Annotated in this window: 35 protein-coding genes; 20 read left to right on the top strand and 15 right to left on the bottom strand. The window is 65.4% G+C overall.

Translation table 11 applies throughout. The annotated features are described in order from the left end of the window. Positions 1–397 precede the first annotated feature (397 nt). A complete protein-coding gene (locus EKL94_RS15225; RefSeq protein ID WP_126929717.1) occupies positions 398–1,354 on the top strand; it encodes a LysR family transcriptional regulator in 957 nt (318 codons plus the stop codon). Positions 1,355–1,378: 24 nt separating this feature from the next. On the opposite strand, the gene EKL94_RS15220 is transcribed toward EKL94_RS15225, so the two are convergent. After that, positions 1,379–2,305, bottom strand: coding sequence for a hypothetical protein (locus EKL94_RS15220; RefSeq protein WP_126929716.1), 927 nt, complete (start codon positions 2,303–2,305; stop codon positions 1,379–1,381). A gap of 192 nt (positions 2,306–2,497) precedes the next feature. On the opposite strand from EKL94_RS15220, the gene EKL94_RS22445 reads away from it, so the two are divergent. From EKL94_RS22445 to EKL94_RS15210, 3 genes are all read left to right on the top strand, one after another. Then, positions 2,498–2,650, top strand: a complete 153-nt coding sequence (locus EKL94_RS22445) for a hypothetical protein (RefSeq protein ID WP_162292569.1) — start codon at positions 2,498–2,500, stop codon at positions 2,648–2,650. Between the two features lie 84 nt (positions 2,651–2,734). Further along, positions 2,735–3,436: a lasso peptide biosynthesis B2 protein gene (locus tag EKL94_RS15215; RefSeq protein ID WP_126929715.1), complete on the top strand. Its 702-nt coding sequence runs from the start codon at positions 2,735–2,737 to the stop codon at positions 3,434–3,436. 12 nt (positions 3,437–3,448) lie between these two features. After that, complete coding sequence (locus EKL94_RS15210; protein ID WP_126929714.1) at positions 3,449–5,290, top strand: asparagine synthase-related protein; 1,842 nt, start codon at positions 3,449–3,451, stop codon at positions 5,288–5,290. Here EKL94_RS15210 and EKL94_RS15205 read toward each other — a convergent pair. From EKL94_RS15205 to EKL94_RS15190, 4 genes are read right to left on the bottom strand one after another with little or no spacing between them, the layout of a single operon-like run. Next, complete coding sequence (locus EKL94_RS15205; RefSeq protein WP_126929713.1) at positions 5,287–5,997, bottom strand: ABC transporter ATP-binding protein; 711 nt, start codon at positions 5,995–5,997, stop codon at positions 5,287–5,289. The genes EKL94_RS15210 and EKL94_RS15205 overlap by 4 nt on opposite strands. A 12-nt stretch (positions 5,998–6,009) precedes the next feature. Continuing rightward, positions 6,010–7,368: an ABC transporter permease subunit gene (locus EKL94_RS15200; protein WP_126929712.1), complete on the bottom strand. Its 1,359-nt coding sequence runs from the start codon at positions 7,366–7,368 to the stop codon at positions 6,010–6,012. Further along, positions 7,365–8,828 carry a DUF3526 domain-containing protein gene (locus EKL94_RS15195; protein ID WP_126929711.1) on the bottom strand — a complete coding sequence of 488 codons (1,464 nt, stop codon included), beginning with the start codon at positions 8,826–8,828 and terminating at the stop codon, positions 7,365–7,367. Before EKL94_RS15195 ends, EKL94_RS15200 begins: the two co-directional genes overlap by 4 nt. Positions 8,829–8,838: 10 nt before the next feature. Next, complete coding sequence (locus tag EKL94_RS15190) at positions 8,839–11,223, bottom strand: TonB-dependent receptor plug domain-containing protein (protein ID WP_126929710.1); 2,385 nt, start codon at positions 11,221–11,223, stop codon at positions 8,839–8,841. Between the two features lie 168 nt (positions 11,224–11,391). Here EKL94_RS15190 and EKL94_RS15185 point away from each other — a divergent pair, with 168 nt between their 5' ends. After that, on the top strand, positions 11,392–13,041 hold the full coding sequence (locus tag EKL94_RS15185; RefSeq protein WP_260473441.1) for an ABC transporter ATP-binding protein: 1,650 nt from the start codon (positions 11,392–11,394) through the stop codon (positions 13,039–13,041). Between the two features lie 137 nt (positions 13,042–13,178). Further along, a complete protein-coding gene (locus EKL94_RS15180; RefSeq protein ID WP_126929709.1) occupies positions 13,179–13,778 on the top strand; it encodes an NADPH-dependent FMN reductase in 600 nt (199 codons plus the stop codon). Positions 13,779–13,797: 19 nt separating this feature from the next. Here the strand turns inward: EKL94_RS15180 and EKL94_RS15175 are convergent, their stop codons facing one another. Further along, complete coding sequence (locus EKL94_RS15175; RefSeq protein WP_126929708.1) at positions 13,798–15,444, bottom strand: fatty acid--CoA ligase; 1,647 nt, start codon at positions 15,442–15,444, stop codon at positions 13,798–13,800. Positions 15,445–15,573: 129 nt separating this feature from the next. Between EKL94_RS15175 and EKL94_RS15170 the strand changes: the two genes are divergently transcribed. After that, complete coding sequence (locus EKL94_RS15170; RefSeq protein ID WP_010485636.1) at positions 15,574–16,248, top strand: response regulator transcription factor; 675 nt, start codon at positions 15,574–15,576, stop codon at positions 16,246–16,248. Positions 16,249–16,252: 4 nt separating this feature from the next. On the opposite strand, the gene EKL94_RS15165 is transcribed toward EKL94_RS15170, so the two are convergent. From EKL94_RS15165 to EKL94_RS15150, 4 genes are read right to left on the bottom strand one after another with little or no spacing between them, the layout of a single operon-like run. Continuing rightward, the gene (locus EKL94_RS15165) at positions 16,253–19,582 is read right to left on the bottom strand and encodes a hybrid sensor histidine kinase/response regulator (protein WP_126929707.1); all 3,330 of its coding nucleotides are present in this window, start codon (positions 19,580–19,582) and stop codon (positions 16,253–16,255) included. 36 nt (positions 19,583–19,618) lie between these two features. Beyond that, entirely contained in the window at positions 19,619–20,095 is a 477-nt protein-coding gene (locus EKL94_RS15160; RefSeq protein ID WP_126929706.1) for a MaoC family dehydratase, read from the bottom strand. Then, positions 20,092–20,970, bottom strand: coding sequence for an alpha/beta fold hydrolase (locus EKL94_RS15155; RefSeq protein ID WP_126929705.1), 879 nt, complete (start codon positions 20,968–20,970; stop codon positions 20,092–20,094). Before EKL94_RS15155 ends, EKL94_RS15160 begins: the two co-directional genes overlap by 4 nt. 32 nt (positions 20,971–21,002) lie before the next feature. Beyond that, the gene (locus EKL94_RS15150) at positions 21,003–23,177 is read right to left on the bottom strand and encodes a TonB-dependent receptor (protein ID WP_126929720.1); all 2,175 of its coding nucleotides are present in this window, start codon (positions 23,175–23,177) and stop codon (positions 21,003–21,005) included. A gap of 220 nt (positions 23,178–23,397) precedes the next feature. Here EKL94_RS15150 and EKL94_RS15145 point away from each other — a divergent pair, with 220 nt between their 5' ends. Together EKL94_RS15145 and EKL94_RS22800 are read left to right on the top strand one after the other, a co-directional pair. Further along, positions 23,398–24,402: an extracellular catalytic domain type 1 short-chain-length polyhydroxyalkanoate depolymerase gene (locus tag EKL94_RS15145; protein ID WP_126929704.1), complete on the top strand. Its 1,005-nt coding sequence runs from the start codon at positions 23,398–23,400 to the stop codon at positions 24,400–24,402. Between the two features lie 78 nt (positions 24,403–24,480). Beyond that, positions 24,481–24,837 (top strand): excalibur calcium-binding domain-containing protein, encoded by a 357-nt coding sequence (locus EKL94_RS22800; protein WP_221767988.1) that lies wholly within the window; start codon positions 24,481–24,483, stop codon positions 24,835–24,837. A gap of 46 nt (positions 24,838–24,883) precedes the next feature. On the opposite strand, the gene EKL94_RS15135 is transcribed toward EKL94_RS22800, so the two are convergent. Continuing rightward, a complete protein-coding gene (locus EKL94_RS15135) occupies positions 24,884–25,321 on the bottom strand; it encodes an integron-associated HEPN domain-containing protein (RefSeq protein ID WP_126929703.1) in 438 nt (145 codons plus the stop codon). 399 nt (positions 25,322–25,720) lie between these two features. On the opposite strand from EKL94_RS15135, the gene EKL94_RS15130 reads away from it, so the two are divergent. The 3 genes from EKL94_RS15130 to EKL94_RS15120 all read left to right on the top strand — a co-directional run bounded on the left by EKL94_RS15130 (position 25,721) and on the right by EKL94_RS15120 (position 28,258). After that, positions 25,721–26,536 (top strand): S1 family peptidase, encoded by an 816-nt coding sequence (locus EKL94_RS15130; protein WP_126929702.1) that lies wholly within the window; start codon positions 25,721–25,723, stop codon positions 26,534–26,536. A gap of 123 nt (positions 26,537–26,659) precedes the next feature. Then, on the top strand, positions 26,660–27,115 hold the full coding sequence (locus tag EKL94_RS15125) for a hypothetical protein (RefSeq protein WP_260473440.1): 456 nt from the start codon (positions 26,660–26,662) through the stop codon (positions 27,113–27,115). Positions 27,116–27,229: 114 nt separating this feature from the next. Next, complete coding sequence (locus tag EKL94_RS15120; RefSeq protein WP_126929700.1) at positions 27,230–28,258, top strand: tetratricopeptide repeat protein; 1,029 nt, start codon at positions 27,230–27,232, stop codon at positions 28,256–28,258. 55 nt (positions 28,259–28,313) lie between these two features. Here EKL94_RS15120 and EKL94_RS15115 read toward each other — a convergent pair whose 3' ends face one another. From EKL94_RS15115 to msuE, 3 genes are read right to left on the bottom strand one after another with little or no spacing between them, the layout of a single operon-like run. Then, complete coding sequence (locus tag EKL94_RS15115) at positions 28,314–29,348, bottom strand: methionine synthase (protein WP_126929699.1); 1,035 nt, start codon at positions 29,346–29,348, stop codon at positions 28,314–28,316. 38 nt (positions 29,349–29,386) lie between these two features. After that, on the bottom strand, positions 29,387–30,364 hold the full coding sequence (locus EKL94_RS15110; protein ID WP_126929698.1) for a DUF1852 domain-containing protein: 978 nt from the start codon (positions 30,362–30,364) through the stop codon (positions 29,387–29,389). 57 nt (positions 30,365–30,421) lie between these two features. Then, positions 30,422–31,003: an FMN reductase gene (gene msuE / locus EKL94_RS15105; RefSeq protein ID WP_126929697.1), complete on the bottom strand. Its 582-nt coding sequence runs from the start codon at positions 31,001–31,003 to the stop codon at positions 30,422–30,424. Between the two features lie 176 nt (positions 31,004–31,179). On the opposite strand from msuE, the gene EKL94_RS15100 reads away from it, so the two are divergent. The 3 genes from EKL94_RS15100 (at position 31,180) to EKL94_RS15090 (ending at position 33,488) form a co-directional block, all read left to right on the top strand. Next, the gene (locus EKL94_RS15100) at positions 31,180–32,094 is read left to right on the top strand and encodes a LysR family transcriptional regulator (protein ID WP_126929696.1); all 915 of its coding nucleotides are present in this window, start codon (positions 31,180–31,182) and stop codon (positions 32,092–32,094) included. After that, positions 32,094–32,963 carry a methylenetetrahydrofolate reductase gene (locus tag EKL94_RS15095; protein WP_126929695.1) on the top strand — a complete coding sequence of 290 codons (870 nt, stop codon included), beginning with the start codon at positions 32,094–32,096 and terminating at the stop codon, positions 32,961–32,963. The genes EKL94_RS15100 and EKL94_RS15095 overlap by 1 nt, the downstream gene beginning before the upstream one ends. A gap of 147 nt (positions 32,964–33,110) precedes the next feature. Then, positions 33,111–33,488, top strand: a complete 378-nt coding sequence (locus EKL94_RS15090) for a hypothetical protein (RefSeq protein WP_126929694.1) — start codon at positions 33,111–33,113, stop codon at positions 33,486–33,488. Between the two features lie 26 nt (positions 33,489–33,514). Here the strand turns inward: EKL94_RS15090 and EKL94_RS15085 are convergent, their stop codons facing one another. Beyond that, complete coding sequence (locus tag EKL94_RS15085) at positions 33,515–35,062, bottom strand: MFS transporter (RefSeq protein ID WP_126929693.1); 1,548 nt, start codon at positions 35,060–35,062, stop codon at positions 33,515–33,517. 151 nt (positions 35,063–35,213) lie between these two features. Between EKL94_RS15085 and EKL94_RS15080 the strand changes: the two genes are divergently transcribed. From EKL94_RS15080 to EKL94_RS15060, 5 genes are all read left to right on the top strand, one after another. Further along, positions 35,214–36,095: a LysR family transcriptional regulator gene (locus EKL94_RS15080; RefSeq protein ID WP_126929692.1), complete on the top strand. Its 882-nt coding sequence runs from the start codon at positions 35,214–35,216 to the stop codon at positions 36,093–36,095. Positions 36,096–36,130: 35 nt separating this feature from the next. Continuing rightward, positions 36,131–36,937: an RNA polymerase sigma factor gene (locus tag EKL94_RS15075; RefSeq protein WP_312023660.1), complete on the top strand. Its 807-nt coding sequence runs from the start codon at positions 36,131–36,133 to the stop codon at positions 36,935–36,937. Continuing rightward, positions 36,934–37,959 carry a FecR family protein gene (locus tag EKL94_RS15070; RefSeq protein ID WP_126929691.1) on the top strand — a complete coding sequence of 342 codons (1,026 nt, stop codon included), beginning with the start codon at positions 36,934–36,936 and terminating at the stop codon, positions 37,957–37,959. The genes EKL94_RS15075 and EKL94_RS15070 overlap by 4 nt, the downstream gene beginning before the upstream one ends. A gap of 108 nt (positions 37,960–38,067) precedes the next feature. Then, the gene (locus tag EKL94_RS15065; RefSeq protein ID WP_260473439.1) at positions 38,068–40,524 is read left to right on the top strand and encodes a TonB-dependent siderophore receptor; all 2,457 of its coding nucleotides are present in this window, start codon (positions 38,068–38,070) and stop codon (positions 40,522–40,524) included. A gap of 46 nt (positions 40,525–40,570) precedes the next feature. Further along, on the top strand, positions 40,571–42,582 hold a 2,012-nt coding region (locus EKL94_RS15060), incomplete at its 3' end, for a PepSY-associated TM helix domain-containing protein (RefSeq protein ID WP_260473438.1).

The following is a 42,582-nucleotide window of genomic DNA, read 5'->3' as shown; positions in this document are numbered from 1 at the left end:
GGGGGGGGGGGGGGGGGGGGGGGGGGGGGGGGGGGGGGGGGGGGGGGGGGGGGGGGGGGGGGGGGGGGGGGGGGGGGGGGGGGGGGGGGTCGGGGGGGGGGGGGGGGGGGGGGGGGGGGGGGGGGGGGGGGGTCGACTGGTTGGTGAACTGTGGTGGTAGATGTCTTGTATCTCAGCATCACCGGCACCCTAGAGCGCTCTACGCGTAAGACCGTCGGCAGCGTCAGGTGTGTATAAGAAGCAGGTGGGGCACGATGCGTTCCTTGGGAGGGGGGCGATATCGCACCAAGGCAGATGGCTGAACCTGCCGGACTGGCGCGGACGCCAACCTAAGGCGCTGAAACCACAGCGACTAGGCCGCTAGAATTGGCAGCAGCTTCCCACCCATTGGACGACGATGCTTCTGGACCTCAACGACCTCCAGTACTTTGTTCTCGTCGTCGACCACGGAGGCTTCTCGCAGGCCGGGCGCGCATTGGGCATCCCCAAATCCAACCTGAGCCGCAGAATCTCACTGCTGGAACAGCGCCTGGGAGTTCGCCTGATCGTTCGTAACACCCGGCACTTCCGGGTCACGGATATCGGGCACACCTATTACAGCCACTGCCGCGCGATGCTGGTCGAAGCGGAAGCTGCCGAAGAAGCCATCGAGGTGATCAGGGCGGAACCCCGCGGCGTGGTCAGGATCACCTGCCCGGTGACGCTGCTTGAAGAGCGTGTGGGCGACATGGTCACCGATTTCATGGCCCTCCATCCGTTGATCGAGGTTCACCTGGAATCGACCGATCGGCGTGTGGATGTGGTGGGCGAGGGCATCGATGTAGCTCTGCGCGTGCGTCCGCCACGTTTGGAAGACTCGGAGCTCGCCATCCGCGTTCTGTCCGGGCGCTCACAATGCCTGGTGGCCAGCCCGGCGTTGCTGGAGCACTGGCAGGCGCCGCGCGAGCCCATGGAGCTGGGTCGCCTGCCGAGCCTTCACCACGGCGCGCCCCAGCAGGACTACGCCTGGACGCTGTTCGGGCCCGACGGCGCGCGGATTGATGTGCCGCATCAGCCACGCCTGGTCACACGCGGCATGCCCATGCTGCGATCGGCCGCGGTGGCCGGCATCGGCGTCGTGCAGATGCCGACGAAATGGGTGCATGCACACCTGGACCGGGGCGAACTGATCCAGCTGCTGCCCGAATGGACGCCGCGTAGGGAGATCATCCACGCGGTGTTTCCCTCGCGCCGGGGCCTGCTGCCGTCCGTACGGGCGCTGATCGACTTCCTTGCCCTGCGGTTCAAGGACGAAGGGCTCGAAGCCCCGGCGGATGCGGTACCCGGGGAAGAATTTCCTGATCATCCAGACTGAGCCGTGCTTGCTGGGCGGCAGGCACTACAGCGCCGGAATCGTGATCCTCTGCAGATCCAGCTTGGCCCTGAGCGCATAGTGCTTGCGGGTAACCGGCACGGTGCAGGTCAGGCGCGGATCCAGGTAGTCCTTGAACATCGGCGGTCGCGAAGCGCCCAGATAGAACTGCCGATCCTGTTTCACCGCGGCGGGCAACAATACGTCGGAAAGATCGCTGTCGGACGCATCGGTCACCAGGCAGGGCGCATGGCGGAAGCCGAGCCTGCGCAGCAGGAACAGCCGGTGCGAGCCGTTGGTCAGGATGATCCGGCGGCCAACGCGTGTGGCACTGATCAGGTTGTCGCTGAAACCGAGATAGATGACAAGGGCGTGGCTGGCCGCGCCGAACGGCTCGTAGCCGGCGATGGTACGAGGATCGACCGTCGCCACGTCGAGGAACCGCAGGTCGTTGGATGCAGATGCAAAGGTGTAGCTGCCATCGGACTGGGTAAAGCGCACATCCGGATGTGCGTGGCGTCCCGTTCGCGCCACCAGCTCCATGATTTCGCGCGCATCGGGTGACGCGGACGTGGTTGCCGCAAGCTGATCGATATGGTGCAGGTTGATGCATTCCTGGAAGACCACCAGGCGATCGATCTCCACCATCTGCCAGCTGCGGGGCACCATGCTCGTCATGCGGTGCATCGAAGGCTGGCGAAGGGCCTGTTCGGCCAATGGCCGCATCTCTTCCGGCAGGGCGAGGACATCCATGGCATCGGCATCATCCGCTTCGTCCTGATGAAGTCGGCGCACCAGCGCACGCGCGTTCCGCCACTCCTCTACCAGCGTCGCCTCATCAAAGCTCCCTGGCGGGCAACGCTCCCTGACGAAGCGGATGAACTTCGGCAGCGGAAACAGGCCCTTCAGCAGAAGGGTGGGATCAAGGCCATCGTCATTGATCTCAATGGGCATCCATCTCGCTCTCTTGGGAGTCGCTGCAGCGACGTCCGATCACGGTCGGTCGTCACGCCAAAATAAGATGTTATATCGTAACATTTGAGTGCCTTGGCGGCAATCGTCCTGAAACATGCAGGGCGACGCTGGCTCGGCTGCCATGCATCCACTGCATCGCGTGGGTGCATCCACTGACTAGAGGAGATGTTCATGAACGAACTGATTGAGCTGGGCGTAGTGGCTGGAGAGCAGAATCACGAAGACCAGGGTGAACTGATCGAGCTGGGCTCGGTGGTTTCCGAAACCAAGGCGCACAACCACGGCACGTTGTGGGATGGCGTCTTCCCGACCACCTCGCCCTGATCCATCGCGCCATGCATGACCTGCGGTGCATGCCCCCCGCATGCACCGCTCTGATGCCTGCAGCAGCATGAGATCACGCTCGCGATGGACCAGCCTGAAGCCCCTTACTTCCTTTCGAAGCACGCACATGTCTGTGTGACCGGCGACGCGATGGTCATTCTTGACCAGGCCTCCGGCAGCTATCTCTCCATCGATCGGCGCGGGGCGGCAGGGCTTGGCGGGTTGGTGCTGGACTGGCCCCTGGCCTCCGACGGAGCACCGAGGCCGAGGATGCTGCAGTCGCTGCTTGATCGGCGCCTGATCACCCAGGATCCGCAGCGTGGCAAATCCGCAGCAAGCGCCGCGATCGCGCTGCCCCGGCACTGGGTGCGCGAGGGCGAGCCCCGAGGATGTCCGACGATCACGGCCCGCGATCTGCGCCGCTTCCTGGCCTCGGTAACGCGCGCGGCCTGCAGCAGGACGTTCCTGCCTTTCAGTTACACGGTTTCGGCAGCGCGCAGGCGCGGCCAGGCATCCACGCCGGACGAGGTGGACCTGCAGCAGCTGGCCCTGCTGGTTCGCGTGTTCGATTGGTTGCGACCAATCGCCTTCAGGAAGACCGATGAGTGCTTCCTCTACTGCCTGGCCATGCGCGAGTTCCTGTCGCGGTACGGCATCGTTCCTGCGTGGGTGTTCGCGGTGCGGACCCAGCCGTTCGCAGCGCATTGCTGGTTGCAGCACGGCGACCAGGTCCTGACCGACATCCCTTTCAATCTGCGCCGGATGACGCCCATCCTGGTGCTGTAACCGGCCTGAGGCATGTACCGATACATCGCTCTGTTCTGGAACGAACATTCCGAATCCGCCCGTGCGCAGGCCCTGCAGGCCATGGAACGGATCGAGGCAGACCGCCCCGGAATCGACTGCGTGATGAGGGGCAGCGGGGCCGCGGTCTATGCCCAGAGTGACAACCCTGGCTACTTCGAATGCAGCCGGTCCGGCTCGCTGGTGGTACTCGGCAAGTTGTTTCACAAAGCGTTCGGCGCCGATACCGTTCCCGCCCAGGCGTTCCCTGATCCCGTCTCGGCCGAGGCCGCCTGCAGCACGCAGGGCAGGAGCCTGGTCGAGCAATATTGGGGCCGCTACGTCGCTCTGGGCTACCAGCCGGATACCGCCAGCTGGTTCGTGCTGCGCGACCCGACGGCGGAGATTCCGTGTTACATGACCACGGTCGATCAGCTGACGGTGGTCTTTTCGAGCATGGAAGACTGCCTGTTGCTGGGTTTGCGTGAGTTCAGCGTCGACTGGTCGTTCCTGTCCTACTCGCTGTTGTTCCCGTTCCGGGACGGCCTGCAGACAGGCTTCGAGGAGGTCACCGCGATCGAGGCGGGCGAGGCGGTGACAATCCGCGATGGCCAGCCGGTTGGCCGGCACTTCCAGTGGGATGTGGTGCGGCAGGCCAGTGAAGCGCCCATCGAAGATCTGCAGGAAGCCGTGCAGCTGGCACGTGCAACGCTGCTGGGCTGTATCGGTGCGCTGGCGAGCCAGCATCGATGCATCCAGCTTCAGCTGTCCGGCGGGCTGGACTCCTCCATTGTCCTCGCCGGCCTGCTGCATGCGCCGTCCGCACCGGAGGTGAAGTGCGTCCATCACTACGATGCCGGCATTGGTGCCGATGAGCGCATGTTCGCGCGCATGGCGGTTGCCGGTGCCGGTGAATCCTCCGGAAGAAGCTGCGAGTTCGTCGAGTACCAGCGGCAGCCGCACTGCTCGCTGGAAGAGATCATGGACTTCCCGCGAACCGCCCGTCCTGCGCATTGCTCGGGCTACCTGCTGCATCGGCGCGACGTGGATTTCGACGCGGATACGGTGCAGTTCACCGGTGTCGGCGGCGATGCGGTCTTCCTGCGCTTCAAGGGCAATGCCGCTGCCATCGACTATGCGTGGCGGCGTGGGATCGACCGCGACTTTTTCCGTGTCGCGTTCGAAACCGCGCAGTCGGGCGATTCGCTGTACGGGGTATTCAAGGATGCCTTCGTCCATGGCGTGTTCAAGAAGCCAGGCAGCATCAACGGCCGCTGGGGCAACCCGTGCGAATGGGTGAAGGTGGATCCTTCCGAACAGGATGGCACGCCGCCGGCCTGGCTGCGGCACGCACGCGCACAGGGGCACAGGCTCTCTCCGTACAAGCTGGCGCATATCGGCCGCATGATTTTCCCGACCAGCGTGCTCGATCCCTTTGAGGGTGCCGGACGCTGGCACGGCGTATCACCCATCAGCGCGCAGCCTGTGGTGGAACTGTTCGCCCGCCTGCCGCTGCACCTGCTGATGGCCGGCGCGGAAGACCGGACGATCGCGCGTCGTGCACTGCAGGGCCTGCTGCCGCAGGCGCTGCTGTCGCGCAAGGTGAAGTCCTACCTCGACGATCACTCGGTGGCGGTCACCCAGCGGCATCAGCAGTTCATCAGGGGCCTGCTGGTGGACGGCCTGCTGGCGCGGCGGGGCTACATCGACAGCGCATCGGCCGACGCGGGCATCCGCAGGGTCAGCCCGGATCACTCATCCCAGGTGCTGGGCATCTTCGGCCCACAGGTCAACATCGAAGCCTGGCTCAGGCGCTGGATGGGCCGGCCAGGCGCGCCTGCGGCCGGCGTGGCCTAGGCGCTCCGGCTCATTTCCTCAAGGTAGAGGCTCTCCAGGTCATTGGCGGTGATCGTGCTGGCATCCAGCGTCCTGCGCAGCCTGCCGGCCTGCATCAGCCCGATGGTGGTCGCCACTTCGCGGGCACGGAACAGATCGTGGGTGGCCATCAGGATCGCCGTGCCGCGGTCGCGCTGGCGCACGATCAGCTCGTGGAATTCGGCCGAGGCGGTCGGGTCCAGGCCGGACGTCGGCTCATCAAGGAGCAGTGCCCTGGCTTCCTTGATGATGGCCAGCGCGATGCCCACCTTCTGGCGCATGCCCTTGGAGTAAAGCCCGACGCGCCGCCCGAATGCCTCGGGCGCCAGACCGGCGGACCTGAGCGCTTCCTTCAGCCGTGCGGGCGAGCGTTGCTCCACCGCAGCCAGGCGCGCGAAGTAATCCAGGTTTTCATAGCCGGTCAGTTCGTCATACAGCGCGACGTTCTCCGGGATGTACAACAGGCGCCGGCGCGCCTCCTGCGGCCGCTGCCAGGCACTGAGCCCGTCAACCTCGGCAGATCCGGAGGTGGGTTCGAGGAAGCCCAGGAACAGCTTGATCGTGGTCGATTTGCCGGCCCCGTTGGCACCCAGCAGGCAGAAGATCTCGCCGGGGCGCACCGTGAAGCTCACATCATCCAGCGCCCGATGCGTGCCGTGTTCCTTGACCAGATGCGTTGCAGTCAGCATGTGTGATGTACCTCAGGGGGTGGCCAGCCGACGCCGCATCGACCAGGCCGCGATCAGCAGAAGCAGGGTGGCGACAGCCAACGCGGCCAGGTCGATCAGTACACCGCGTTGCAGGACGCCCGCCGTGTCCTGGAATTCGAAACGGGGCAGGGCGTCGTACTCGTCCAGCGTCTGTGGCAGGTCACGGTCCAGATACGCCTTGTGCAGCTGCCGACGGGCCTGCCAGTACGCGAGAACCTGCTGCTGGAACGCCAGCGCCCGGTCGGCATCGGATCCGGCGAGGCGGTCCAGTGCATCCTGCACCGCGACCGACGGCAACAGCAGGCGCGCCCGGTCGAGTGCCTGGCGTCGCACGTCCTCAGCCTCCGCATGCGCGGCGATCAAGGGCGCGATGGCCTGATCGGCCTGGACAAGATCGGCGTAGGCCACGCGTACGGCGTCCGCAATGCGCGGCGCGGGCGAACGCGTGGCGGGTGGTTCTGCCGCGTGACGCAGCTGCTGCTGGCGGGTGATGTCAGCCAGCTGCGCCTTCAGCGCGGTCGCCAGCTGCATCTGCGAAGGCGGTGGAACCCTCAGATTCACTGCCGCCAGAGCCAGCGATGGGGCCATGACCACGATCAGCAGCCACAGTGCACCGGCGGCGATGGCGGCCTCGGTGGTGCGCCGGGCGAAGCAGCCGATAAGCACCGCCAGCGCCAGCCAGAAACTGCCGTAGGCAAGCACGATCAGGGCAAGCACGGCCAGGCCGGAAGGGCTTGTTGCGCCCGAGGCAGCGGCAACGGCCAGGATGATGGCCAGTGCAGGCAGCAGCACGATGGCGCCGCGGGCCGATGCCTTCACCGCGATCAGCCGTCCTGCCGCGATGGGTTGTGACAACACCAACGCTGTGATGCCGCGCTCGCGTTCGCGCGACCAGAGATCGAAGGTGGTCGCGAGGATGACCAGGGGCAGCAGGAACACAATGACGAAGGCCAGATCAAATCGACCTGCGGCCTGCACGGCGGGATTGCCGATGTCGGACCACACATGCCTGAGCAGCTGGGTACGGTCACCCAGCGCAACCACGTCGGCGGTGTAGGGGTAGGCTTCCGCCTGCCCGATCGACAGCGCCGCCATCGGGCCGGGAGGGAGTACCGGCTGGACGCGGGGCAGTACCGACGGCGCCTTGCCAACGAACCCCCGGCTGCGGTCCCTGGCATCCTGCTCTTCCGCGTTGATCAGGCTGATGGCTGCCTCGCGCTGCCCGACCCATGCACTGCCATTCCATGCTGCATAGGCCGCCAGTACCACCAGCAGGCCAAGCAGCACCGGCAACGCCCGGTCACGCAGCAGGCGACGGATCTCATGCCCTGCGATCGACAGGCTGCTCATGGGGCACTCCCGAGATGCCGCGCCGACGTGAACACCAGCCCCAGGGCCAGCAGCACCCAGGCCAGCAGGATGGCGAAGTTTACCGACTGTGCCGCAGCGATGTGGCCCAGCGATGGCTGTTGCGGGCTGTACGCCACGGAGCGGGTAAGCGTCGCGATATCGGCCAGATGCTTGCTGCCGTTCGCGGCCTTGTGCTGTTTCACTTCCAGGTTGAGTGCCTGGATCAACCGGTAGCGATAGTCTTCAACCCCGCGCAGGAACGCCAGGTGTGCAGGGAAGTCGGTGCGCGCCAGTGCCCGTGACGCGGCCTGCAGCGCGAGGGTGGGGGACAACGTCGCGAAGGCGCGTTGCGTGATCGCCTGCCGCTGGTAGGTGGCATAGATGCGTTCGAAGTGGCGGTTGTAGGTCTCGGTGGAATTCGCTTCGGCGAACTCCAGTGCCACACCACGGAAGTTGACCGGAAGATCGTCCACGTCCTTCACCTGGTAGCGTGCCAGCATCTCTGCTTTCAATGCATCCAGCCGCTTGTCCGCCGGGTCGTGGCCATCGGCGCCGTGCTCTGCGTCCTCGGTGACCGCTGCCCGGAACGCCGGTGCGGTAGGCGTGGGATCCAGCGATTCGGCCAGTGCGGGGGCCACCCGTGGCGCGAGCAGGGTGGCTACCACCCAGAAGCCGAGCAGCACCACCAGCGACGTGCGTGCTGCGCTGAAGCGCGCCGAGACACCGATGGTGATGGCGCAGAACACCAGGAGATAGAGCGCATACGCCGCGACCATCGCAACGAGCGCCATGATGTCGGCCGTGCCGAGGGTGCGGCCGGCCATGCCCGGAAGGCTGACCGCCAGCAGGGCGAGGACCAGCAGCAGCGATGCCGTCGCCAGCGCGATCAGGCGGCCACCGATCAGCACGTGGGCCGATGCACCACTGCCGAGCTCCTGGCGGAGGGTCTCGCGGGCGACATCGCCGGAAAGGCTGGCGAATCCGGCAAGGATGATCAGCAGGGGCGCCACGACCTGCAGTGCCCATGCTGCGGAGAAGCCACCGAACCGGCTGAGCGCGGTGCCGGCGTCGACGGGTCGGTGCCGGGCCGGGTTCTGCGCGTGGCCTTCAATGAACACCGACGTGCCGACGAAATCCGTGATGCCCGGATCGAGCGCCGCCAGCGGCCGCACCGGCGCGGGGATGGCGCGGCCGACGTGGGCGGCGGCATGCGGGTCGATCGTGCCCTGGCTGTCCCACAGCTCCGCCTCCTGCTCCGCTACGATCTGGCGCTCGAGGGCCTGCTGGGCCAGGCGTGCTGCGCCCGTACCAACCGACGCTCCCGCAAGCAGCAGCAGGGTGAGTGCGAGCCACAACAGGCGCCGCTCGCGCCACATCAGCTTCAGCTGGGTCGCGGCAACGGCCAGCGTCTGGCGCAGGGCCGATGCGGGCCTGGAGAGGGCGGGGGAGGCATCGCTCATGGCGGTCGCCCTACCAGCGATGGGTCAAGGTCATGGACAGGAAGCGGCCGAGCGCCGTTGCATTGGTCGGGTCGAAACCGGTGTTGATGCTGTTGACGATGAAGGGCGGATTCCGGTCGAACAGGTTCTGCACGTTGAAGGCCAGTGAGGTGCCCTGTCCGGCACCGGCAGCACCGTTGAAGTCATACCTGAGATTGAGGTCGACCGTCGTCCACGAGCTGACATGGGGGTCGATGCGGTTGGCGGGGTCGCGATAGCTGTCCACATAGTTCACGAACAGCCCGCCGGCGACCTGCCGGTGGCTCACGGCGAGGCCGCCGCGCACCTTCAGGTCGACCGGGAAGTACACCGCGTTCACCGCGTCCACCTCGGGCGAGGTGGCGGTCACGCGGCGCTTGGAATCGATGATGTACTGGCCGGCAAGGTTCAGCGCGAAGCGGGCCTGGCCAGCGTCGAAATCGTAGGAGGCATTGAAATCGACGCCGCGCTGCGAAGTGAACGCGTTGTTGCGGAAGCGGTTGTCGAGGATGACCTCGCTGCTGGTTTCATCGGTTCCTGGCGTCAGGGCATAAGGGCCCACCCGCGATACGAACAGGCCCAGGCCGGAGGCGCCCAGCTGGCGCGCCTGCTGGATCTGCTGCGGCGTCGGGTTGACGGTCAGCAGGTCCGCATAGGGCGCGGTGGACTGCAGGAACAGCGACGGGAAACTGCCGCCGAACCCGCTGCCGATCCGGTCGGCATACTCGATGTGATAGTAGTTCGCGTCGACCTTGAGGCCCGGCAGCGACGGGGGCGCGAACGAGAAGCCGCCGGTCCAGGTCTTGGCACGTTCTGGCCCCAGATCCGGGTTGCCGTTGGAGAGCATCATCAGCACGGTGCTTCCGTTGACCGCGCTCGGGTTGGGTACCTTGGCCACCACCACGGTGTTGTTCAGCTGCATGTCCTGGTAGACCGGCGCCCGGTAGGAGCGGCCGTAGCTGGTGCGCAACGAAAGTCCTTCCGTTGCTTCCCACAGCAGGCCGAGCTTGGGATTGAGGGTGGAACCGAAATCGCTGTAGTCGTCGTAGCGTGCGGCGGCAGTCAGCGACAGCCGGTGAACGCCAGGCATGTCTGCCAGCAGCGGAATGTTGAGCTCAGCGAAGGCGGAACGGATCGTGCGCTGCAGGTCCAGCGGCTTCTCAAGCCCACGGTGGTCGAGCAGTTCATAGCCATCGCGGCGGTAACCCGCACCGAATGCCGCGCGCACGCCGCCGGCCGGAAGATTGAACAGCTCGCCGTCGGCGATCACTTCCAGATAGCGCGATTCGGAGTTCGTATCCGTCGGCGGTGCGGTGCTGACCGAGCTGCCGGTGATGGTGGTTCTTTCGTAGGAGACGTCGCTCCTGCCGAATCCGGAATTCAGACGGGCCTGCCACTGGCGCGGAAGCTCGAGGGTAAGGCCGGCGAACACATCGAACTGCCGCGTGTGCGGGAACAGGCGGGTCTCGTCGGCAGTGCCGGAAATGGTGGTGTCCATCTCGCGCTTGGCAAAGGAGCCGGTCAGGTTGAGCGTCAGCACATCGCTGAGTTCCTGCACACCGTCCAGGTACAGGCTGTGCCGCTTCGAGCCGGGATAGATGTCGTACGGCCTGACCGTGACGTTCCGGGAAAAGTCCTTGTCGACCGCAGCGAGGTTGCCCTGCTTCAGGAACTCGTAGCTGGCCATCAGATGGCCGCCCTCCCAGGACCAGCCCGCCGACTGTGATGCCTGGTACTCGTCCATGTTGCCGCGGGTGACGCTGCCATAACGCAGCGAGGTCTCATAGCCGGTGAAATCGCGGCGCAGGACGATGTTGACCACACCGCCGACGGCGTCGGTGCCGTAGATGGCAGAGGCGCCATCGGTGAGGATCTCCACGCGCTCGATGGCACTGAGCGGAATCAGTGAGATGTCGACGTACTGATAGCGGTTCGAGGAGGTCACGCGGTGGCCGTTGATCAGCGTCAGCGTGGTGCCCGTTCCGAGGCCACGCAGGTTGATGGCCGTGCCCTGGCCGAAGTTGTTGCCGGTATCGCGGTCGACGCCGAGATTGCCGACATTGGCGCCGTTGGCGCCGCCACCGAAGTTCTGCGGCAGCTTCTCGAAGAGCTGCTGCAACGAGGCCACCCCGGTTCGATCGATGGTCTCCCGGTCGATCACGATGACCGGGGAGGCGCCACCGCCGATGGCATCGCGGATGTTGCTGCCAATGACCATCACCTTGTCCAGCGTGGCGGTATCGGATCGCCGGTCGCCCTGGGCAGCGCTGCCGGGAGTGCCGGCGTCCTGCGCCATTGCCGGCGCGTTGAGCTGCAGCGCGGCGGCCAGGCTGGCGACCACCAGTGCCGCCGGCCTGGCGGTGGATGCGTTGTTCATGCCCCGGTCCATCGATCTCATCGGATGTTGGTCTGCGGCACGAGCCATCGCGCCTTCAATGGCGATGTTATATCATATCATTCAGGATGCGTGACGACCTTCCGCTGTGCCGAGAGGGCAGCTGCGCCGCCACACAGGAGCCACTGCACCGATGCCGGACCGACGCTGATGAAAATGTTCGCGCTGCCGCCCCCGGTCACCGAGATCCTCGCCGCGTACTGGAAGGCGGACCGCAGGCTGCTGCTGTCGATTGCCGCCATTGTCGTGCTTTCCAGCCTGGCCACGGTAGCAGCGCCGTACCTGTTCTCGCGCCTGATCGACCGCATCAGCGCGGAAGGCCTGCGTGAACTGGCGGGATGGTTCCTGCTCTACGCGGTGATGCTTGGTGCCGCCAGCATCCTGCAGAACACCGTGCAGTACCTGTCGTTCCTCAGTGGCGAGAACCTGGGCTTCATCACCAGCACCCGCTATTTCGCGCGCCTTCTGAAGAAGACCCACAGTTTCTTCCTGGATTACAACGCGGCCGAACTGCAGGTGGCCGGGGAGAAGGGCCGCAACGCCCTGAAGATCGTGGTGCAGCTCGGCCTGGTGGTGTTCATTCCCAGCGCACTGCAGATCCTGCTCACCCTGGTGACACTGGGCGCACTGATCAATCTGCAGATGGTGGCGATCGTGCTGGGCTACGGTTCTGTGGCCGTCACGCTCTCGGCCATCGCCACCCGGCGAGCACGGATCCATCGTGAGGCGGCGGTCGAGGCGGGCCAGCAGAATGCGCGCTTCGTCGGCAATGCGATGAACGCGATGGAGACGTTGCGCCAGTTCGGCGGCAGCGCGTGGATGATCCAGCGCTTCGAACAGAAGGCCCAGGAGGTGCGCGACAGTTGGCGCGCCTACGTGCTGCAGCGGATCGGCTTCATCGCGCTGCTGGGTATCGGCCTGGCGGCCGAGTTCATCGTCACCTTTGCACTGCTGCTCCCGCGCTACCAGAGCGGCGACCTGAGCGTCGGCGATATCGTGCTGTTCAACCTGCTGTTGCTGCAGCTCAACATGCCTTTTGAAATGATTGCGCGCTCGATCGATGACGTGGCCCGTTCGTGGACGCTGCTGAAGCCGCTGTCGGCACTGTGGGCGGCCCCCGAAGAACGCCAGGCAGCGAACGCCGGCCGATTCCATGGGGAATGCGGCCGAATCGAATTCGAGCAGGTCAGCCATCGCTATACCAATGGCCGCGGCGTCCGTGATGCGTCCTTCCACGCCGGGCGCGGCGGCATCAACTTCCTGATGGGGGAGACCGGGGCAGGGAAGTCGACGCTGTTCAAGCTGGCACTGAAGTCCATCGAGCCCCAGCACGGTCGTATCCTGGTGGATGGCACCGACCTGGCCCACATCGACCGTGCCGCGTGGCACGCCACCGTCGCCGTCGTTCCCCAGGATGTCATCCTGCTCAACGAGAGCCTGGCCGACAACATCCTGCTGGGGCGCCCGCGCGATGACATCCGGTTGCGTCACGCGACCCACAAGGCATCGATCCTGGCCTTGATCGACACGCTGCCCGAGGGCTTTGAAACCACGGTGGGCGAGCGCGGCCTGAAACTTTCCGGCGGCGAACGGCAGCGCATCGCCATTGCCCGTGCACTCTACGGAGAGCCCGCCATCCTGCTCCTGGATGAAGCCAGCTCGGCGCTGGACGAGGCGACCGAGCGCGAGATCATGGGCCATATCCGTGCGCTTGCCGGTGATGTCACGATCGTGGCCATCACCCATCGCCGCAGCGTGGTGACCGCAGCCGACCAGGTGATCGTGATTGCCACGGGCTGACGGGACCTGGCGGACACCTGCACCTGCAGCTGGGGCGCGATGCTTCTGGGGTACGCTGTGCGCGTCCGTTCCCGGTGCCTCCCGCGCTGTCGATGCCTGGCCCGTGACCCCGCACCGACTCATTCCAGGAATCCCGCATGTCCGACAACCCTCCACCGCTGAACATCCTGGCGTTTGCCGGCAGCCTGCGCAGCAACAGTTACAACCGGCGCCTGGTCAGGGCTGCAGCAGGCGCCGCGCCTGCGGGCCTGCTGCTGACCGTGCATGACACCATTGCCGATATTCCGCTGTTCGACGAAGACCTGGAAGCCGCCGACCCGGCCGGTCCTGCCGGGGTCAAGCGCCTGCGCGCGGCCATTGCAGCCGCTGACGGCGTGCTGATCGCCACGCCGGAGTACAGTCAGTCACTGCCCGGCGTACTCAAGAACACGCTCGATTGGCTGTCCCGCGACGATGCCGAGTACCGCACGGTCCTTTCGGCCAAACCGGTGGCGATCATCGGCGCCACGCCGGGTCACTGGGGCACCAAACTGGCGCAGTCGCAGCTGCGGCATACACTGACCGCCATGGGCGCATTGACCATGGCCTCGCCACAGCTCTATGTGGCCGAAGCAGCGGCCGCCTACGACAATGACGCGGAAGATTTCGACGTGGCGACGCGCAAGCGCCTGCAGCGCTTCCTGGAGGGATTCCAGAGCTGGGTCCAGCTGCTGCAGGGCGGGGCGTCGCGCGGTTGAGCGGTGCCGGCAGAAGGCGTCAGCGCCCGCCGGTGCCAGGGCCCGGATCATGCAGCCCGCGCAGCTTCTTCTTGTTGATCTTGCCCACGCTGGTCCGCTCGATCGCATCCACGAAGCTGACACGCTCCGGAATCGCATAGCGTGAGATGTCTCCGGAACGGCTGCGCGCTGCGACCAGTTCGATGATCTCCGCTTCTGACACATCGCGGCCCGGCTGCCTGACCACCAGCGGCAGCGGCCGCTCGCCCCATTTCGCGTCGGCGATACCGATCACCGCGACCTCGCTGACCGCGGGGTGCAGCGCGATGATGTCTTCCAGCGCGAGCGAGGAGATCCATTCGCCACCGGTCTTGATCACGTCCTTGATGCGATCGGTGACACGCAGGTAGCCACCTTCGTCGATGTTGCCGATGTCGCCGGTGTGCAGGTAGCCGCCCGCCCACAGCGTTGCCGAAGCCTCGGGATCGTGCAGGTAGCCCTGGGTCAGCCAGGGGGCACGCGCCACTACTTCGCCGGTGGCGACGCCATCATGGGCGACATCGCCCATGTCCGGGTCGACGATGCGCAGGTCCACCAGCGGCACCGGAATGCCGGCCTTGGTGCGCAGTGACAGCACCTCATCGGCATCGGTCACGCTGTCCACGTCGATCTGGGCGATGGTGAGCAGAGGGCAGGTCTCGGACATGCCATAGCCGCCGAAGATGTCGATGCCACGTGCCAGTGCACGCTGCGCCAGCGCACGGGGCAGGGCGGCACCGCCGATGATCACCTTCCAGCCCTCCAGGTCGGTCTGCGCCGCGTCCGGGTGCTCCAGCAGCATGTGCAGGATGGTTGGCACGCAGTGCGAGAAGGTCACCTTTTCGCGGGCGATCAACGCCAGCAGCGTTGCAGGCAGGTAGCGCCCCGGATAGACCTGCCTGATGCCCATCGCGGTAGCCACGTAGGGCAGGCCCCACGCGTGCACATGGAACATCGGGGTGATGGGCATGTAGACATCGTCACGATGCAGGCGGCCCTGGCGGGGTGCGCCGCCGAGCGCGGCCATCGCCGCCAGCGAATGCAGCACCAGCTGCCGGTGGCTGAAATAGACCCCCTTGGGCAATCCGGTGGTTCCGGTGGTGTAGAACACCGTGGCACGGGCATTCTCGTCGAAGTCCGGAAAGCGGACGACCGGCGTGCTATCACGCAGGCCCGCTTCGTAATCGGTGGCGAAGCCTGGCGGCAGCGGGCCACCGGCATCGTCCAGCAGGATGCGCGTGCGCAGGTCCGGCAGCTGCTCGTCGATGGCGTCCAGCAGCGGCAGGAACTCGCGGTTGGCCAGGATCACCCGCGCGCCGCTGTGGTTCAGCGTATACGCGATCTGCTCGGGGGCCAGGCGCACGTTCACCATCATCAGCACCGCACCGATCATCGGCACCGCGAAGTAGGCCTCCAGGTAGCGGTTGCTGTCCCAGTCCATCACCGCCACCGTGTCGCCGTGGCCGACTCCCAACGAGGTCAACAGGCCCGCCAGCTGGCCGATGCGCGCCTGCAGGGTGCGGTAATCAAATCGCACCTGGTCGCCATAGACGATTTCCTGTTCAGGACTCACCGCCAGCGGCATCAGCAGCAGCTGCTTGATCAGCAGTGGATAGGCATGGGCATCGGGAGTGGGGGCGGATGACATGGTATTTCCTCGTGGGCGGCGTTGCGGTCGCCGGCCTTCTCCGCACCACACTAGCAAGCCATTCCTGCTGTACCAGCGTACCTAGGTACCTGTTCCCGCGCGCACCCGATTTGATAATCTCGCCAGGACATGCCAACCCTGCTCATCGCCGATGATCACCCCTTGTTCCGCGCGGCACTGCATCGCGCGGCGGAAGAGGCGGTCGCCGATCTGCAGATCAGCGAGGCTGATTCGCTGGACGGCGTGCTGGAGGTGATCGAGAACCAGTCGATCGACCTGATGCTGCTGGACCTGCACATGCCGGGCAACCACGGGCTGGCCGGGCTGGCCACGATCCGTGCGCTGCAGCCGGGCCTGGCGATCATCATCGTCTCCGCCAACGAGGAGCCGCAGGTGATCCGGCGCGCCATCGACCTCGGCGCCGCGGGCTACCTGCCCAAGAGCTCGGGTTTGAACGAGCTGCAGTCCGCGCTGCAGTCCGTGCTGGAGGGCGAACGCTGGATCCCGGCGCTGCTGCGCGAACCGGTGGCGCGGGTGGCGCCGTTCAGCAGGGATGCCGATCTCGCCGCGCGCCTGGCCAGCCTGTCGGCACATCAGTACAAGGTGCTGGGGCTGGTGGCCGAGGGCCTGCTCAACAAGCAGATTGCCGACCGGCTGGGCGTACAGCTGCGCACGGTCAAGGCGCACATGACACGCATCATGGAGCGCCTGGGCGTGCGCAACCGCGCGCAGGCCATCCGCGTGCTGCACGAAATGGGATTGGCCGATCCGTCCCGGCAGATCGAAGAGCTGCCCGAGCCCTGAACGGTCAGCGCGTGGCAGTGGCCGCCAGCAGGTGGTTGATCGCCCAGCGCAGCGCCAACGGCTTGAACGGCTTGTTGAGCAGGGACAGGCCAACGCCGCGCACCGCCTCGCGCGTATCGCTGCCGGTATCCGCACTGAGGATCACCGTCGGCCGCGGCCCATGCATGTCCGCCAGCCGCTGCCACAGCGCAACACCGGTATCGCCGTCATCCAGGTGATAGTCGAACAGCCACAGTGCCGCCTCGTGCGCTGAGAGCCCGATGTCATCGGCGCTGCCTGCCGCGATGACGTCGCAGCCCCAGGAAAGCAGCAGTTGCCGCATCGCCTCCAGTGCGTCCGGGTCGTTGTCCACTGCCAGTACGCGGATACCCTTGAGGGCGTTGCTGCCACCCGTCGGTGGCGAACTGCGTGGGGTCACAGGCGGTGCTGCGCGTTGCACGCTGATCGAGAAGGCCGAGCCGTGCCCGGGCACGCTGCGCAGGTGCAAGGGTGCATGCAGCAGATCGGCGATACGGTGGGCGATGGTCAAGCCCAGTCCCAGTCCCTGGCCGTTGCTGCGATCGACCCGGTGGAACTCCTCGAACACCACCGCCTGCTGCTCCGGAGCAATGCCGGGGCCGGTGTCATGCACGCCGATCATCAGTGCCTGCCCCTGGCGGCGCACACCCAGCAACACACCGCCGTGGCGGGTGTAGCGAATGGCATTGGCCAGGAAGTTCTGCAGCACCCGGCGCAGCAGCAGGGGATCGCTATGCACCCAGGCCTGGCTCCGCACGTGGCGGAACTGCAGCCCGCGCGCCGCCGCCAGCACCGCGAACTCCTGCGCAAGCGGATCCAAGACCGTCGACAGCGCGAACGGGCGCGGATCGGCCACCAGCCCACCGGCTTCCAGTCGCGAAATATCGAGCAGGCCGGACAGCAGGTCATCGGTGGAATCCAGTGCGCCGCGGATCTGCCGCAGGAAACTGTCGAGGAACTCGGATTCGATGTGCTGCGACATCGCCTCGGTCAGCAGCTGGGCCGCATGCAGGGGCTGGATGAGGTCATGGCCGACCGCCGTCAGGAAGCGGGTTTTCGCCGCGTTCGCGCGCTCGGCCTCCTGGACCGCCTGCTGCAGCCGTGCGGTGCGGTCCTGTACGCGGCGTTCCAGGGTTTCATTGCTGCGCTTGAGCGCATCCTCCGCGCGGCGGAACGCCGTGACATCGGTGAAGGTGGCTACATAGCCACCGCCCGGCATCGGGTTGCCGCGGATCTCGACGATGGTGTCATCGGGGAAGATCCGTTCGGACAGGTGCGGCGTGCCACGGCGCATATGCGCGACGCGGCGCTGCAATGCCTTGGTGGGCGTGTCGCCGGGGCCATCGCCGATCTTCAGCTGCCCCAGTGCCCACGCCGTGAGGTTGACCACCGGCTGCCCGACCTGCAGCAGCTCCGGCGGGAACTTGAACAGCGCGGCGTAGCGGCTGTTCCAGGCCACCAGCTGCAACTGCGCATCGACCACGCTGATGCCCTGGCTCATGTTCTCCAGCGCGGCTTCCAGCAGGCGCTGGTTGAAGCGCAGCGCCTGGGTGGCCTCGCCGACGGCGCGGGTCACCGCATCCAGCGGCGCGGCGCCGCCCTCGCGTGCGGCTTCGATCAGCAGCCGTGCCATGCCTGCGCCGACCACGGCCGTCAGCTCACGCTCGACGGCGGTGACCCGGTCGTCATCCAGCATCTGCCCGGCGTGGCCCTCCAGCAGCTGGCGCGCACGCTCCTGGCCAAGGAAGCGTCCGGCGGTCCTGCGCAGGGACGCCGCAGCCACCGCATCCCGCCTCCGCGGCAATGACGGACGCACGGCCCGCGACACCAGGGCCACGGTCAGCAGGTTGATCGCCAGGCTGGCCCCCATGCTGATGGCGATATGCCCCGGCTGCACGCGCAGCGAGACCACCGACAACCAATGCAGCCCGTCGGCGCCGACCGACGGCGTCGCGGCCGGGATCACCATCGGCAGCAGTACCAGCCACAGCCAGGCCAATGAGCCCAGCACAATGCCGGCCATGATGGCCGCGGAGGGCGTACGTGGGCGATACACCGCCAGCAGCACAGCCGGTGCCAGCTGCGAGAGCGCGGTGAAGGACATCAGGCCGAAATCGCTGAGTGCCTCGGTGTCGCTCATCGCGCGGCTGTACAGCCACGACATCAGGAACACGGCGAGGATGCCGGCACGGCGGAACGCCAGCACGCGCGGGCGCAGATCGGCGTTGGCCACGCCGCCCTCGATGCCGCCGAGCAGGCGCGAACCGAATCCATGGTTGCCAAGCATGATCGACAGGGTCAGCCCGGACAGGATCATCATGCCGGTGGCCGCGCTCAGGCTGCCCAGATAGGCCAGCAGCGCCAGCAGATGATGGCCACCGGCCTGCGGCAGCGCCAGCACGTACAGGTCAGGCGATACCGAGGCCGGCAGCTGCGCGGCGCCGGCCAATGCCATCGGCACCGATGGCAGTCCGATCAGCAGCAGGTAGACCGGGAACATCCAGCGTGCGGTCTTCAGGTCCGAGGTCTGGCGAAGCTCGACCACGCCAACATGGAACTGGTGGGGCAGGGTGAACGCGGAGATCGCCCCCAGCGCGACCATGGTGAGATAGTCCGGCACGATGGCCGGTGGTGGCAGCTGCGCCATCTTCGCCAGCAGCGGTGTGCCGGCCTTGTGCACGGACAGCGCCGCATACAGGCCAATGGCCAGCAGTGCGACCAGTTTCAACACCGACTCCAGGCCCAGCGCGACCACGATGCCGCGGTTGGGCTCGGTGGCCGAGGCCTTGCGTGCACCGAACAGCAGGGTGAACGCGGCCATCGTCAGCGCGAACCAGAACGACATGTCCAGCTGCGCACCGGCTGGCGCGAACCGATCACCCAGCAGGGCACCCAGCCCCTGGCTGACGGCTTTCAGCTGCAGTGCGATGTAGGGAATGATGCCGAACAGCGCCACCAGGGTGATGGTGAAGCCGAGGCCGCGATCGGCACGCAGTCGTGCAACGACCAGATCGGCGATGGTGGCACTGTTGTGCTGCTTGGCCAGCCGCCCGAGGCGGAGCAGGAACGGCAGGCCCAACGCGAAGATCAGCGCCATGCCGGCCAGGGTCGGTGGAATGGGGAAACCCCATTGCAGCCCCTGCGAGGCCGCACCGTAGTAGGTCCACGCGGTGCAGTGCACAGCCAGCGACAGTGCATAGATGAGCGGCCATGCCTTCGAAAGCCGGTGCCCCCGGCGCTCGCCCCACAGCGCCACGCCAAACAGCAGTGCGGTCCATGCAATGCAGGCGAAGAGGACGATGGAGGGCGTCAACATCGCTCCAGTGTAGGGAGAGAACCGGGCAGGGTGGTGCTAGGCGGCGATCACGATCAGTGACAGCTGCTCAGCGACCAGTGCCAGCTCGCCATCGGCGACCCGCTCGACGGCCTTGCGCTGGGTCAGCAGCCACTGGCCGGGCTGGCGCGCATCCAGTGACACCAGCTGCGAGCGTACCCGCACCTCGGACCCGCTCGGCACCGGCGCCAGGAAGCGGACCTTGTTCAAGCCGTAGTTGAGTACATGGGCGATGCCGGGGAAGCCGGCCAGGGCGGCCACATCGTCCTCCACCGTCAGCGAGAGCAACAGGAAGCCATGTGCGATGGTATGCCCCCCCGGCATCTGCGCCTGCGCCCGTGCTGGATCGACATGGATCCAGTTGTGGTCGCCGGTGGCGTCGGCAAAAGCATCGATGCGCGCCTGGTCCACGCAGGTCACGCCACTCAGCCGCTCACTGGCGGCCCACTGCTGCAACGCCTGCAGGGCGGGAGGCAGGTCGCTGTCCGCACTCACGCCACGCGCTCCAGCAGGGTCAGGATCGCGTCACGTGCTTCTGGCTCGGACAGCATCGGCGCGTGCCCCACATCGGGCACCTCCACCAGGCGGGCACTTTCCGAGGTGGCCGCCATCTGCCGCGCGACATCGGCCGGCAGAATGTCGGACAGCGCACCGCGCACCACCAGCACCGGCACCCGGGCGGTCAGCCCGCGAACCGCACGCCACAGCAGCGGACGCAACAGCCACAGCAGCCATGGCCGGGTGGTACGGATCACTGCCGGATCGTAGTCCAGTTCCAGCAGGCCATCGCTGCGCGGGCGGAAGGTGCGCACCGCCATCTGCCGCCAGTCTTCGGTGCTGAAGCGCGGGAACGCAGCCTTGCCGATGGATTCCACGTAAGCCGTGGCCTGCACCAGGTCCATCGGTGGTACCGGCTTGCCGGCGTACTTGCCGATCCGTGCCAGCGCCTCACGCGGCACCTTGGGGCCGGCATCGTTGAGCACCGCGCCCGCGATCCGCTCCGGCGCGCGCGAGGCGAGGGTGATGGTCACCAGCACGCCCAGCGAGGTGCCGACGAACACCGCCTTGTCGATGTTCTGCGAGCGCAGCAGCGCGACCATGTCATCCGCATAGGCACGTGGGTTGTAGCTGGACGGGTCATATGCGCGTTCCGACCCTGCACGACCGCGCAGGTCGACCGCGATCACGCGCCAGCCCTCGGCGGTGAGTACATCGGCCAGCGCGTCGAAATCGGCGCCATTGCGGGTCAGTCCTGGAATGCAGACCACCGTGCCACGCGCTGCCTGCCCCGCATCGGGTGCATGGTCGCGCGCGTGCAGGCGCAATCCATCATTGCTGTTCCAGTACAGGTCGTCGTAAGGCTGCGTCATGCAGAAGCTTCCTGAAGATCGTAACGGATGCGCTAGAAATCGTACCGGACGCTGAGGCTATATTGGCGCGGCGGGCCATAGAAGCCAATCAGCGTGCCGACCGCCGGGATGTTGTAGCCGGTGGTGCGGTATTCCTTGTCGGCCAGGTTGGTGCCCTGCAGCGAGAAGGTCCACGCATCATCCAGGCGCCAGATGACGCCGGCATTGACCAGCCCGTAACCCTGCTGGCGGATCACCGGGCTGAGGTCGGTGGTCGGCCACACTTCGCTCTGGTAGCTGTAGCTCACCCGTGCCGACAGGTTGCTGCCGTTGGCCAGGTCGGTGCGGTATTCCACGTTGAACGCACCGGAGAACTCCGGGGCATTGGTGAACTTCATCTGCCTGGCCACGTTGATGCCGCGGTCCATGTACTCGTCGTACTTGGTATCCAGCCACGCCAGGTTGCCGGAAATCAGCCAGTGCTGGCTGGGCAGGTACTGATACTCGACTTCCAGGCCTTTGACGGTACCGGCGCCGGCATTGGTGAAATCGCCGAAGAAGGAATCATCGATGCCGTCGCCATTGGTATCCAGGCCGGTGAACACCGACAGCTGGATGTCCTTGTACTTGTTGTAGAACGCCGACAGGTTCAGGAACAGGCGCTGGTCGAGGAAGGCCATCTTGCTGCCGACCTCGTAGCTGTCCACGGTTTCGTCATCGAACGGCTCCGCCGAGCGCGGTACCGCCACCGCGTTGGCACGGATGTTGTAGCCGCCGGACTTGAAGCCACGCGTCGCCAGGCCATAGACCATGATGTCCGGGGTGATCTGGTAGTCCAGCGAGACCTTGGGCGAGACGTTCTTGAAATTGGTCTTCTTGTCGAAATCGGCGGTCACCGCCACCGGCCGGCTGAAGCCCGGGTCGGCGTAGAGGCGGTTCAGCACGATCGCGCGCTTGTCCTCGTCGGTGTAGCGGGCACCGACGTCGAGCTTCAGCTTGCTGGTCAGGTCGAAGGTCCAGTCCGCATACAGCGCGATGCTGTCGGTCAGCACCTTGCCCTGGTTGTCGGCGAACTGCGCACTGAAGTAGTTGTTCTGGATCTGCCCGCCGGCCTCGCCACTGAACTGGTACAAGCCAACCACGCCGCGCACCCGGCCGCCGGCATCGTAGTTCAACTGCACTTCGTTGCTGACCTGGTCGTCGTGATAGGTGCCACCCACGTCGGCGAGCTTGACCGGGGCGGTATCGAAGTCGATGTTGGCCTCGCTGTCCGATTCACGCTTGGCGATCACGTACTTCAGTGCGATGTCTTCGTTCGGCCGCCAGTTCACCGTGGCCGAAGCGCCCTTGCTCTCCACGTTGTTGAGGTTGCGCATGCCCGAGCGGATGTCGTAACGGCTGTCCATCGGCGGGTAGGCGCGCAGGAACGGATTGGGCGCCAGCATCTTCGAGCCGCGCATGCCGGACTGATCGTCGATCCAGTCCAGTGCGAACTGCACGTCAAGGTCGTCGCCCGCATACGCGCCCAGGTTCAGGCGTGCCGCGTTGATCTGCTTGTCGCTGACCGGCTGGCCGTTGAAGGTGTTCTCGCCAAACCCGTCGTGGTTCATGCTGGCCACCGCCACACGGGCGCGCAGGCCGCTGTCGGCACCGCCAATCGGGCCGCCGATGGCCGCCTTCGCATCCAGCTGGCTGTAGTTGCCCACGGTGATCTGGGCGAAGCCCTCGGTCTGGGTGGGCAGGCCGCGCGAGATGTACTTGATCGCGCCGCCGATGGTGTTTTTGCCATACAGCGTGCCCTGCGGGCCGCGCAGCACCTCGATGCGCGAGACATCGAACACATCCAGCAGCGCACCCTGCGGACGCGCGATGTAGACGTCATCCAGGTAGATGCCAACACCCGGATCGGCGCCCCAGGTGGGATCGGACTGGCCGATGCCACGGATGTAGGCGGTGACCGTGCTGCTGGCGCCGCGGGCGGCGTAGATGGTCAGGTTGGGCACCTGCGCATCCAGGTCGCTGATGTCCTGGACATTCATCTTGTCCAGCGCCTCGGAGGTGAACGCGGTGACTGCCACCGGCACCTCCTGCAGGGTTTCCTCGCGCTTGCGTGCGGTGACCTTGATGCTGTCCAGGTTGGTGGGTGATGCAGTCCTGCCCGCCGTCGGCGTGCCCTGGGGCGTTTCCTGTGCCAGTACCGGCCCGGAGGCCAGCAGCGCGCCGATCATGAGACTCAAACAATTCCGTTTCATTCGGTCCTCCCCCAGGCAGTGCTTGCAGATGGCCCATTGCCACCCCTGCAGCCAAGGCTAGCGGTGTCATCGCGCAGCGGCGAGTGGACCTAGGTCCAGTCGGCAGCGGCCGCCGGATGCGGATACTGGGCGCGCCCCCAGCCGGAAGCGCTTCCCGGTACCACTTCATCCACGACTCACCCATGAGGATCTGGCCATGAAATCCGGAATCGATTCGATCAAGGTTGTACTGCTGGTGCTGTGCAGTTGGCTGGCGATGGCGGGCAGTGCCCTTGCCGCAGGCCCGGCCGGGCATTGGGACATTGGCCTGTACGGCAATCTGTTCGGCGCCCGCGAATACCAGGTGTGGGTGCCGGCCGGCTACGATGACACTCAACCGTTGCCTTTGCTGCTGGTGCTGCACGGCTGCGTGACCGGGCCGAACCTGATGGGTGAGGCCTCGGGCTTCAACGATGTAGCCGACACCGAGGGCTTCATCGTGGTCTACCCGCGGCAGAACGTCACCTCCAATCCGGCCCGCTGCTGGAACTGGCAGCTGCCGATCAACCAGGCACGCGACAGTGGCGAGCCCTCGCTCCTGGCCGGCATCGTGGACAAGGTGAAGGCGGGTTACAGCGTTGATCCGCATCGTGTGTACGTCACCGGTATTTCGGCGGGCGGCGCGATGACCTCGATCATGCTGGCCTGCTATTCGGATGTGTTCGCTGCAGGCGCCATCCATTCCGGTGGCATGTTCAAGGGCGCGACCACGATTTCCGGAAGTGCCTACGCACTGTTGGCCGGCAGCATCTACTCGCCGGACAGCAACGGTCGCCTGGCATGGCAGTGCTCGGGTTCGCCGTCGCCGCGACCGCTGCCGGTGCTGGTGTTCCATGGCAGCGCCGACCTGACCGTCAATCCGGTGAACGGGCAGCAGGCCGTGCGCCAGTTCCTGCAGACCAATGATCTGGCTGACGACGGCCAGGACAACGATTCGGTAAAATACGTGCCGACCAGTACCTATCACGGTCAGGTACCGGGCGGCCGCGCGTATACCGTCGACACCTACGCCTATGGCGGCAGGACGCTGGTCCAGCACTATGTGGTGCAGGGCATGGGGCATGCCTGGAGCGGCAGCCAGTCGGGCCTGCCATTCACCGACCCGAAGGGGCCGGACGCCACGCTGATCACCTGGTTGTTCCTGAAGGACTACCAGCGCTGACGTTGCGCCGAATTCCGTCTACTACAGCACTACCGTGCTAGCCTTCCCCCGGGGCAGGATTGCCTGACGGGGGAGGGTATGGACATCCGAGGCGATTTCTTCTTTGCATTGCCTGCATTCGCCATGCTCGCATTGATGCTGCCCGCCAATACGCTGGCGCATCCCGGCAGGCTCGACAAGAACGGTTGCCACACCAACCGGAAGACGGGCGACTATCACTGCCATCGAGGTGCCCCGGTCGCGCCGCGATACGTCGATACCCCGCACGGGAGTTTCGCCCCCGGTCCTGCACGCAGGTCCCGGGCATTTGCCAACTGCGCGGAGGCCCGGGCGGCCGGGGCAGCGCCGGTACGGCGTGGTGATCCGGGGTATGGCCCGCACCTCGATCGGGACAATGATGGGGTGGGCTGCGAGCCCTATCGTGGTCGCAGGTAGGCTCTGTGGAGCCGTTGCTTCGGTGCTGGTCGATTCCTGCCGTTCCTCACGTCCGCTTGCCGAGGCCCCCAACGATGTGATCGATGTGCTTCACGCAGCTGTAGATGACATTGACAACCGAGTTCTCGTTGCTCTTTTCGTAGGCCCACTTGTAAAACTCGAACACATTGGCGCACACAGGGTCCAGTCCGTAATCGATGATCTTCATCAAGGCCTGTACGCTCTCGCTCAGGGATAGTGGCTTTGGCTTGCAGTCTTTCTCCTTGGAGAAGGAATGAGCCAGATACTTGCTTCGGTAGGCGTACATTCCTCTGCCCTCGATCTCTCTCTTCACGGCCTTCATTTTTTTACGCAGTTCGACAGGAAAATTCCTTATCTCGATGCCGTAGTGCTCAAATATCTCGTTGAGCTTGCACAGGCCAATCAATACTCCGGTCAGGCACAGGCGATTGATGGACAGGTAGTTCTGGTTGCTTGCATCCATTGCCGGTTTCAGCTGAAACGCAAGATCCACGGGCGTCTTGATGTCGCCGACAAGCTAATTGAGAAGCCACCCCATATCGACAAGGCGCGACCTCGTTTCATCATCCATATCCTGCACTGACACCTTGAACTCCCAACGGTAGAGACACGAATTGCGGCGGCCAGAGACTGCTTGCCGCGGCACGGATTTGGCGCTGCCCAATTATGCTCATCCTCAGCGCAGAGTGCTGGCTTTGGCTGGAGCGGCCAGAAACTGCTCGATCCGCATGGGTAGTGCTGATTGACTTGGCGGTTGAATTTCCGGCCTTTGTCGCCCCACGCCAGCGTTGGTCGCCGGCTTTCCATCGGGCGGATATGTTCGGCTAGTCTGCAATGACTGACCGCAGGGATGATGACACCCATGAATCGCTTGCTTTTCCTGGCGCTTGCTGCGCTCCCGTTCGCCGCCGGTGCCGTGGTCATCCGTGATGATGTGGCCGATGCCAGGTATCAGATCGATGCATCGGCCTTCCCCGCGCTGGCCGACATGCCGGGCGAAGGGCATGGCGTCCTCATCGCCCCACAGTGGGTGCTGACCGCAGCGCATGCGGCACCCATGGAAGGGATGGAAGAATCTGTCTCCATCAATGGGCGCGCCTATGCGGTCGAGCGCGTCTTCGTGCATCCCGGTTTCAGAAGAATGCCGGAGGCCCTGGGCAAGGAGGCGCTGGCGACGGGAAATCCCTCCAGGATCCACGCGTTCCTGGCGGCATCGGATGACATCGCACTGATCAGGCTTGCGACTGCTGTAAAGGACGTACAGCCCGTAGCGCTCTATCGCGGTGCTGCCGAAGTCGCGCAGATCGCGGCCCTGATAGGGAAGGGGGCTACCGGCAATGGCGCCGTAGGGCTGGTGCCAGGTGGCCCGCATCGCACGACCCTGCGGCGTGCATACAACGCGCTTACCGGCGGCAACGACCGGTATCTCTGGTATCGGTTCGATCCGCCTCCGCAGGCCCTGCCGCTGGAGGGCGTTCTCGGCAACGGTGACAGTGGTGGGCCGCTGGTCATCGAGGAGCACGGAACGCCACGGCTGGTGGGGCTCGGCTCATGGATCAGCGCCGTTCCCGAGCATGCCCTTGAGGCGGGCTTCTATGGCCAGGTGGTCTACAACGTCCGCGTGTCCCGCTACCTCGATTGGATCGAAAGCACCATCGGGCGTGATGCGTCACGTTAATGCCCGCGGCGCGACTGTACGGAGGGGGTAGCGGAAGGAGGCACGCCTAAACGATTCATGGTCCCGGACAATCGCATGGCGCGGATCTCAGCCAGTGCGACGGGCGCTCGTATCCTTCCCGCCATGAGTTCCCCATTCGATCTTCCAGATTTCATGAACGTCACCCGGCCATCCGGCTGGGTGCAGAGCGGCGAGCGCTGGGATCTGTGGTGGAACGGCCGTTCGGTGGCCAATATCGTGCCGCATGCCGTGCTCGGGTTCCGCCTGTATCTGGACGCACGCAAGATGTCACAGACCAAGGTCGTGTCGGCCACCAGCGCCCGTCAGGCCAAGCGCTACGCCGAGCGCTGGTGTGCTGCACGGCTCTGCCCGCAGTTGCCTCTGCGCGATGCGGTGGCGCGGCTGGTGGATGCCGGTACTCCACCGCCTCCGGCGCCCACGCGGGAGCAGCGGCAGCAGGCCCGCCGCCTGGCCGAGGCCGGGTCGCGCGAGATGGGCCGGATCAAGGAGGCGCTGGCACTGAGACGGACCCCCGCGATGTCGCGAGCGCAGGGGCAGGCACGCACGCTACCCAGATAGAACCTCGGCCACACGGTCCTGCACGCACCTATAATGCCGCCCTCAGCCTCGATCACATGCTGATCGAGGCACCTGTCTGGTCTACATGCGGCATCCATCTGGAGTTGATCAAGAGTGCAGACGTTCACGGAAGAATGGATTGGCGCCCTGCGTCGCGTCGCACTTTGTGCGGGCCTGGCCACCTTGGCCTGCAGTACCCCTGCGCTTGGCAATGACAGCGTAGCCGAGCAGGATCGCGTGATGGCTGCGGCAAAGGCCGGCAACGCGGAAGCCCAGAGTGAGCTGGGGGACAGGTATCTCCGCGGCGCGGGCGTCGACAGAGACGCAGCGAAGGCAGCGGACTGGTACCGCAAGGCGGCCGATCAGGGTTATGCGCCGGCACAGTCCATGCTGGGTGTGCTGTATCTGCGAGGCAATGGCGTGCCGAAGGATCCCGCTCAGGCCCTGCACTGGGTACGCAAGGCTGCAGATCAGGGCAATGCTGACGCGCAGTCCGATCTTGGGATCATGTACCTGCAGGGCCTGGGCCTGCAGCAGGATGATGCCCAAGCTGTCCTGTGGCTCCGCCGAGCCGCTGAACTCGGCTCACCGGCCGGGCAGTACAGCCTTGCCAACCTCTATCAGAAGGGACGCGCCGGCCTCACGGAAGACGAGGCTCAGGCGATGCAGTGGTATGCCAGGGCAGCCGTGCAGGAGCTTGGCCGAGCGGGAGTCAAGGAGGCCCGTCTGGAGTTGTGCCTGAATCGCAAGGAGAACGAGGTGTGGTGTGCCGAGATGGACACGCCCGGCGCGTTTGGCCCGGTTGAGGCATTCACAGCGGCTGCCGATGGCGGTGATGTGGAGGCGCAGACCAGACTCGCCCTGATGTATGCCAAGGGTATCAGCGTACAGAAGGATGAGGCCCGATCCGCCGACCTCTATCGCAAGGCGGCAATGGCGGGCTACGCGCCTGCGCAGGCCGAGCTGGGATACCTGTACTCCATAGGGCGTGGGGTGCCCAAGGACCAGGATGAGGATATCTACTGGACCTGTGAGGCTGCAGCGCAGGGAAACCGCAGGGCGATCCGCAATCTGGCCATCAAGCAGACCTACGATCTGTTCGATCCGAAGGAGTGCCCCGAGCGACGCGCGCGCAAGCGCTGAGTGCCGATGCGTCCGGACCCCGCGCAGAAGTCCGGATGCAGATCTCTCCCAGCGGCTACGCCGAAAGCTCCTCACGCACGATCCTGGCCCCTTCGCTGAGCGCACGCAGCTTGCCCCGTGCCACTTCACGGGCCAGCGGCGCCATGCCGCAGTTGGTGCTGGGGTAAAGCTTGTCGGCATCCACGAACTGCAGGGCCTTGCGCAGGGTGCTGGCTACTTCATCGGCGGTCTCCACCGTGCTGGAGGCCACGTCGATGGCACCCACCATCACTTTCTTGCCGCGCACCAGCTCGATCAGGTCGATCGGTACGTGCGAGTTGTGGCATTCCAGGGAGATGATGTCGAGGTTGGAGGTCTGCAGCTTGGGGAACGACTCTTCATACTGGCGCCATTCCGATCCCAGCGTCTGCTTCCAGTCGGTGTTGGCCTTGATGCCGTAGCCGTAGCAGATATGCACGGCGGTCTCGCACTTCAGCCCTTCGATCGCGCGTTCCAGCGCGGCCACGCCCCAGTCGTTCACTTCGTCGAAGAACACGTTGAAGGCCGGCTCATCGAACTGGATGATGTCGACGCCGGCGGCTTCCAGTTCCTTTGCCTCTTCGTTGAGGATCTTCGCGAATTCCCAGGCCAGCTTTTCACGGCTCTTGTAGTGCGCGTCGTACAGGGTATCGATCATCGTCATCGGGCCAGGCAGCGCCCACTTGATCGGCTGCGTGGTCTGCCGGCGCAGGAACTTGGCGTCCTCGACGAACACCGGCTTCGGACGGCTCACGGCGCCGACCACGGTCGGCACGCTGGCATCGTAGCGGTTGCGGATGCGCACGGTCTCGCGCTTCTCGAAATCAACGCCGTTCAGATGTTCGATGAAGGTGGTGACGAAGTGCTGCCGGGTCTGCTCGCCGTCGCTGACGATATCGATGCCGGCATGCTGCTGTTCCTGCAGGGACAGGCGCAGCGCATCCTGCTTGCCTTCAGTCAGGCCTTCGTCCTGCAGCTTCCAGGGCGACCAGAGCTTTTCGGGTTCTGCCAGCCAGGACGGCTTGGGCAGGCTACCGGCGGTGGAGGTGGGGAGCAGTTTCTTCGTCGACATTGCGTCTTGTTTCCTGGGGCGAATGGAAAATCGATGGATCAGCGGGCAGCCCACTGTTCAAGCACGGCGCGATACGGCTTGATGAAGTGTTCTTCGGTGAACTTGCCCTGCTTGACCGCCAGCTGGCTGCGCTCTTCGCGGTCGTAGACGATGCGGGTGGACGAATAGTCCTGGTGCTTCAGGCTGGGCTGGTAGACCTTGCCGGCCACGGAGTTGGCGTTGTAGATCTCCGGGCGGTAGATCTTCTGGAAGGCCTCCATCGTGCTGATGGTGCCGATCAGTTCCAGGTTCGAGTAATCCCCCAGCAGGTCGCCCTGGAAGTAGAACGCCAGCGGCGCCACGCTGCCCGGCGGCATGAAGTAGCGCACCTGCAGGCCCATCTTGTCAAAGTACTGATCAGTGGGCGAGAACTCGCCCTGGCGGTATTCCACGCCCAGGATCGGATGGTGGTTCTCGGTGCGGTGGTAGGTCTTGCTGCTGGAAACGCTGATGCAGATCACCGGCCCCTTGCTGAAGTTGCCGCGGTAGGCGTCAGACTCAAGGAAGTGCTTGAACAGCTTGCCATGCAGGTCGCCAAAGCCTTCCGGAATGCCGAAGGTGGCCTTGCCCTCGTTGCTGGCCGGCAGCACCACGCTGAAATCGTAGTCGCGCACATAGGACGAGAAGTTGTTGCCGACGATGCCCGCGGTACGCGCACCGGTCTGCGTGTCGACAATGGTCGGCCGCAATACTTCGATCAGCGGGAACGGATCACTGCCATCGCTGCCGTCGATATGCATCTCCACCGAAATGATGTCCAGTTCGACCGCATAGCGATCCGCACTCGGGTTGTCCCAGTGCGCCAGGTCGTTGAAGCGGTTGTTGATCATGCTGATCGTGTTGCGCAGGTTCTCCTGCCGGGATGCACCACGCGCCAGATTGGCGAAGTTGGTGGTGATGCGCGTGCCATCGGCGGGCTGGTAGTCCTCGTTGAAGGGGATGCGCGTGATGCTGAAGGTGAAGGTGTCGGTCGTCATGGGCGGCGTTCCGGTTAGCGGGGTCACGTCCGAACGCAGGGTGCTGGCATCCGGCATTCAGAGAATTGCGGCGGTCTCGGCGATGGCGGGCGCCGCGCGATGGGACAGCGCAAGCAAGGGCAGCGCCCGCTGCACCGCCAGCCGTGCGCGCTGGATCAGCGCCTCGTTATGGACGCGGCCCTCGGCGAAATCGCGGTCGGTGGCGTAGACGCCGAGGGGCAGGGTGCGGGCCTGGAAGAAGCTGAAGAGCGGCCGCAGCTGATGGTCGATCACCAGCGCGTGGCGCTCGCTGCCGCCAGTGGCGGCGAGCAGGATGGGGGTGTCGACCAGCGCGTCCTGGTGGATGAAATCGAAGAAGTGCTTGAACAGGCCGGTGTACGAGCCGCGGTAGACCGGCGTGGCCACCACCAGCACGTCGGCCTGTTCGACAGCGATCAACTGCCGCTCCACAGCGTCGGGCAGCTGCGAGCGCCACAGCGCACCGGCCAGCTGCGGCGCCAGCTCGCCCAGCTCGATCAGATGCTGCTCGCAATGGACGTCTTCGCCGATCAGGCCCAGCAGATGCTCGGCCAGGGTGGCGGCCCGGGACGGGCGTTGCAGTCCACCGGAGACGGCGACGATACGGAGGGGGCGGGTCATCTATTCGCTTTCAGCAGGGGAGGGGCTGCTTCGGCGCGATCTGCGGGGGCGCAGTCCTGCAGGCCGGCTGGATCAGCAGGCTGGCAGGCAACCGAAGGCATGACCCGATGCTAGCCACGCCTTTTCATGACGTAAAATGGTATTACTTCACCAATCCATGAGTGAGATTCATCGTCATGCTGGAACGGATCCACCTCAGCATCGTGCAGCAGGTCGAGCAGCAAGGCTCGCTCACCGCTGCGGCCGGCGTGCTCAACCTGACCCAGTCAGCCCTGAGCCACAGCATGAAAAAGCTGGAGCAGCAGCTCGGCACCGATGTCTGGCTGCGCGAAGGCCGCAGCCTGCGCCTGACCCAGGCCGGGCAATACCTGCTGGCCGTCGCCAACCGCGTGCTGCCGCAGCTGGACCTGGCCGAAGAGCGGCTGGGCCAGTTCGCACAGGGCGAGCGCGGCGCGCTGCGTATCGGCATGGAATGCCATCCCTGCTACCAGTGGCTGCTGAAGATCGTCTCGCCGTACCTGGCCGCGTGGCCGGACGTGGATGTGGACGTCAAGCAGAAATTCCAGTTCGGCGGCATCGGCGCGCTGTTCGGCTACGAGATCGACCTGCTGGTCACCCCCGATCCGCTGCTGAAGCCGGGCCTGAAGTTCATTCCCGTGTTCGACTACGAGCAGGTGCTGGTGGTGGCCAGGAACCACGCCCTGGCCAAGGTGGATTACGTAAAGCCACGCCAGCTCGGCCAGGAAGTGCTGATCAGCTATCCGGTGCCATTCGAGCGCCTGGACATCTACAACCAGTTCCTGCTGCCGGCCGGCATCACGCCGCGCCGCCACAAGGCCATTGAAACCACCGACATCATGATGCAGATGGTGGCCAGCGGCCGCGGCGTGGCCGCCATGCCGCGCTGGCTGGTGGAGGAATACGCCGCGCGCATGGATGTGGTGCCCGTCCGCCTGGGCGCCAAAGGCATCCCCAAGCAGATCTATCTGGGTGCGCGCGAGGCGGATACCGGCATTGACTACCTGCAGGCCTTCATCGAGCTGGCCCGCAACAGCTCGCCGCTTGCCGGCAATGCAGGCGGAGCCCGTTGATGCCTGCACCTGGATCACTGCGGACGGAAGCCTTCATCAACACCTTTTCACTGGAGGTTAGCGCGAAGGCCATGCCCGCGCTGCGCGCCGAGGCCGACCGCATACCGCGCGGCACAACGATCTCCATTCCCTACCTGGCCAGTGAGGATGACGACGCACGCCTGGCCGCCGCACGCACGGTACGCGCACTCGGCTTTGAGCCGATGCCGCACCTGTCTGCGCGCCGCATCGGCTCGCGTGTGGCACTCGAGCGGTTCCTGGAGCGCGCGGCCAGCGAAGCCGGTGTCGAGCAGTGCCTGGTGATCGCCGGTGACCTCGCCACGCCTGCTGGACCGTTTGCAGACAGCATTTCGATCATCGAGGCCGGACTTCTGGAACGCAGCGGCATCAAGGTCGTGGGTGTCGGCGGACACCCGGAAGGCCATCCGGTGATGAGCAGTGACGATCGCTGGCAGGCACTTGAAGGCAAGTGCCGGGCCATCGAAACGCGCGGCATGGCACCCGTGATCATCACCCAGTTCGCCTTCGATGCCGATATCGTTCTGACGTGGCTGGCTGTGCTGCGTGCCCGTGGAGTCAATGTTCCAGTGCTGGTCGGCGTGCCGGGGCCGGCCAGCATCACCCGGCTGATGCGCTACGCCGCGATGTGCGGCGTGGGTGCCAGCGCATCGATGCTGGCCAGGTACGGCGTCTCGATCGGCCGGCTGCTGGGAACAGCAGGGCCGGAGATTTTTGTCGACCGTCTCGTGCAGGGGCTGACCGACGCTCATGGCCTGGTCAGCCCGCACCTGTTCCCGTTCGGCGGCATCGCGCCGTCGTTGGATTGGATGGAGCAGTACCGGCGGCGCGCTTCCGGCGCCGGCCGTTGAACCGTATCGATGGCTGCAGCCCGGGTGTAAGCGAACTGATGGTCCTGGTAGTGCCGACCGCTGGTCGGCCTGCCCGTGCAGGGTTGTGCCGGGCCAACGCAGGCATCGCGATGCTTGCCACTGGCCGGCATCGGAAACGCTCACGTCATGAAGACCACCTCCTGGTTCTGGGTCAACCTGGTCAGCCACTTCGGTATTGTCGCAATCCTGGCCTGGCTGCCCGCGCGGTGGGCCGGGCAACTTGTGGAGGCGATGGCCGAGACGCAGCCGGCCATCGCTGATACCCAGTTTCCAGCCCTCATGGGCTCCATCTTCGGTTTCTGCGTGATCGCATTGATTCTTGTGGGGGCGCTGTCAGCCACCGGCGAACTCATCGGTTTTGCCAGGCCGTACGCGCGACAGCCGGAACCCCGATCCGAAGCCCAGGCCTTCCACCGGAAGGTGCTGCTGGTTGCATTCGCTACGCTCTCGTGGGTGGCTGTAGGCTCACTCGCCGGCATTGCGTCGCTCTTCGCAGCGTCGTGATCAGCGGCGATCGCTCCGCTGGATCCTCATAGTACGTTCGATTCGTGGGTGCACGATGCCAGGGAGTGTCGACCGCCCCGGAACGTAAGCGCACTGACAACGGCCAGGGCACAGGCACATGCGCCAGAGTAAGTCATGGCAAGCCGGTAGCCGAAGATCAGCGACTGATGCGCTACGTCACGGGACACCACCTGTGCAGTGGCCGCCAGCTCATCCAGGCGTGCAGTACCTGCGGACAACCCCTCCGCAAGCGATCGCAGATGCGAAGCGTCGCCGCCGGGCAGGTTCGTTTCAAGTGCGTAGTAAGTGCCTTTCACCAGGATCAACCCCACCACGGCGATGTTGATGGCGAGGCTGATGAATCTGGCGCTGGTGTCCATGCCGGACGCCATGCCGGCGCGATCGCTGGGTACGGAGCTGGTCGTCGTGTTGGTGATGGGCGTATTGATCACCCCCAGGCCCGAGCCGGCAAGCACGCAGCCTGGCAGCAGGGTCAGCCAGCTCGCGTTTTCCGCGCCTGCACCGATCGCCATCATGAGCATTCCGCCGCCCATGACAAACATGCCGACGGGGATCACGCGCTCGGGCCCGTAGCGCACAGCAAGGCGCTCGCCATACGGCGGCAGCAGCAGCGACGGCAACGTGTATGCCAGGACGGACAGGCCGGTCGCGATGCTTGAGTAGCCAAGTCCGTGCTGGAAGAACAAGGGCAGGTACACCATCAGTGGCCAGAAACTGAAGTTCATGCCCATCGAGCCCAGCAATGCGCCCGAGAAGCGCCGGTTGCCGAAGATGGAAAAATCGAACATCGGGTCCGGCACCCTGCGCTCGACCGCGATGAATACCGCCAGGCTGATGACGGCAACCAGAGCGGCCGCCATGGAAGAGGCATTTTCAATGCCTGCAGGAATGCCCTGGGTGATGTACCAGGTGAAGGAAAAGACGGCCACTGACAGTGAGACAATCCCTGCAAGGTCCAGTTTCCGTAGGCTTGGCGCCCGCGATTCGCGGATGCCCAGAACGGCAAGAACCGTCGCGCCCACTGCCAGGGGCGCATGCACCAGGAACACCCAGCTCCAGCTGCTGATGACCACGACGCCAGCACCGATGACCGGCCCGAAACCCAGCCCTATGCCAAAGACCACGCCCCAGATGCCAAAGGCCTTGGCTCGCTGTGCGGAGTCACTGAACTGATGGGAAAGCACCGTAAACACGCAGACCAGCATTGCACCTCCCGCCGCGCCCTGCAGCGATCGAGCCACGATCAACGCCGTTCCGCTTCGTGCAAGGCCGCAGGCCAGGGACGTGATGCCGAACAGCAACAGGCTGATCACGAAGATGCGCTTGCGCCCGTACCGATCCGCCAGTGCGCCGGCGGCCATCAGCACCGTGGTGCAGGCGAGGGTGTAGGCATTCATGATCCACTGCAGGCCGCTGAAGCTGCTGCCCAGCTCGGTCTCCAGTATCGGCAGGATGACCGGCACGCTCGAGATTTCCAGCCCGAACATCAGGGAAGCCAAGCACGCCGCTGACAGCGTCAGGCGGTCTCGAGCGACAGGTGAAAGGGAAGTCATGGGTCTCCTCAGGCAGGTCCTGGATCTGGCGCGCCGCGGGGTCGAATGCAGCTGCGCGTTTCAAGTAAGCGGCCATCTTGGAGGGACTTTCATGATGATAAAAATGATTTGATTTAATAGAATTGATCAATCTTCATCATGGATTGCTCCGGTGTTCTTTGACCACGACCTGCTGCGCGCCTTTGTCGCTGTCGTAGAGACCGGCGGCTTCACCAAGGCGGGTGAGCGCATGAACCTCAGCCAATCCGCCATCAGCCACCAGATCCGGAGGCTGGAAGAGCAGGCGGGCAGCGCCTTGCTGAAACGGACCACCAGAAGCGTGACACTCACCGAAGACGGCGAGGACTTCCTGCGGCATGCCGAGCAGATCCTGGCTGCGCAGAGCCTGCTGGTTCGCCGGTTCCAGAAGGCTCCTGTTACCGGCGCAGTGCGACTGGGTGTGCCAGAGACCTATGCCGGCGACCGGTTGACCGCAATGCTGTCGCGCTTCTCGCGCAGATTCCCCGCGGTACGGCTGGATGTGGCCGTGGAGTCCTATGGGGCACTGAACGAACAGATACAGGCGGGAACACTCGACCTGGCAGTGAATCTCTTCCTGCAAGAGGACGTTGAGTGGCCGGTATTGAGGCGGACACGTTTCGTCTGGGCCATCGGTTCGGGATTCGAACACGAACCGGAAAAGGCGCTGCCGCTCGCACTCGCACCCAGCCCGTGCACGCACCGGGACGTGTGTATCGAAGCACTTGTCGACGCCGGCCTGGAGTGGCGCGTCACCTTTACCTCGGCCAGCCAGCAGGGCCTGCGATCGGCGGCAAAGTCCGGGCTCGCCATCACTGTCGCTCTTCAGGATGACGTCCAGGATGGACTGGTCATTGCGGGCGAGGGATTGGGGCTTCCTGCGCTGCCCGCCGCGAGCTTCCGGCTGATGCGCAGCGCCGCCGCGCGGACGCCTGCGATCGAGGCGTTGGAGGAGCAGCTGCTTGGCGCTGGTGATGGTGCGTGTTCGGTCCGTGGACTCAGTGCAGTGGGCTGAATCCCAGCGACTGCACGGGGCAGTTTCAATTGCAAATGCCTCTCACTACACTTACGGCCATCCACTCTGTCGCCAATCGCGGCCAATGCCCCGGCTATCAACGTGAAATCTCCGCCCTTCCTGTGCAGGCCACGGGCATCTGTTCCGAGGGCGCTGTGTCCACGCTAGAGCGGGGCATGGGCAGAGCCGCGAGCCCGGCCTCATCAACAGAGTCCGGCGTGGCCCAGGACAGCTCGCCGATGGGTGGGAGTCTGCTTGCGAAAGCCTATGCGCGCTGGCGGGGGCCCATCCTCCGTGGTCTTGCACGTGTCAGGGGCGGGGACGGTGAGGACGCCCTGCACGACGGTGCAGTGAAGTGGATTGCAGCAAGCCCTGCACTGGCGTCCTGCGATCAGCAGGGGGCTTACCTTCGCCAGACGGTGATGAACACCGTGGCCGACGAATACCGCGAGCATCATGCCGGGCGACGCCTTCAGACCTTGCCGCTGGCAGACGCGGAGGAGGCTGGCCACGCCCTGGCTAGCGATGAATCACAGTGCCCGTTGCAGCTCACCGCACAGCGGCAGCGCCTGGAGCGCCTGGCAGACGCGCTGGCCGAGCTGCCCGAGCGTCAACGCGAGGCATTCGTGCTCTGCCGCTTCGATGGCCTGACCCAGGAAGACGTGGCCGCTCGCATGCAGATCTCCCGGCGCATGGTGGTCAAGCACTTGTCGCGTGCGGTGGCCTACTGCGAAGTGCGGGTACGCTATGCCTCTCTGGCACAGATGCAGGAACTGCATCGCCCGATCAAGGCGGGCGAGGCGTTGGCGCCTGCCATCGATGCTGATCTTCCCTGCCGATGACCGATATTCCCTCTGCCTCAGGTTCCGACCCGTTTGCCCTGCATGAGGCGGCTGCCGCGTGGCTGGTACGGCGGCAGGATACGGACTGGCAGCCGGAAGACGAGGCGGCCCTGCAGCAATGGCTGGCCGAGAGCGAAGCGCACCGACAGGCGTTCGCCGACGTGACCAGAACCTGGCACGACCTGGGGCAGCTGTCGCGGCCCGCGCTGGCCTCGGACACGCATGCAGCAGTACCTGCCGCTCAACGGCGGGGCAGGGCGGCGCGGCGCGCACGGTCGTGGCGCCTGCCACGCGTTGCGGCGGCTGCGGCCGTGGCGATGCTGGCCTTGGGGTACGTCGGCTACAGTTGGTACACCGCACCCAGCTACGTGCAGGACGTGGCCACCGGTGCGGGCGAGATCCGTGATCTCCAACTGCCGGACGGCTCACGGATTTCACTCAACGCACGCAGCACGCTGGCGGTGCATTTCTATCGCTCCCGTCGTGAAGTGGTGCTCAGCCAGGGCGAGGCTTACTTCGAGGTCGCCCCCGCCGCGAACCGGCCCTTTACCGTCGATGCCCAGCGCAGCCGGGTGACGGTGGTCGGCACGGCCTTCAATGTGCGCAATGGTCCGGGCGAAGTGCTGGTCAAGGTGCTGCACGGGCACGTACGTGTACAACCGGATCGCGCTGAAGGCATCGCGCCGGTCAGCCTGCATGCCGAACAGGGCCTGGCCGTTACCACGCTCACCGCTGCTTATCGCCCCATTGCGGCAAGCGCAGACAGCATTGGCGGCTGGCGCAACGGGCGCCTGGTGTTCCGGCGCACCCCGCTGGACGAAGTGGCGCAGGAGGTCGGGCAGTATCTGGGCCATCCCGTCACGCTGGGCCAGCCAGGGCTGAAGTTCCTGCCCGTCTCCGGCTACGCAGCCACCGATGCCCCGGCCACCTTCCTGGAAGCCCTGCCGGATCTGTTGCCCGTGCAGGTAACCCGCAATGCCCAGGGCGGCTATCGCATCGACGAACGGCCCGTGACCCGCTGACGCCGGAACGAAGATTTTTCCCGGCGCGGGTTCCCACCCCACCGCCGTTTTCCGTTTACCCCAGTGAGGCCAGTGGTGGCCAAGCATGATGGAGCGGTAATGGGGTACATGAAGATCAAGCGCGCGCTTGTCGCCCGCGCGTTCTCTACGGGGGTACACGCCAAGCGGCTGCCGCTGCTGGCACTGTGCATTTCCAGCGCACTGGCGGCGCCGGCCATCGCACAGGCCCAGCCGGCCGCGCGCATGCAGTTCAACATTCCGGCTCAATCGCTGGATGCCGCACTGCGCAGCTTCTCCGAGCAGTCCCGGCAGCAGGTGCTGTTCAGCGAATCAGCGGTGGCGGGCCGTCGCGCCCCGGCATTGACCGGCAGCTACACGCCGCAGGAAGCACTGGCGCGACTGCTGGAGGGTAGTGGGGTGCGTGTCAACGCCACCCGTCCGGGCGTGTTTACGCTGGCGCAGGAAGCAGCAGCACCTGCGCGCAGCAAAGACACCCAGACCACCCTGCAGACGGTGAACGTGACCGCCAATGCACCAAGCGACGGCTCCTACACGGCACGTGAGCTGAGCCTGGGCAAGCTGGGGCAGAGCATCCGCCAGACCCCGCAATCGGTCAGCGTGATCACCCGCCAGCAACTGGACGACCGCAACCTCACCACATTGGACGAAGCGCTGGCGCAGACCACGGGCGTGACCAAGACCGCCCGCAACTTCGGCAACCACAAGTTCTCGATCCGCAGCTTCACCGTGGACGACAGCAATTATCTGGTCGATGGCGTGGTCGGCATCGTCTATGCCCCGGTGGGCTGGCTGCCTATCGACACTGCGGTGCTGGAGCGGGTTGAAGTGCTGCGCGGTGCCGGCGGCATGATGCTGGGCGCGGCCGACCCCAGCGGGGCGATCAACATGGTGCGCAAGCGCCCCCGCGACCAGGCCCATCTCGATCTGGCAGCAACCGTGGGCTCGTGGGACAACTATCGCCTCGAGGTCGATGGTGGTGGCCCGCTCAATGCCGCCGGCACCGTGCGCGGCCGACTGGTTGCCGCCTACCAGGACCGCGACTACTTCCAGCGGGGCACCTCATCGAAGGCGCCGCTCGCCTATGGGGTGATCGATGCCGATCTGGGCACCGACACCACCCTGACCTTCGGCCTGCGTCATCAGGCCAGTGACACCGACGGCTACTGGCTGTTCGGCCTGCCACGCTACACCGATGGTGGCGCGCTGGACATCAAGCGCTCCACCTCGCTCATCCAGGACTGGAATCGACAGGAAGGCTCCGTCGACGAAGCCTTCGCAGAGGCAGAGCACCGCTTCAATGAGCGCTGGAAGGCGCGCCTGTCGGTGAACCGCACCGAGTCGGACCTGGACCAGCGCGTAGCGGTTCCGCTGGGCGGGGTGGACCGGGCCACCGGTATCGGTTCGCGCTTCTATGACATCTATTTCAACCGCTCGCGCGTTCGCAGTGATGGCATCGACCTGCACACCACCGGCAGTTTCGAGGCCTTCGGCCGCAGCCACCAGGTGCTGCTGGGCGCGATGTGGTCGCGCCAGCGTACCCGTCAGAGCTCGGCGGACCTGGCCATCGATGTGCCGATCAATGTCTACGCGCCGGACCACAGCGCCATTGCGCAGCCCCTCCAGCCCGCCTGGGACTGGGCAGAAAACGCCCGCGCCCAGCAGAGCGGTGTGTACAGCAACCTGCGCCTGCAGCTGGCAGAGCCGCTGCACCTCACGCTGGGTGGCCGGCTGAGCTGGGTGAAGTACCAGTCCAGCGATGGCTTCAGCGGCGCCAAGAGCCGCGACTACGAACAGAAGCACGAATTCACCCCGTACGCCGGCCTCGTCTACGACCTGGGGCCGCAATGGTCGGTCTATGCCAGCTACGCCGACACCTTCCAGCCGCAGAGTTCGTACGTCACCTCGTCCGGCTCGGTGCTGGATCCGGCCATCGGCGCCAACTACGAGCTGGGCGTGAAGGGTGAGTTGAACGATGGACGCCTGAACCTCTCCGCTGCGGTGTTTTCCATCCGCAAGACCGGCAACGCCGTGGTGGACGAGTCCGACCCGGGCACCTGCCGTGGCTCGCTGGCGTCGTCCGATTGCTACCGCAATGGCGGGAAGCTGCGCAGCAAGGGCTTTGAGCTGGAAGCCAGCGGCGAGCTGGCGCCGGGCTGGCAGATGATGGCGGGCTATACCCATGTCACCAGCCGCGACGACGAGGGCGCGACCATCAGCGCCGAGACCCCGCGCCACCTGCTGCGCCTGTCGACGTCCTACCAGCTGCCTGGCAAGTGGAACGCGTTCTCCGTGGGCGGTGGTGTGTCGGCACAGAGCAGCTACTCCTATCCGGCCTACGACGACCCGGACTGGCGCATGGGCGCGGCGGGACGCGCCGTATGGGACCTGCGTGCCGGCTACCGGATCAATCCGCGCTGGAGCGTGGGCCTCAACGTGGCCAACCTGTTCGACACGCGCTACTACGCGATGATCAGCCAGATCCGCAGGGGCAACTTCTTCGGCGAACCCCGCAACGTGATGCTGACGCTGCGCGGATCGCTGTGATCCCCCGCAAGCGGCAGGGCAACGGCATGCCCGCCACGGGGATGGCATGAAGACGGGCTTCCGGCAAAGCATGTCCTGGCTGCACACCTGGGGTGGCCTTACCTGCGGCTGGCTGCTGTGCGCGATCTTCCTGACCGGCACGCTCAGCGTGTTCCGCGAGCCGATCACGCGGTGGATGGAGGCCGGCCCCGTGCCGGCCTCCTCGCCGACGATGGACACCGCAACGCAGGCGGTGCGTGCGCAGCACTGGTTGGCTGCAAACGCCGCCGATGCCCGGACATGGCAGATCCGCTGGCCTGCCCAGCAGGGCGGGCCGCTGGAGCTGTCATGGGAGGATGGCGACGGCACCGCGCACGAACGCTGGGTGGACGCCGGCACCGGCATGCCACACCCTCCACCTCGCCTTCGGGAAACCGAAGGCGGACGCCACTTCATGTCCTTCCATTACACCTTGCACGGCGGCATGGCCGGCTACTGGCTGGTCGGTTGGATCACGGCCTGCATGTTGCTGGCGCTGGTCTCCGGCGTAGTGGTGCATAAACGCATCTTCAAGGATTTCTTCACCTTCCGCCCGGGCAAGGGACAGCGCAGCTGGCTGGATGCGCACAACCTGAGTGCCGTGCTGACCCTGCCGTTCCTGTTCATGATCGGCTACACCGGGCTGACGTTCTTCTACAGCAGCTATCTGCCGTGGCCAGTGCACGTTGCCTATGGCGATGCGGATGGCGCTTATGCGCGCTATGAGGCCGAACTGGCGCCTGCACAGCCGGCTCCGCCGGGCATCCTGGTATCCGCCGCGCAACTGCCGGACCTGCAGCAACTGCTGGCACGCGCGCAGGCCAGCAGCGGGCAGCCGCCGGCATTGATCGTGATCCAGGCGCCCGGCACCGTCCACAGCGTGGTGGAAGTGATCGGTCGCAAGCCCGAGGGCGGCGCGGACAGGCATCTGCTGACCGAGGCCAGCCGGGTGACGTTCGATGCTGCCGGCGGCACGCTGCTGCAACAACATGGCGCACATCCGCATGCCATTGGCGCCGTGCAGGTGCATGAGACGATTGAAGCGCTGCACAAGGCCGATTTCGGCGGCTGGCCGATGAAGTGGCTGTACTTCATCAGCGGCCTGCTGGGCACGGCGATGATCGCCATCGGCACGCTGCTGTTCTCCATCAAGCGGCGCAAGCGTAGCGAGCATGAGTTCGGCGCAGCCACGGCGGGCATCTACCGGTGCGTGGAAGCCTTCAACGTGGCATCGCTGGCCGGGGTGGCACTGGCAAGCATCGTCTACCTGTACGGCAATCGGTTGCTGCCGCTGGAAATGAGCGATCGCAGCGCATGGGAAATACGCATTTTCCTTGCCGCCTGCGCGGCCTCGGTGGTGCACGCGCTGTGGCGCCCACCGCGCCTGGCCTGGATCGAGCAGTTGTGGCTGGTTGCAGCACTGTGCCTGGCACTGCCGCTGGTGAACATGGCAACCACCGGGCAAGGGCTGCTGATGTATCTGCAGCGAAGCGCATGGCAGCAGGCCGGCGTGGAGCTGGTCGCACTGGCATTCGGGTTGATGTTGGCCCAAGTAGCCGTGATGTTGCAGCGCCGCTGGCCACGGGTGCAGGAGGCGGCGCGCAATGCCAAGCCTCCTGCCGGGCGGGGCGCGGCCTATCGCTGGCAGGTGGCGAGCCGTGTGCTGGCCGCATCGGTGGGCGGCTACGTGTTCACCGCCCTGACCACCACAACACTGGCGCTCGTGCTGCCCACCCTGGTGAATATGCGCACGTCCGTTTCGGTCCTGACCAGTTCGCTGCTGGGGTTCGTGTTGTTGATTGCCGTTGCTGTGGGCGTCTTCAGTGCCCGCAGGGTGCGTAGCGTGTGGCTGAGCCTGGCGGCGGGGAGTGCCCTGATGGGTTTGTGGCTGGCAGTGCTGCAACTGTCCCTGATACACATCTCCGAGCCCACGAGACGGGCTCCTATCTGGTATGGAGAGTTTTCCTTGGAAAAAACAAACAACAGGTCAAGTTGTCTCGCGCAACTACAGAGGCTGCACACTCAGGCAGTAGCTCGCCG

This window comes from Stenotrophomonas maltophilia, from assembly GCF_003970865.1.
GTDB lineage: Bacteria > Pseudomonadota > Gammaproteobacteria > Xanthomonadales > Xanthomonadaceae > Stenotrophomonas > Stenotrophomonas maltophilia_AR.
The sequence above is the reverse complement of the archived record's forward strand: the minus strand, read 5'-3'. Positions and strand labels throughout refer to the sequence as shown.

What these genes read in the sequence shown, in the direction of transcription:
- EKL94_RS15225 (WP_126929717.1), top strand. Translation starts at nt 398, where the DNA reads ATGCTTCTGGACCTCAACGACCTCCAGTACTTTGTTCTCGTCGTCGAC.
- EKL94_RS15220 (WP_126929716.1), bottom strand. Translation starts at nt 2,305, where the DNA reads ATGCCCATTGAGATCAATGACGATGGCCTTGATCCCACCCTTCTGCTG.
- EKL94_RS22445 (WP_162292569.1), top strand. Translation starts at nt 2,498, where the DNA reads ATGAACGAACTGATTGAGCTGGGCGTAGTGGCTGGAGAGCAGAATCAC.
- EKL94_RS15215 (WP_126929715.1), top strand. Translation starts at nt 2,735, where the DNA reads ATGGACCAGCCTGAAGCCCCTTACTTCCTTTCGAAGCACGCACATGTC.
- EKL94_RS15210 (WP_126929714.1), top strand. Translation starts at nt 3,449, where the DNA reads ATGTACCGATACATCGCTCTGTTCTGGAACGAACATTCCGAATCCGCC.
- EKL94_RS15205 (WP_126929713.1), bottom strand. Translation starts at nt 5,997, where the DNA reads ATGCTGACTGCAACGCATCTGGTCAAGGAACACGGCACGCATCGGGCG.
- EKL94_RS15200 (WP_126929712.1), bottom strand. Translation starts at nt 7,368, where the DNA reads ATGAGCAGCCTGTCGATCGCAGGGCATGAGATCCGTCGCCTGCTGCGT.
- EKL94_RS15195 (WP_126929711.1), bottom strand. Translation starts at nt 8,828, where the DNA reads ATGAGCGATGCCTCCCCCGCCCTCTCCAGGCCCGCATCGGCCCTGCGC.
- EKL94_RS15190 (WP_126929710.1), bottom strand. Translation starts at nt 11,223, where the DNA reads ATGAACAACGCATCCACCGCCAGGCCGGCGGCACTGGTGGTCGCCAGC.
- EKL94_RS15185 (WP_260473441.1), top strand. Translation starts at nt 11,392, where the DNA reads ATGAAAATGTTCGCGCTGCCGCCCCCGGTCACCGAGATCCTCGCCGCG.
- EKL94_RS15180 (WP_126929709.1), top strand. Translation starts at nt 13,179, where the DNA reads ATGTCCGACAACCCTCCACCGCTGAACATCCTGGCGTTTGCCGGCAGC.
- EKL94_RS15175 (WP_126929708.1), bottom strand. Translation starts at nt 15,444, where the DNA reads ATGTCATCCGCCCCCACTCCCGATGCCCATGCCTATCCACTGCTGATC.
- EKL94_RS15170 (WP_010485636.1), top strand. Translation starts at nt 15,574, where the DNA reads ATGCCAACCCTGCTCATCGCCGATGATCACCCCTTGTTCCGCGCGGCA.
- EKL94_RS15165 (WP_126929707.1), bottom strand. Translation starts at nt 19,582, where the DNA reads ATGTTGACGCCCTCCATCGTCCTCTTCGCCTGCATTGCATGGACCGCA.
- EKL94_RS15155 (WP_126929705.1), bottom strand. Translation starts at nt 20,970, where the DNA reads ATGACGCAGCCTTACGACGACCTGTACTGGAACAGCAATGATGGATTG.
- EKL94_RS15150 (WP_126929720.1), bottom strand. Translation starts at nt 23,177, where the DNA reads ATGATCGGCGCGCTGCTGGCCTCCGGGCCGGTACTGGCACAGGAAACG.
- EKL94_RS15145 (WP_126929704.1), top strand. Translation starts at nt 23,398, where the DNA reads ATGAAATCCGGAATCGATTCGATCAAGGTTGTACTGCTGGTGCTGTGC.
- EKL94_RS22800 (WP_221767988.1), top strand. Translation starts at nt 24,481, where the DNA reads ATGGACATCCGAGGCGATTTCTTCTTTGCATTGCCTGCATTCGCCATG.
- EKL94_RS15135 (WP_126929703.1), bottom strand. Translation starts at nt 25,321, where the DNA reads ATGGATGCAAGCAACCAGAACTACCTGTCCATCAATCGCCTGTGCCTG.
- EKL94_RS15130 (WP_126929702.1), top strand. Translation starts at nt 25,721, where the DNA reads ATGAATCGCTTGCTTTTCCTGGCGCTTGCTGCGCTCCCGTTCGCCGCC.
- EKL94_RS15125 (WP_260473440.1), top strand. Translation starts at nt 26,660, where the DNA reads ATGAGTTCCCCATTCGATCTTCCAGATTTCATGAACGTCACCCGGCCA.
- EKL94_RS15115 (WP_126929699.1), bottom strand. Translation starts at nt 29,348, where the DNA reads ATGTCGACGAAGAAACTGCTCCCCACCTCCACCGCCGGTAGCCTGCCC.
- EKL94_RS15110 (WP_126929698.1), bottom strand. Translation starts at nt 30,364, where the DNA reads ATGACGACCGACACCTTCACCTTCAGCATCACGCGCATCCCCTTCAAC.
- msuE (WP_126929697.1), bottom strand. Translation starts at nt 31,003, where the DNA reads ATGACCCGCCCCCTCCGTATCGTCGCCGTCTCCGGTGGACTGCAACGC.
- EKL94_RS15100 (WP_126929696.1), top strand. Translation starts at nt 31,180, where the DNA reads ATGCTGGAACGGATCCACCTCAGCATCGTGCAGCAGGTCGAGCAGCAA.
- EKL94_RS15095 (WP_126929695.1), top strand. Translation starts at nt 32,094, where the DNA reads ATGCCTGCACCTGGATCACTGCGGACGGAAGCCTTCATCAACACCTTT.
- EKL94_RS15090 (WP_126929694.1), top strand. Translation starts at nt 33,111, where the DNA reads ATGAAGACCACCTCCTGGTTCTGGGTCAACCTGGTCAGCCACTTCGGT.
- EKL94_RS15085 (WP_126929693.1), bottom strand. Translation starts at nt 35,062, where the DNA reads ATGACTTCCCTTTCACCTGTCGCTCGAGACCGCCTGACGCTGTCAGCG.
- EKL94_RS15075 (WP_312023660.1), top strand. Translation starts at nt 36,131, where the DNA reads ATGCCTCTCACTACACTTACGGCCATCCACTCTGTCGCCAATCGCGGC.
- EKL94_RS15070 (WP_126929691.1), top strand. Translation starts at nt 36,934, where the DNA reads ATGACCGATATTCCCTCTGCCTCAGGTTCCGACCCGTTTGCCCTGCAT.
- EKL94_RS15065 (WP_260473439.1), top strand. Translation starts at nt 38,068, where the DNA reads ATGAAGATCAAGCGCGCGCTTGTCGCCCGCGCGTTCTCTACGGGGGTA.